At 73.4% G+C, this 57,258-nt stretch carries 51 protein-coding genes and 1 riboswitch (2 of these 52 cut by a window edge); of the genes, 33 read left to right on the top strand and 18 right to left on the bottom strand.

Annotated elements, in window-relative coordinates:
- A protein-coding gene (locus OHA99_RS08835; protein ID WP_153177586.1) for a DNA topoisomerase (ATP-hydrolyzing) subunit A crosses the window boundary here: on the bottom strand, positions 1–609 show its beginning. The gene continues 1,848 nt to the left of window position 1, outside the view; only the first 609 of its 2,457 coding nucleotides appear in the window; its start codon is at positions 607–609; its stop codon lies beyond the left edge, outside the window.
- A 336-nt stretch (positions 610–945) separates the two neighbouring features.
- Between OHA99_RS08835 and OHA99_RS08830 the strand changes: the two genes are divergently transcribed.
- The 4 genes from OHA99_RS08830 to OHA99_RS08815 all read left to right on the top strand — a co-directional run bounded on the left by OHA99_RS08830 (position 946) and on the right by OHA99_RS08815 (position 5,663).
- Positions 946–2,319 (top strand): pitrilysin family protein, encoded by a 1,374-nt coding sequence (locus OHA99_RS08830; RefSeq protein ID WP_153177585.1) that lies wholly within the window; start codon positions 946–948, stop codon positions 2,317–2,319.
- A complete protein-coding gene (locus OHA99_RS08825; protein WP_153177584.1) occupies positions 2,316–3,704 on the top strand; it encodes a pitrilysin family protein in 1,389 nt (462 codons plus the stop codon). The genes OHA99_RS08830 and OHA99_RS08825 overlap by 4 nt, the downstream gene beginning before the upstream one ends.
- A gap of 191 nt (positions 3,705–3,895) precedes the next feature.
- A riboswitch (cyclic di-AMP (ydaO/yuaA leader) is annotated at positions 3,896–4,060 on the top strand.
- Positions 4,061–4,071: 11 nt separating this feature from the next.
- Positions 4,072–4,836: a M23 family metallopeptidase gene (locus OHA99_RS08820; protein ID WP_153177583.1), complete on the top strand. Its 765-nt coding sequence runs from the start codon at positions 4,072–4,074 to the stop codon at positions 4,834–4,836.
- 131 nt (positions 4,837–4,967) lie between these two features.
- On the top strand, positions 4,968–5,663 hold the full coding sequence (locus OHA99_RS08815; protein ID WP_366473348.1) for a GntR family transcriptional regulator: 696 nt from the start codon (positions 4,968–4,970) through the stop codon (positions 5,661–5,663).
- Between the two features lie 177 nt (positions 5,664–5,840).
- Here OHA99_RS08815 and OHA99_RS08810 read toward each other — a convergent pair whose 3' ends face one another.
- Positions 5,841–6,122, bottom strand: coding sequence for an HPr family phosphocarrier protein (locus OHA99_RS08810; protein WP_007445064.1), 282 nt, complete (start codon positions 6,120–6,122; stop codon positions 5,841–5,843).
- A 201-nt stretch (positions 6,123–6,323) separates the two neighbouring features.
- Here OHA99_RS08810 and OHA99_RS08805 point away from each other — a divergent pair, with 201 nt between their 5' ends.
- From OHA99_RS08805 to OHA99_RS08790, 4 genes are all read left to right on the top strand, one after another.
- Positions 6,324–9,170: a bifunctional GNAT family N-acetyltransferase/acetate--CoA ligase family protein gene (locus OHA99_RS08805; RefSeq protein WP_153177581.1), complete on the top strand. Its 2,847-nt coding sequence runs from the start codon at positions 6,324–6,326 to the stop codon at positions 9,168–9,170.
- A 154-nt stretch (positions 9,171–9,324) separates the two neighbouring features.
- Positions 9,325–9,921 (top strand): DUF5998 family protein, encoded by a 597-nt coding sequence (locus OHA99_RS08800; RefSeq protein WP_164382945.1) that lies wholly within the window; start codon positions 9,325–9,327, stop codon positions 9,919–9,921.
- Positions 9,921–11,114, top strand: a complete 1,194-nt coding sequence (locus OHA99_RS08795; RefSeq protein ID WP_153177579.1) for an alkaline phosphatase family protein — start codon at positions 9,921–9,923, stop codon at positions 11,112–11,114. The genes OHA99_RS08800 and OHA99_RS08795 overlap by 1 nt, the downstream gene beginning before the upstream one ends.
- A 42-nt stretch (positions 11,115–11,156) precedes the next feature.
- A complete protein-coding gene (locus tag OHA99_RS08790; RefSeq protein WP_153177578.1) occupies positions 11,157–11,807 on the top strand; it encodes a thymidine kinase in 651 nt (216 codons plus the stop codon).
- 47 nt (positions 11,808–11,854) lie between these two features.
- On the opposite strand, the gene OHA99_RS08785 is transcribed toward OHA99_RS08790, so the two are convergent.
- Positions 11,855–12,730, bottom strand: coding sequence for a PhzF family phenazine biosynthesis protein (locus tag OHA99_RS08785; protein ID WP_153177577.1), 876 nt, complete (start codon positions 12,728–12,730; stop codon positions 11,855–11,857).
- A 60-nt stretch (positions 12,731–12,790) separates the two neighbouring features.
- Positions 12,791–13,594 (bottom strand): VOC family protein, encoded by an 804-nt coding sequence (locus OHA99_RS08780; RefSeq protein ID WP_153177576.1) that lies wholly within the window; start codon positions 13,592–13,594, stop codon positions 12,791–12,793.
- Between the two features lie 251 nt (positions 13,595–13,845).
- Between OHA99_RS08780 and OHA99_RS08775 the strand changes: the two genes are divergently transcribed.
- On the top strand, positions 13,846–14,697 hold the full coding sequence (locus tag OHA99_RS08775; RefSeq protein WP_266570161.1) for a sulfurtransferase: 852 nt from the start codon (positions 13,846–13,848) through the stop codon (positions 14,695–14,697).
- A gap of 87 nt (positions 14,698–14,784) precedes the next feature.
- Here the strand turns inward: OHA99_RS08775 and sepH are convergent, their stop codons facing one another.
- Entirely contained in the window at positions 14,785–15,843 is a 1,059-nt protein-coding gene (sepH, locus tag OHA99_RS08770; protein ID WP_153177574.1) for a septation protein SepH, read from the bottom strand.
- A 472-nt stretch (positions 15,844–16,315) separates the two neighbouring features.
- Between sepH and OHA99_RS08765 the strand changes: the two genes are divergently transcribed.
- Positions 16,316–17,227, top strand: coding sequence for a hypothetical protein (locus OHA99_RS08765; RefSeq protein ID WP_405695123.1), 912 nt, complete (start codon positions 16,316–16,318; stop codon positions 17,225–17,227).
- Here OHA99_RS08765 and OHA99_RS08760 read toward each other — a convergent pair.
- Together OHA99_RS08760 and OHA99_RS08755 are read right to left on the bottom strand one after the other, a co-directional pair.
- On the bottom strand, positions 17,151–18,488 hold the full coding sequence (locus OHA99_RS08760) for a D-arabinono-1,4-lactone oxidase (RefSeq protein ID WP_405695121.1): 1,338 nt from the start codon (positions 18,486–18,488) through the stop codon (positions 17,151–17,153). The two genes, OHA99_RS08765 and OHA99_RS08760, sit on opposite strands and share 77 nt — an antisense overlap.
- Entirely contained in the window at positions 18,430–19,686 is a 1,257-nt protein-coding gene (locus OHA99_RS08755; RefSeq protein WP_153177571.1) for an MFS transporter, read from the bottom strand. Before OHA99_RS08755 ends, OHA99_RS08760 begins: the two co-directional genes overlap by 59 nt.
- Positions 19,687–19,859: 173 nt before the next feature.
- On the opposite strand from OHA99_RS08755, the gene OHA99_RS08750 reads away from it, so the two are divergent.
- Both OHA99_RS08750 and OHA99_RS08745 read left to right on the top strand, forming a co-directional pair.
- Positions 19,860–20,987, top strand: coding sequence for a ferrochelatase (locus OHA99_RS08750; protein WP_153177570.1), 1,128 nt, complete (start codon positions 19,860–19,862; stop codon positions 20,985–20,987).
- 8 nt (positions 20,988–20,995) lie between these two features.
- Positions 20,996–21,814, top strand: coding sequence for an inositol monophosphatase family protein (locus tag OHA99_RS08745; protein WP_153177569.1), 819 nt, complete (start codon positions 20,996–20,998; stop codon positions 21,812–21,814).
- A gap of 307 nt (positions 21,815–22,121) precedes the next feature.
- On the opposite strand, the gene OHA99_RS08740 is transcribed toward OHA99_RS08745, so the two are convergent.
- Entirely contained in the window at positions 22,122–22,295 is a 174-nt protein-coding gene (locus OHA99_RS08740; protein ID WP_007387792.1) for a hypothetical protein, read from the bottom strand.
- Between the two features lie 439 nt (positions 22,296–22,734).
- Here OHA99_RS08740 and OHA99_RS08735 point away from each other — a divergent pair, with 439 nt between their 5' ends.
- The 4 genes from OHA99_RS08735 to OHA99_RS08720 all read left to right on the top strand — a co-directional run bounded on the left by OHA99_RS08735 (position 22,735) and on the right by OHA99_RS08720 (position 26,311).
- A complete protein-coding gene (locus tag OHA99_RS08735; RefSeq protein ID WP_007387794.1) occupies positions 22,735–23,388 on the top strand; it encodes a response regulator transcription factor in 654 nt (217 codons plus the stop codon).
- A 6-nt stretch (positions 23,389–23,394) separates the two neighbouring features.
- A complete protein-coding gene (locus tag OHA99_RS08730; RefSeq protein WP_405695117.1) occupies positions 23,395–24,639 on the top strand; it encodes a sensor histidine kinase in 1,245 nt (414 codons plus the stop codon).
- Between the two features lie 405 nt (positions 24,640–25,044).
- Positions 25,045–25,341 (top strand): DUF4193 domain-containing protein, encoded by a 297-nt coding sequence (locus OHA99_RS08725; protein ID WP_003993510.1) that lies wholly within the window; start codon positions 25,045–25,047, stop codon positions 25,339–25,341.
- Between the two features lie 13 nt (positions 25,342–25,354).
- On the top strand, positions 25,355–26,311 hold the full coding sequence (locus tag OHA99_RS08720; protein WP_405695115.1) for a hypothetical protein: 957 nt from the start codon (positions 25,355–25,357) through the stop codon (positions 26,309–26,311).
- A gap of 189 nt (positions 26,312–26,500) precedes the next feature.
- Here the strand turns inward: OHA99_RS08720 and OHA99_RS08715 are convergent, their stop codons facing one another.
- Complete coding sequence (locus OHA99_RS08715) at positions 26,501–26,965, bottom strand: DUF3093 domain-containing protein (RefSeq protein WP_007387793.1); 465 nt, start codon at positions 26,963–26,965, stop codon at positions 26,501–26,503.
- A 57-nt stretch (positions 26,966–27,022) separates the two neighbouring features.
- Here OHA99_RS08715 and OHA99_RS08710 point away from each other — a divergent pair, with 57 nt between their 5' ends.
- From OHA99_RS08710 to OHA99_RS08675, 8 genes are all read left to right on the top strand, one after another.
- On the top strand, positions 27,023–27,607 hold the full coding sequence (locus tag OHA99_RS08710; protein ID WP_042821824.1) for a PaaI family thioesterase: 585 nt from the start codon (positions 27,023–27,025) through the stop codon (positions 27,605–27,607).
- A complete protein-coding gene (gene dut, locus OHA99_RS08705; protein ID WP_054099850.1) occupies positions 27,604–28,155 on the top strand; it encodes a dUTP diphosphatase in 552 nt (183 codons plus the stop codon). Before OHA99_RS08710 ends, dut begins: the two co-directional genes overlap by 4 nt.
- Before the next feature lies 1 nt (position 28,156).
- On the top strand, positions 28,157–28,909 hold the full coding sequence (locus OHA99_RS08700) for a DUF3710 domain-containing protein (RefSeq protein ID WP_007387799.1): 753 nt from the start codon (positions 28,157–28,159) through the stop codon (positions 28,907–28,909).
- A 195-nt stretch (positions 28,910–29,104) separates the two neighbouring features.
- Positions 29,105–29,797: an ABC transporter ATP-binding protein gene (locus tag OHA99_RS08695; RefSeq protein ID WP_405695112.1), complete on the top strand. Its 693-nt coding sequence runs from the start codon at positions 29,105–29,107 to the stop codon at positions 29,795–29,797.
- A 133-nt stretch (positions 29,798–29,930) separates the two neighbouring features.
- Positions 29,931–32,546, top strand: coding sequence for an ATP-binding protein (locus OHA99_RS08690; protein WP_381503294.1), 2,616 nt, complete (start codon positions 29,931–29,933; stop codon positions 32,544–32,546).
- Positions 32,543–33,226, top strand: a complete 684-nt coding sequence (locus OHA99_RS08685; RefSeq protein ID WP_007387802.1) for a response regulator — start codon at positions 32,543–32,545, stop codon at positions 33,224–33,226. The genes OHA99_RS08690 and OHA99_RS08685 overlap by 4 nt, the downstream gene beginning before the upstream one ends.
- Before the next feature lie 94 nt (positions 33,227–33,320).
- Positions 33,321–33,719 (top strand): OB-fold nucleic acid binding domain-containing protein, encoded by a 399-nt coding sequence (locus OHA99_RS08680; RefSeq protein ID WP_076976707.1) that lies wholly within the window; start codon positions 33,321–33,323, stop codon positions 33,717–33,719.
- Positions 33,720–33,722: 3 nt separating this feature from the next.
- Positions 33,723–34,532, top strand: a complete 810-nt coding sequence (locus tag OHA99_RS08675) for a DUF3159 domain-containing protein (RefSeq protein WP_153177564.1) — start codon at positions 33,723–33,725, stop codon at positions 34,530–34,532.
- Between the two features lie 82 nt (positions 34,533–34,614).
- Here the strand turns inward: OHA99_RS08675 and OHA99_RS08670 are convergent, their stop codons facing one another.
- Together OHA99_RS08670 and OHA99_RS08665 are read right to left on the bottom strand one after the other, a co-directional pair.
- Entirely contained in the window at positions 34,615–35,295 is a 681-nt protein-coding gene (locus tag OHA99_RS08670) for a TrkA family potassium uptake protein (RefSeq protein WP_042821826.1), read from the bottom strand.
- Positions 35,295–35,966, bottom strand: a complete 672-nt coding sequence (locus tag OHA99_RS08665) for a TrkA family potassium uptake protein (protein WP_042821828.1) — start codon at positions 35,964–35,966, stop codon at positions 35,295–35,297. The genes OHA99_RS08670 and OHA99_RS08665 overlap by 1 nt, the downstream gene beginning before the upstream one ends.
- Positions 35,967–36,469: 503 nt before the next feature.
- On the opposite strand from OHA99_RS08665, the gene OHA99_RS08660 reads away from it, so the two are divergent.
- From OHA99_RS08660 to OHA99_RS08645, 4 genes are read left to right on the top strand one after another with little or no spacing between them, the layout of a single operon-like run.
- Positions 36,470–37,291: an AfsR/SARP family transcriptional regulator gene (locus OHA99_RS08660; protein WP_153177563.1), complete on the top strand. Its 822-nt coding sequence runs from the start codon at positions 36,470–36,472 to the stop codon at positions 37,289–37,291.
- Between the two features lie 44 nt (positions 37,292–37,335).
- Positions 37,336–40,584, top strand: coding sequence for a polyketide synthase (locus OHA99_RS08655; protein WP_405695109.1), 3,249 nt, complete (start codon positions 37,336–37,338; stop codon positions 40,582–40,584).
- A complete protein-coding gene (gene redW / locus OHA99_RS08650) occupies positions 40,581–41,756 on the top strand; it encodes an L-prolyl-[peptidyl-carrier protein] dehydrogenase (protein ID WP_007445089.1) in 1,176 nt (391 codons plus the stop codon). Before OHA99_RS08655 ends, redW begins: the two co-directional genes overlap by 4 nt.
- A gap of 25 nt (positions 41,757–41,781) precedes the next feature.
- A complete protein-coding gene (locus OHA99_RS08645) occupies positions 41,782–42,102 on the top strand; it encodes a RedY protein (protein WP_153177562.1) in 321 nt (106 codons plus the stop codon).
- A gap of 75 nt (positions 42,103–42,177) precedes the next feature.
- On the opposite strand, the gene OHA99_RS08640 is transcribed toward OHA99_RS08645, so the two are convergent.
- The 7 genes from OHA99_RS08640 to OHA99_RS08610 form a co-directional block, all read right to left on the bottom strand.
- The gene (locus OHA99_RS08640) at positions 42,178–42,831 is read right to left on the bottom strand and encodes a response regulator transcription factor (protein ID WP_164382917.1); all 654 of its coding nucleotides are present in this window, start codon (positions 42,829–42,831) and stop codon (positions 42,178–42,180) included.
- 253 nt (positions 42,832–43,084) lie between these two features.
- On the bottom strand, positions 43,085–44,254 hold the full coding sequence (locus OHA99_RS08635; protein ID WP_153177561.1) for a RedV protein: 1,170 nt from the start codon (positions 44,252–44,254) through the stop codon (positions 43,085–43,087).
- 25 nt (positions 44,255–44,279) lie between these two features.
- On the bottom strand, positions 44,280–45,077 hold the full coding sequence (locus OHA99_RS08630) for a 4'-phosphopantetheinyl transferase superfamily protein (protein ID WP_153177560.1): 798 nt from the start codon (positions 45,075–45,077) through the stop codon (positions 44,280–44,282).
- On the bottom strand, positions 45,064–45,954 hold the full coding sequence (locus OHA99_RS08625; protein ID WP_153177559.1) for a DUF6206 family protein: 891 nt from the start codon (positions 45,952–45,954) through the stop codon (positions 45,064–45,066). Before OHA99_RS08625 ends, OHA99_RS08630 begins: the two co-directional genes overlap by 14 nt.
- A gap of 7 nt (positions 45,955–45,961) precedes the next feature.
- The gene (locus tag OHA99_RS08620) at positions 45,962–46,402 is read right to left on the bottom strand and encodes a DUF6041 domain-containing protein (protein WP_153177558.1); all 441 of its coding nucleotides are present in this window, start codon (positions 46,400–46,402) and stop codon (positions 45,962–45,964) included.
- A gap of 106 nt (positions 46,403–46,508) precedes the next feature.
- The gene (locus tag OHA99_RS08615; protein ID WP_381501567.1) at positions 46,509–47,732 is read right to left on the bottom strand and encodes a beta-ketoacyl-[acyl-carrier-protein] synthase family protein; all 1,224 of its coding nucleotides are present in this window, start codon (positions 47,730–47,732) and stop codon (positions 46,509–46,511) included.
- Complete coding sequence (locus tag OHA99_RS08610; RefSeq protein ID WP_153177556.1) at positions 47,729–47,974, bottom strand: acyl carrier protein; 246 nt, start codon at positions 47,972–47,974, stop codon at positions 47,729–47,731. The genes OHA99_RS08615 and OHA99_RS08610 overlap by 4 nt, the downstream gene beginning before the upstream one ends.
- 369 nt (positions 47,975–48,343) lie before the next feature.
- On the opposite strand from OHA99_RS08610, the gene OHA99_RS08605 reads away from it, so the two are divergent.
- From OHA99_RS08605 to OHA99_RS08585, 5 genes are all read left to right on the top strand, one after another.
- Positions 48,344–49,351: a beta-ketoacyl-ACP synthase III gene (locus OHA99_RS08605; protein ID WP_164382905.1), complete on the top strand. Its 1,008-nt coding sequence runs from the start codon at positions 48,344–48,346 to the stop codon at positions 49,349–49,351.
- Between the two features lie 71 nt (positions 49,352–49,422).
- Positions 49,423–49,686: an acyl carrier protein gene (locus OHA99_RS08600; RefSeq protein ID WP_007442211.1), complete on the top strand. Its 264-nt coding sequence runs from the start codon at positions 49,423–49,425 to the stop codon at positions 49,684–49,686.
- Entirely contained in the window at positions 49,683–51,593 is a 1,911-nt protein-coding gene (locus OHA99_RS08595) for an aminotransferase class I/II-fold pyridoxal phosphate-dependent enzyme (protein WP_405695102.1), read from the top strand. The genes OHA99_RS08600 and OHA99_RS08595 overlap by 4 nt, the downstream gene beginning before the upstream one ends.
- A gap of 125 nt (positions 51,594–51,718) precedes the next feature.
- Positions 51,719–53,317: an L-proline--[L-prolyl-carrier protein] ligase RedM gene (gene redM / locus OHA99_RS08590; RefSeq protein WP_381501573.1), complete on the top strand. Its 1,599-nt coding sequence runs from the start codon at positions 51,719–51,721 to the stop codon at positions 53,315–53,317.
- Between the two features lie 27 nt (positions 53,318–53,344).
- Positions 53,345–57,258 carry the 5' portion of a type I polyketide synthase gene (locus tag OHA99_RS08585; protein WP_228126091.1) on the top strand. 3,013 nt of this gene lie beyond the right edge of the window, so 3,914 of the gene's 6,927 nt are visible here — the first part of the coding sequence; the start codon lies at positions 53,345–53,347; its stop codon lies off the right edge, out of view.

The raw sequence follows: 57,258 nt of genomic DNA, 5'->3' as shown, positions 1-57,258 counted from the left end.
GATCACCTCGCGCAGATTGTGCGGCGGCATGTTGGTGGCCATGCCGACCGCGATGCCCGAGGCGCCGTTGACCAGCAGGTTCGGGAACGCGGCGGGCAGCGCCACCGGTTCCTGCTCCTGGCCGTCGTAGTTGGGGGCGAAGTCGACGGTGTCCTCGTCGATGGACTCCGTCATCAGGCCGGCGGCCTCGGCCATCCGGCATTCGGTGTACCGCATGGCGGCCGGCGGGTCGTCGTTGCCCAGCGAGCCGAAGTTGCCGTGGCCGTCCACCAGGGGCACGCGCATCGAGAACGGCTGGGCCATGCGCACCAGCGCGTCGTAGATCGACGCGTCGCCGTGCGGGTGCAGCTTGCCCATGACCTCGCCGACGACGCGGGCGCACTTCACGTAACCGCGCTCGGGCCGCAGGCCCATCTCGTTCATCTGGTAGACGATGCGCCGGTGCACCGGCTTGAGGCCGTCGCGGGCGTCCGGCAGCGCACGGGAGTAGATGACCGAGTACGCGTACTCGAGGAAGGAGCCCTGCATCTCGTCGACGACGTCGATGTCGAGGATCTTCTCCTCGTACGCGTCGTCGGGCGGCGGGGTCTTCGTACTACGGCGGGCCATCGCTGCCGGCTCCTTGCTGAAGCGTGAACGGTGATCTGACGCCGTCCATTGTGGACTGCGGCACTGACAGCGACCGACCAGGACCCGTCACGGGCTGCCGGCCCGGCGCTGCCCGCAGGGTACGCCCTCGTCCCGCGGCACCGTCCGCGCAGCCGTCCCCGGCGGCCCGTCAACCGCGTTCTCGCTCTCGGCGTACGAGACCCGGGAACTGAGCCGGTGGCCCGCACGCTTGCATACAGTGGCAGGATCGGCGGAATTCCGCAGTTCCGCCCACTGATTCCACCCGGTGGTTCACCCAGTGATCCCACCAGACATCTCGCGATCGAAGGGACGTACATGCCCATGGGTCACACGGCCACAGCCCAGGCAGACTCCGGCGGCCTGACAGCGACCGAGCACCGCCTGGCCAACGGCCTGCGCGTGGTGCTCTCCGAGGACCACCTGACCCCGGTCGCGGCGGTGTGCCTCTGGTACGACGTCGGCTCGCGCCACGAGGTCAAGGGACGCACCGGCCTGGCTCACCTTTTCGAGCACCTCATGTTCCAGGGCTCCGCCCAGGTCAAGGGCAACGGCCACTTCGAGCTGGTGCAGGGCGCCGGCGGCTCGCTCAACGGCACCACCAGCTTCGAGCGGACCAACTACTTCGAGACCATGCCCGCCCACCAGCTGGAGCTCGCCCTCTGGCTGGAGGCCGACCGCATGGGCTCCCTGCTGGCCGCCCTGGACGAGGAGTCCATGGAGAACCAGCGGGACGTCGTCAAGAACGAACGCCGCCAGCGCTACGACAACGTCCCCTACGGCACGGCCTTCGAGAAGCTGACCGCTCTCGCCTACCCGGAGGGCCACCCCTACCACCACACCCCGATCGGCTCGATGGCCGACCTGGACGCGGCGACCCTGGAGGACGCGCGCGCGTTCTTCCGGACCTACTACGCGCCGAACAACGCGGTGCTGTCGGTCGTCGGAGACATCGACCCCGAGCAGACGCTCGCCTGGGTCGAGAAGTACTTCGGCTCCATCGCCTCGCACGACGGCAAGCAGCCGCCCCGGGACGGCTCGCTGCCCGACGTCATGGGCGGGCAGGTGCGCGAGGTCGTCGAGGAGGAGGTCCCCGCGCGTGCGCTGATGGCGGCGTACCGCCTGCCGGAGGACGGCACGCGCGCGTGCGACGCGGCCGACCTGGCCCTGACCGTGCTCGGCGGCGGCGAGTCGTCCCGCCTCTACAACCGGCTGGTGCGCCGCGACCGTACGGCCGTCGCCGCCGGGTTCGGCCTGCTGCGGCTCGCGGGGGCGCCCTCGCTGGGGTGGCTGGACGTGAAGACGTCCGGTGACGTCGAGGTGCCGGTCATCGAGACCGCCGTCGACGAGGAGCTGGCCCGCTTCGCCGAGGAGGGCCCCACGGCCGAGGAGATGGAGCGCGCCCAGGCCCAGCTGGAGCGCGAGTGGCTGGACCGCCTGGGCACGGTCGCCGGCCGCGCCGACGAACTGTGCCGGTACGCCGTGCTGTTCGGCGACCCGCAGCTCGCCCTCACCGCCGTGCGGCGGGTGCTCGAGGTGACCGCGGAGGAGGTCCAGGAGGTCGCCAAGGCCCGCCTGCGCCCCGACAACCGCGCGGTGCTCGTCTACGAGCCCACCGCACCCGCCGACGAGACCGACGCCGGGACGACCGGCGCCGGCGCCACCGACGAGAACGAGGAGGCGGCCAAGTGACCGAGCTCGCCACCATGGACTTCCACGCGCAGCCGCAGGCCGGCGAGCCCAAGCCCTGGGCGTTCCCCGCCCCCGGGCGCGGCAGCCTCGCCAACGGCCTCACCGTGCTGCGCTGCCACCGCCCCGGCCAGCAGGTCGTCGCCGTCGAGGTGCTCCTCGACGCGCCCCTGGACGCCGAACCGGCCGGTCTCGACGGCGTCGCCACCATCATGGCGCGCGCCTTCTCCGAGGGCACCGACAAGCACTCCGCCGAGGACTTCGCCGCCGAGCTGGAGCGCTGCGGCGCCACCCTGGACGCGCACGCCGACCACCCCGGTGTCCGGCTGAGCCTGGAGGTGCCCGCCTCGCGCCTCGCCAAGGCCCTCGGCCTGCTCGCCGACGCCCTCAGGGCACCCGCCTTCGCCGACGGCGAGGTCGAACGGCTGGTGCGCAACCGGCTCGACGAGATCCCGCACGAGCTGGCCAACCCCGCCCGCCGCGCCGCCAAGGAGCTCTCCAAGGAGCTGTTCCCGGCCGACGCGCGCATGTCCCGCCCGCGCCAGGGCACCGAGGAGACGGTCGCGGCCGTCGACGCGGCGGCCGTACGCGCCTTCTACGAGCGGCACGTACGCCCCGCCACGGCCACCGCCGTGGTCGTCGGCGACCTCACCGGCGTCGACCTCGACGCGCTGCTCGGCGACACCCTCGGCGCGTGGACCGGTTCGACCGCCGAGCCGCGCCCCGTGCCCCCGGTGACCGCCGACGACCGGGGCCGGGTCGTCATCGTCGACCGTCCCGGCGCCGTCCAGACGCAGTTGCTGATCGGCCGCACCGGCGCCGACCGGCACGACCGCGTGTGGCCCGCGCAGGTGCTCGGCACCTACTGCCTCGGCGGCACCCTCACCTCGCGCCTGGACCGCGTCCTGCGCGAGGAGAAGGGCTACACCTACGGCGTCCGGGCGTTCGGCCAGGTCCTGCGCTCCGCGCCGGACGGCACGGGCGCCGCGATGCTCGCCATCAGCGGCTCCGTCGACACGCCCAACACCGGTCCCGCGCTCGACGACCTGTGGACGGTGCTGCGCAAGCTCGCCGCCGAGGGGCTCACCGACGCCGAGCGCGACGTGGCCGTGCAGAACCTGGTGGGCGTGGCACCGTTGAAGTACGAGACGGCGGCGGCCGTGGCGAGCACGCTGGCCGACCAGGTCGAGCAGCACCTGTCCGACGACTTCCAGGCGACGCTCTACCGTCAACTGGCCGCCACGGGCACCGTGGAGGCCACGGCCGCGGTCGTGAACGCCTTCCCGGTGGACCGCCTCGTGACGGTCCTCGTCGGCGACGCGGCGCAGATCAAGGCGCCCGTCGAGGCCCTCGGCATCGGTGAAGTCACCGTGGTGGCCGCCGAGTAGCGGCACGCGCGCGCGGCGGCCCTGGTGACCGGAGCGTCACCAGGGCCGCCGTATGTCCGGATTGGGGCAGTGGTTGCCCGTCTGCCCTGTGGCGTGCGCTACAAAAAGCCTGTTGCGTTTGAGGATTGAACGCAGCCGCGTTTAGCGTCTTCCGGGCTGTTCGTCAGGCAGTGCGCCGCATCCGCGGCACCGGACAGTCATCGCCGAGTCCCCGTACGGCGCGAGCCAGGGGAGCCGGGGACCCATCGCAGTCCCTGGGGTGAATCGGACGCCCGCGCGCACCGCGAGGGGGTCCGTAGGAGACCTTCCACCTCCGAACCCGTCAGCTAACCCGGTAGGCGAGAGGGAAGGAAAGGACAAGCCCTACATGGCGTTCACGCGCGCCACCGGGAAGCACCGCCGTACCGGCCGGGTGCACCGCACCACCGCCCGCGCGGCGGGAGTCGCGGCCCTCGCCACCACCGGCGTCGTCGGCACCCTCGCGGCTCCGGCGCTCGCCGCCGAGGCCGAGGTGGAGCAGAGCGGGATCACCCCGGTCGTCACCATCGGCGACGCCATAGCCGACGAGATCGACGCCCAGGCCGTCGCCCAGCAGCAGGCGGCCGTGGACGCCGCCGCCCGCGAGGCGGCCCGGGAAGCGGCCCGCGAGCGGGCGGCCGAGGCGGCCAAGGAGGCGCGCGAGGCCAAGGAGCGCGCCGCGCGGGAGGCGGAGCGCGAGCGCCTCAACACCTTCGTCGCGCCGATCACCGCCTCCTACGTCTCCACCGCGTACCAGGCCGGCAGCTCCCTGTGGTCCTCCGGCAGCCACACCGGCATCGACTTCCACGCCTCCAGCGGCACGTCCGTGCACTCCGTCGGCGTCGGCACCGTCGTCGAGGCCGGCTGGGGCGGGGCGTACGGCAACCAGGTGGTGATCCGGATGCACGACGGCACGTACACGCAGTACGGGCACCTGTCGTCGATCGGTGTCTCGGTCGGCCAGTCGGTCGAGCCCGGCCAGCAGATCGGCGTCTCGGGTGCCACCGGCAACGTCACCGGACCGCACCTGCACTTCGAGGCCCGTACGAGCCCCGAGTACGGCTCGGACATGGACCCCGTCGCCTACCTCCGCTCCCACGGCGTGAACATCTGACGGCCGCCGCATCCGAAAAGCCCCGACTCCGTGATTCGGGGCTTTTCGCATTCCCCATTCGCTTGATTGGCCTAGAGTCGCTGAAAACGCGTCCATCGTCGACGTTTCAGGGATCAAGGCGGAGGTCGGTCATGTGTATTCCGGCGCATTCTGTGTGTACGGCGATCCGGGACGACATCGTCGCCGGCGTCCACGGTCGCGGGAGCCGGCTCACCGAGGAAATCCTCGCCCGCCGTTACGGCGTCTCGCGCGTCCCCGTCCGCGAGGCCCTGCGCACGCTGGAGGCGGAGGGTTTCGTGGTGACCCGGCGGCACGCGGGCGCGTGCGTCGCGGAACCGACCGAGCGGGAGGCCGCCGACCTGCTGGAGACCCGCACACTCCTGGAACCGCTCGGTGCCTCCCGGGCCGCCCGGCGGCGCACCGAGGCCCACCTCAGGGTGTTGCGCGGCCTGGTCAGGCTGGGGCGGGAGCGGGCCGGACAGGGGGCCGGTGAGGACCTGCGCCCGCTGGGCGGCTGGTTCCACGAGACCCTCGCCCGGGCGGCCGGCAGCCCCTCCCTGGCGGCGCTGCTGACCCAGCTGCGCCACAAGATCGCCTGGATGTACGTCCAGGAGGCCCCGGCCGGGCCGGTGGAGCACTGGGCGGAGCACGGCGCGATCGTCGACGCGGTGGCCCGGGGCGACGGTGACCGCGCGCGGGCGCTCATGACGCTGCACGCCGAACGGTCGGCGTCGGCGTACCGGCTGCGATTCGCCTCCGGCGGCGGGCGGACGGAGCGTGTGAGGAATGCGCAACATTCCGTAAACACGGCGGGGCTGCCGAAGTAACACGCGTGCCGTACAAAAGGACGGGGAATTCCGGACCGCCTTTTCCGCCGCCCGAAAGAGGGTGTCTGGAAGAGAGCGTCTGAAACAGGGTGCCCGGAAGGGAACGCCCGGAAGAGAAAAGGAGAAAGGCCCGCCCGGTGGTGCCGGCGGGCCTTTCGGTGGTGCTGTCCGTCGGGATCAGACGGTCTCGGGAAGCTCCTCGAGCCCCTCGGCGACCAGCTTCGCCAGCCGGTCCAGGGCGGCCTCCGCGCCCTCGGCGTCGGAGGCGAGGACGATCTCCTCGCCGCCCTGGGCGCCGAGGCCGAGGACGGCCAGCATGGAGGCCGCGTTGACGGGGGACCCGTCGGCCTTGGCGATCGTCACCGGGACGCCTGTGGCCGTGGCGGCTCGGACGAAGATGGAGGCGGGGCGGGCGTGGAGACCCTCGGCCCAGCCGACGTTGACGCGGCGCTCAGCCATGTGATGCTGCCCTTCAGGTGTTCAGAGGGGTTGAAGTTGTCTAGACCAGGTTGTCTAGACCAGTTTCCCACATCGTGAAGCGAGCCGGGACGGCCGTGTGCGCCGTCCCGCGTGGCAGTCGGACCGCGGCCTCGGTCCGAGCTCCCGTCCTCCACAGACTGCCCCGCGCCGTTGTCGTACGCGAGCCGTAGTCTGGGGCCCATGCAGACCTCGTCGGACCGGCACGAGTACCCCGCCCACTGGGAAGCCGACGTGGTGCTGCGCGACGGCGGCACCGCGCGCGTCCGCCCCATCACCGTTGATGACGCCGAGCGCCTGGTCAGCTTCTACGAGCAGGTCTCCGACGAGTCGAAGTACTACCGCTTCTTCGCGCCGTACCCTCGCCTGTCCGCCAAGGACGTCCACCGCTTCACGCACCACGACTTTGTGGACCGGGTGGGACTCGCGGCCACCATCGGCGGCGAGTTCATCGCCACCGTACGCTACGACCGGATCGGCGCCGGCGGAGCACCCGCCACCTCCCCGGCCGACGAGGCCGAGGTCGCCTTCCTCGTCCAGGACGCCCACCAGGGGCGCGGCGTCGCCTCCGCGCTCCTCGAGCACATCGCCGCCGTCGCCCGCGAGCGGGGCATCCGCCGCTTCGCCGCCGAGGTGCTGCCCGCCAACACCAAGATGATCAAAGTCTTCAGGGACGCCGGTTACACCCAGAAGCGGAGCTTCGAGGACGGTGTGGTCCGCCTGGAGTTCGGTCTCGAACCCACCGACCGCTCGCTCGCCGTGCAGTACGCGCGCGAGCACCGCGCGGAGGCCCGCTCCGTCCAGCGGCTGCTCCAGCCCGGCTCGGTCGCGGTCGTCGGCACCGGCCGCACACCCGGCGGCGTGGGCCGCAGCATCCTCGGCAACATCCGGGACGCGGGCTACACGGGCCGCCTGTACGCCGTGAACAGCGCCTTCCCCGAGGAGCGCAAGGAGATCGACGGGGTCCCGGCGTGCCGCTCCGTGCGCGACATCGACGGGCCCGTCGACCTGGCCGTCGTCACCGTGCCCGCCGCGCACGTCCCGGACGTCGTCGCCGAGTGCGGCGAGCACGGCGTCCAGGGACTCGTGGTGATCACCGCCGGGTACGCCGACAGCGGCCCCGAGGGACGTGAACGCCAGCGCGCCCTCGTGCGGCAGGCGCGCTCGTACGGCATGCGGATCATCGGGCCCAACGCCTTCGGGATCATCAACACCTCCCCGGAGGTGCGGCTCAACGCCTCCCTCGCCCCCGAGATGCCGCGCCCCGGCCGGATCGGCCTGTTCGCCCAGTCCGGTGCCATCGGCATCGCCCTGCTCTCCCGGCTGCACCGGCGCGGCGGCGGGGTCACCGGCGTCACCGGCGTGTCCACCTTCGTCTCCTCCGGCAACCGCGCCGACGTCTCCGGCAACGACGTCCTCCAGTACTGGTACGACGACCCGGAGACCGACGTCGCGCTGATGTACCTGGAGTCCATCGGCAACCCGCGCAAGTTCACCCGGCTGGCCCGGCGGACCGCGGCCGCCAAGCCCCTGGTCGTGGTGCAGGGCGCCCGGCACGGCGGCGTGGCACCCCAGGGGCACGCCGTACGGGCGACCCGGCTGCCGCACGCGACGGTCTCCGCGCTGCTGCGGCAGGCCGGCGTGATCCGGGTCGACACGATCACCGACCTGGTCGACGCCGGACTGCTGCTCGCCCGCCAGCCGCTGCCCGCCGGACCGAGGGTGGCCATCCTGGGCAACTCGGAGTCCCTGGGGCTGCTCACCTACGACGCGTGCCTGTCCGAGGGGCTGCGCCCGCAGCCCCCGCTGGACCTGACGACGGCCGCCTCGGCCGACGACTTCCACGCGGCCCTGTCCCGCGCCCTGGCCGACGACACGTGCGACGCGGTCGTCGTCACCGCCATTCCGACGGTGGGGGAGGGGGCCGCCGGGGACGCCGCGCTGGCGGAGGCCCTGCGCTCGGCGGCGGCCGCGGTCCCCACCAAGCCGGTCCTCGTGGTCCACGTGGAGCTGGGCGGCCTGGCCCAAGCCCTGTCGGCGGCGGCGAGCACCGCCCCCCAGGCCGGCCCGGGCACCGGCGCCTCCCAGGGGGGCCCGGGTCCCGCCGAGGAGACCGTGCCCGCCGCCCCGGTCGAGCAGCCGCCCGCCGTGCGGGTTCCGGAAGGGGCCCGCCTGATCCCCGCCTACCCCGCCGCCGAGCGTGCCGTCCGCGCCCTCGGCGAGGCCGTCGCCTACGCCCAGTGGCGGCGCGACGCCGCCGACCCCGGCAAGGTGCCCGAGTACGAGGACATCGACGAGAAGGGCGCCGCCGAGCAGATAGCGGGATACCTCGCGCGCGGGCAGGGGCTCACCCTCGGCACCCGGGAGACCTGCGAGCTGCTCGGCAGGTACGGCGTCCGCGTCCACCGCGCCCTGCCCGCCCCCACCCCCGACGACGCCGTGGCCGCCGCACGGGCCCTCGGCTACCCCGTGGCCCTGAAGGCCACCGCGCCCCACCTGCGTCACCGCGCCGACCTGGGTGGTGTCCGGCTCGACCTCGCGGACGAGGAGCAACTGCGGCGGGCCTACGCCGAGTTGACCGAGCTGTTCGGGAAGCCCGCGGAGCTGCGCCCGGTGGTGCAGGGCATGGCCCCGCGCGGTGTCGACACGGTCGTACGCGCGGTCATCGACCCGGCGGCGGGCGCGGTGCTCTCCTTCGGCCTCGCCGGCGCCGCCACGCAGCTGCTCGGCGACATGGCGCACCGGCTGATCCCGGTCACCGACCGGGACGCCACCTCGCTCATCCGTTCGATTCGCACGGCGCCGCTCCTCTTCGGCTGGCGCGGCTCGGCCCCCGTCGACGCCGCCGCCCTGGAGGAGCTGCTGCTGCGGGTCTCGCGGCTGGTCGACGACCATCCGGAGGTCGTCGCGGTCACCCTGGAACCGGTCGTGGTCGCCCCGCACGGCCTGAGCGTCCTCGGTGCCTCCGTCCGCCTCGCACCCCCGCCCGCCCGCGACGACCTGGGCCCGCGGACCCTGCCGGCGTACTGACCCGCCGCGGCCCGCCGACGTTGCGGGCACGGCACGGGCACGCGGCCCGGGCATGCGGCACGGGCACGCCCCGGCGAGGGCCGAGCACGTCCCGTGCACCGTCCCGGGCGGGTACCCGCAGGACCGTCCCTCGCAGTCAGTGGGTCCCCGTAGGATGGACGGCATGGCCAAGACCAGTACGACGACCCAGGGGCTGCGAGCGGCGATCGAGCGCAGCGGCTACTACCCGGCCCTCGTGGCCGAGGCGGTGGAGGCCGCCGTGGGCGGCGAGCCCGTGCGGTCGTACCTGGTCCACCAGGAGACGACGTTCGACCAGAACGAGGTGCGCCGGCACGTGACCGTGCTGGTCCTCACCGGCAACCGCTTCATCGTCAGCCACACCGACGAGCAGGCTGCCGACGACACCTCCCCGACGCCGTACGCCACGACGTCCACGGAGTCCGTCAAGCTCGGCCGGATCTCGTCCATCGTCGTCAGCCGCGTCGTCGCCAACCCCGAGCAGTACAAGCCGGGCACGCTGCCCCGCGAGATCGTGCTGACCATCGGCTGGGGCGCCGTCTCCCGACTCGACCTGGAGCCCGCCGCCTGTGGCGACCCCAACTGCGAGGCGGACCACGGCTACACGGGCAGCTCCACGGCCGACGACCTCAGCCTGCGCGTCAGCGAGGCCGGCGACGGCCCCGAGACGGTGCGCCAGGCGCTCGCCTTCGCCCAGGCTCTGTCCGAGGCGACCGCGGACCCCACGCGCTGATGGCGCAGCACACCGCCTGGGACACCCACCCGGAACCGCTCCCCGTCGACTCCGCGCCCGTACCCCAGTACGGCACGGGCTCGCTCGCCGACCTGCTGCCCACCCTGGCCGCCGGCCTCGGCGTCCCCGGCATGACCGCGGGGATCACCGAACTGACCCCCGCCGACCGCAACTGCGTCTTCCTCATCGACGGCCTCGGCTGGGAGCAGTTGCGAGCCCACCCGGACGACGCGCCCTTCCTCAGCTCGCTGCTGGACAGCTCGCGCGGCGGCACCGGACGCCCGATCACGGCCGGCTATCCGGCGACCACGGCGACCTCCCTGGCCTCCGTCGGCACCGGTCTGCCGCCGGGCGCCCACGGCCTGCCCGGCTACACCGTGCGCAATCCCGACACCGGCGCGCTGATGAACCAGCTGCGCTGGCAGCCGTGGACCGCGCCGGGACCCTGGCAGCCGTATCCCACCGTCTTCGGCCTCGCCGCCGAGGCGGGCGTGCACGCCGCGCAGGTCTCCTCGCCCACCTTCGCCAACACCCCGCTGACCAAGGTCGCGCTCAGCGGCGGCGAGTTCCACGGACGCCTGTCCGGCGAGGACCGGATGGACTGCGCCGCCGAGCAGCTGGCCCGCGCCGACCGCGCCCTCGTGTACACGTACTACGCCGAGGTCGACGGCGCCGGCCACCGCTTCGGCGTCGACTCCGACACCTGGCGCGGCCAGCTCGGCCACGTCGACCGGCTCGTCCAGCGCCTCGCCGAGCAGCTCCCGCCGCGCAGCGCCCTGTACGTCACCGCCGACCACGGCATGGTCGACGTGCCCTTCGACGAGGAGCACCGCATCGACTTCGACGAGGACTGGGAGCTGAAGGCGGGCGTCGCCCTCCTCGGCGGCGAGGGCCGCGCCCGCCACGTCTACGCCGTCCCCGGCGCGCACAACGACGTGCTGTTCTGCTGGCGCGAGGTGCTCGGCGAGCAGTTCTGGGTGGCCTCCCGGGACGAGGCGATCGCGGCGGGCTGGTTCGGCCCCCGCATCGACGACCGGGTGTACGACCGTATCGGCGACGTGGTCGCCGCGGCCCGCGACGACGTCCTGCTCATCGCCTCCGAGCGCGAGCCCAAGGAATCGGCGATGGTCGGCAACCACGGCTCCATGACCCCCGCCGAGCAGCTCGTCCCGCTGCTCGAAGTACGCTCCTGACCGCTCACGTCCCCGTCCCTGCCGAAAGGTGCCCAACCCCTCATGCCCGAGCTGGTGTTCTTCTCCGGAACGATGGACTGCGGGAAGTCGACACTGGCTCTCCAGATCGAGCACAACCGCTCGGCGCGCGGACTGGCCGGCATGATCTTCACCCGTGACGACCGCGCGGGCGAGGGCAAGCTCTCCTCCCGCCTCGGCCTGGTCACCGACGCGGTGGAGGTCGGGGACGGCCAGGACCTCTACGCCCACGTCGTCGACCACCTTTCCCAGGGCGGCCGGGTGGACTACGTCATCGCGGACGAGGCGCAGTTCCTCGCCCCGGACCAGATCGACCAGCTCGCGCGCGTGGTCGACGACCTCGACGTCGACGTGTACGCCTTCGGCATCACCACCGACTTCCGCTCCAAGCTCTTCCCCGGCTCCCAGCGCCTGGTGGAGCTGGCCGACCGGGTCGAGGTGCTCCAGGTCGAGGCCCTGTGCTGGTGCGGCGCCCGCGCCACGCACAACGCCCGCACCGTCGGCGGCGTCATGGTCGTCGAGGGCGCCCAGGTGGTCGTCGGGGACGTCGCCCAGTCCCCGGACGAGATCGGCTACGAGGTGCTGTGCCGACGCCACCACCGACGCCGTACGACCGCCGCGACGGCCCGCGCGGCGGCACTGTCGCCGGACGTGCTGCCCGTCTCCTCGGGCTGACGCGTCTCACCGGGCGCGCTCGGCGGGGAGTGGCAGGGACTGGCCGTTCAGCCGATGCGGGTCCCCGAGCCGCCGACCCGGACGCGGTCGTCGTCCGCGCGCAGCGTGACCGTGAGCTCGCCGGGCCGGCCCAGGTCCTCGCCCTGATGCAGGGTGAGGACGGCGTCCGCGGGGACGAGGCCCAGGTCACGGGCGTACGCACCGAACGCGGCGGCCGCGGCGCCGGTCGCCGGGTCCTCGACGACGCCGCCGACGGGGAACGGGTCACGGACGTGGAAGACGGTGTCCGACTCCCGCCACACCAACTGCACCGTGGTGAGGTCCAGTCGGTGCATCAGGGCCTCGAGGCGGGCGAAGTCGTACGCCAGCTCCGCGAGGCGGGCGCGGGTCGCCGCCGCGAGTACGAGGTGACGTGCGCCGGCGAAGGCGATCCGGGGCGGAAAGGCCGGGTCGAGATCGGCGGCCGGCCAGTCGAGCGCGGCGAGCGCCTCCCCGAGGTCGGCGTCGGTGACCTCCTCGACGTGCGGGGCGACGCTGGTGAGCGTGGCCCTGACCGCCCCGCCCTCCTCGGACACCGTCACCGGCACGGTACCGGCGCGGGTCGCGAACACCAGCTCCCCGGGGCCGATCCGCTCGGCGAGCGCGACGGCCGCCGCGACCGTGGCGTGCCCGCAGAACGGCACCTCGGCCTTGGGGCTGAAGTAGCGGATGCTGTACGCCCGCCCCTCCTCGCCGCCCAGGTCCTCCGGGGGTGCGGTCAGGAACGCGGACTCCGAGTACCCGAGCCCGGCGGCGACGGCCAGCATCTCCGCGTCGTCCATACCGGAGGCGTCCAGCACGACACCGGCGGGGTTTCCGCCGTCGGGGGTGCTGGAGAAGGCGGTGTAGCGCAGTACCTGGGGTCCCGCGGCATTCGTCGTCATGATCGCGGCAACACGGGGTGGGTCAGGCGTATTCCGGTGCCACCGGACGCCCCCACCGGCTCAGCGCGGACGCTGCAACAGCGCGAACCGAGCCCCCTCCGGATCGGCCACCGTCGCCACCCGCCCGTGGGCCGTGTCCCGGGCCGGCGTGAGGACGTGCCCGCCCAGGCCGGTCAGCAGCTCCACGGAGGCGTCCGCGTCGGCCACCTCGAAGTACGTCATCCAGTGCGGGCCCCGGTCGCGCGGCAGGGCGTCGCCGACGCCTTGGAGGGCGGCGACGGGGCGGCCGTCGAGGAGCAGGGTGACGTGGTCGCGTCCGGGGGCGGCGTCCGGGGCCGGTTCGAAGCCGAAGACCGTCTCGTAGAACTTGGCGACGCCCCTCGTCTCGTACGTCAGCAACTCGTTCCACGCCGGGGTGCCGGGGACCCCGGCGACGGCCGTGCCCAGGTGCGCGGCCGCCTGCCAGATGCCGAAGACGGCGCCCGTCGGGTCGGAACCGATGGCCAGGCGGCCCGCCTCGCCCGCGTCCAGGGGACCGACGCCGACCGTGCCGCCGCACAGGCGCACCGTTTCGGCCGTCCGGTTGACGTCGTCGGAGGCGAAGTAGGGCGTCCAGGCGGTGGGCAGTTGCCGGTCCGGGGGCAGCTGTCCGATACCGGCCACCTCCCGCCCGTCGAGCAGGGCCCGCGCGTACGGGCCCAGTTGCTGGGGTCCCGGCCGGAACTCCCAGCCGAACAGGGCTCCGTAGAAGTCGTGGGTGGCGGCCGGTCCGTGCACCATCAGGCTCACCCAGCAGGGCGTGCCGGGCGCGCGCCGGGCGTTCGTCTCGCCGATCCGGCTGTCCGATCCCCGTGCGTCGGTCATCGTCACCCTCTTCTCGGCCCTCCGCGGGCCGTGCGTCCGCTTCCGCTCCGACGGGCTTTCGCGGCCTTCGCGCCGAAGCCGGCACCGGATCCGGTGCGGCGCTTCGGGCCTGCTCGCGCTCTCGGGGCAGCCCGCCCTGCCCGGGCAGTACAGCATGTGCCCGAACCCGTACGCCTCGTGATCGGTACTGTCCGGCGGGCAGAGTAGCCCGACATCGACGCCTCGGCCACTCGGTACGTCAGGATGGGGCCATGAACGCCATCATCACCGCATCCGAACTGGCCGGCGAACTGGCGGGCGCCCACCCGCCCGTCCTCCTCGACGTCCGCTGGCAGCTGAGCACGGCGAAGGCGGCCGGGGCCCCGCCGTTCGACGGCCGGGCCGCGTACGGGGCCGGGCACCTGCCGGGTGCCGTCTACGTCGACCTGGACCGGGAACTCGCCTCCGCGCCCGGCGCGAGCGGCCGTCACCCGCTGCCCGACGTGGCGGAGTTCGGCGCGGCGATGCGCCGGGCGGGCGTGTCGTCGGGGCGGCCGGTCGTCGCCTACGACGGCGGACAGGGGTGGGCGGCGGCCCGTGCCTGGTGGCTGCTGCGGTGGGCGGGTCACCCGAACGTGCGAGTCCTCGACGGCGGGTTGACGGCCTGGGAGGGATCGCTGTCGACGGACGTCCCGACGCCCGCGGAGGGCGACTTCGCGCCGGCGCCGGGCGCGGCGGACCTGCTGGACGCGGACGGAGCCGCCGCTCTGGCCCGGTCCGGGGTGCTGTTCGACGCCCGCGCGGGGGAGCGCTACCGGGGCGAGGTCGAGCCGATCGACCGGGTCGGCGGTCACATCCCCGGCGCCGTGTCCGCGCCCACGACCGCCAACGTGGCCGCCGACGGGCGCTTCCTGCCGGCCGGGGAACTCCGGGCGCGCTTCAAGGGCCTGGGGGCCGCGGAGGACGGCGCGGTCGGCGTGTACTGCGGCTCGGGGGTGTCGGGCGCCCACGAGGTCCTCGCGCTGGCGGTGGCGGGCATTCCGGCGGCGCTGTACGTGGGGTCGTGGTCCGAGTGGTCGTCGGACCCGGACCGGCCGGTCGCGGTGGGGCCGGACCCCCAGTAGGACGCAGGGCTCCCGCAGGAGGGAGCGGGACGGAGGTCGGGGCCGCACCCGCCGGTGCGGCCCCTTCGGTTGCTCGGTCGGAGCCGGCTACTCCTGCTTCTTGCGCCGGGTACCGAACACGATCTCGTCCCAGCTCGGCACCGCCGCACGGCGGCCCGGCCGGACCCCGTCGGCCTCGGCCTGGCGGTCGGTGGAACCGGTGAGGCGGTCGCGGTGGCTGGCCACCGAGCGCGGCATGAGCACGTCCGCGTAGGCGGAACCGGCCGATGCCGCGGGCGCGGGCGGCTCCTCCACCTCGGGCTCCTCGACGGGCTCCTCCACCGGTTCCGGAGCACGCTCGGGCACCACCAGGTCGCCCCGGAAGCTCGGTACGGCCTCCAGCAGGCTGGTGAGCGAGTCGCGTTCGCGTTCGGCCGAGGCGGTGGCCGCGGTGTCGTCGGCCGGCTCGGACGGCGGCGGTGGCAGGCTCGGCCGCTCCCGCTGCTCCCGGTCGAGGGTGCGGTCCAGCGGCCGGTCGCGGGGCAGCCGGGCGATGCGCGGCACGAACGGGAAGCTGGGCTCGGGCGCGGCGAGGTCGTCGGACTCGCCGATCAGCGCGCGCGCCTCCGCGTCGACGGCCTGGACGAGCCGCCGGGGCGGGTCGTACGTCCAGCTCGCCGAGTGCGGTTCGCCCGCGACCAGGTAGACCAGCAGGACCTCCCAGGTGCCGTCGTCCCGACGCCAGGAGTCCCACTGGACGGTGTCCTTGTCCGCGCCGCGCAGCAGCAGTCGCTCCTGGACGGCCTCGCCGAGGGGCGGTCCGGAGTTCTCGCCGGGGCGGCGGACGGGGGTCTTGCGGGCCCGCTCGGCCATGAAGGCACGCTCGGCGAGCACGGGGCCCTCGAAGCGCCGTACGCGGTCGACGGGGATGCCGGCCATCTGGGCGACCTCTTCGGCGGTCGCGCCGGCTCGTATACGTGCCTGGATGTCGCGGGGGCGGAGATGGCTCTCCACCTCGATCTCGATCTGGCCGAGGCGGGGACGGTCGCCGCGCACGGCGGCCCGGAGCCGCTCATCGATCGGAAGCGTGTACTCCGTGCTGTCCGCAGCCTTCAGCACCAGCCGTGTGCCGTCATTCGAGACGGCCACGACACGCAGTTCGGGCATGGGGACCTCCCGGGTGGTGCCTGCCGACGTCACGTGCGTCGCTGCTTCCGCTCTGTCGAGTGTGACCTGCCCGGGTGCAGCCTGCCACAACCTTGCCGAGTTGCCCGGCGTGTCGGGCACGGGCCCTGGATCGCCGTTATGGCACGGTTACTTGTTCGCAACGCTAAGTGACCAACTCGGTCACCCTGTGCAAGTAGCCCCCTCCCGGCGGTCCTTCGAGGTGCCGGACCCCCTGTCGGGAGACCGGCTCCAGGGCTCGCAACAGTACTCCATTCGGACCACGTGCGTGGATTGGCGCGCCGCCCGACTTCTCGCAAGAGGTGGTGCCCGGCCGTCTCCGGTGCGGTTTCCGTGATCTTGGACGTGGCGTACTTCACGCAATCACCAGAAACGGAACTAATGGTTTCGGTCGCACGTCCCTTTCTCGTGCAGTTGATCGCTCCCGTGCCGGAAAGGAAGGCAAGGTCCGAGGATGCGTGAAAGGTCCGATGACGCGGAGGCCGACGTGAGTTCGAAGGGGGAGCCCAGGCGGATCGACCTGAGCGTGCCCCAGGTCGCCGGCAGCGCCCTGGCCGCGGTGGTGGCCGCCAAACTCGCCTCCTCCTTCGGCGTCTACGGCACGATCGCCGGCGCCGGCCTGATCAGTGTCGTCGCCACCTGCGGGGGCTCGGTGCTCCAGCACTTCTTCCGGCGCACCGGGGAGCAGATCCGGGTGAAGCGCACCGTCACCGCCGTGCGGATCGGTGGGCGGACCGTGTCGGTTTCGGCGGCGGTGCCGGATGCGGGGCCGGTTTCCGCCGCGGGACCGGTCTCGGCCCCGGCCCCGGGGGATTTCACCGAGGGGACCGTCTACCGCGCGCGGACCAGGGGCTGGCGGCGCCCGCTGATCGCGGCGGCCCTCGTCTTCGGCGTCACCATGGCCGGGATCACCGCGTACGAGGTCGCCTCCGGCCAGAACCTGAGCGGCGGCCGCAGCACCACCGTGGGCAGCGCCTTCACCGGACACCACGAGTCCGCGCCGGATTCCGGGGAGTCGGACGGCTCCGGCGACTCCGAGGACGCGCAGGACGGCCGGGACCCGGGTGATTCCGGTGTCCCGGGCGACGCGGAGGAATCGGGCGACTCGAAGGGCTCCGGTTCCGGCGGCGACACCCCCGCCGCCACCCCTTCCGGGAGCCCGGAGGGCGGCGGTACGGAGGGCGGCGGTACGGAGGACGGCGGCACGGCGTCCAGCCCGGCGCCCACCCCGGACGCCACCGGCGACGAGGGCACCGGCGGCACCGGTGTCCCCGACCCGGGTGCCTCGGCTACGGCCCCAGAACCCGGCGCAAGTAGTCGTTCAGGAACAGACGTTCCGGGTCGAGACGGTCCCGCAGCGCCGTGAACTCGCCGAAGCGCGGGTACACCCGGGAGAAGTACTCGGCGTCCCGGGTGTGGATCTTGCCCCAGTGCGGCCGCCCCTCGTGCGCCGTGAAGATCCGCTCGGCGGCGGTGAAGTACGCCTGATAGGGCGTGCCCCGGAACATGTGGACGGCGATGTACGCGCTGTCGCGCCCCGAGGCGGTGGACAGCGTGATGTCGTCGGCCGGGGCCGTGCGCACCTCGACCGGGAAGCTGATCCGCAGCCGCGAACGGTCCACCATCGTCCTCAGTTCGCGCAGCACCCCGACGACGGCCTCGCGCGGAACGGCGTACTCCATCTCCACGAACCGCACCCGGCGGGGTGATGTGAAGACCTTGTAGGGAGTGTCCGTGTACGTCCGCGCGGAGAGTGCCCTGCTGGAGATCCGGGCGATCGCCGGGACGGCGGCGGGTGCCGCGCGGCCGACCCAGTTCGCCGCCTGGAAGACGCCGTTGGAGAGGAACTCGTCGTCCAGCCAGCCCTGGAACCGCCCCACCGGCCGCTCCGGACCGGCGCTGCGGTTGTTGCGCTTGGTGTTGGTGCTGCCGGTGTGCGGGAACCAGTAGAACTCGAAGTGCTCGTTCTCCGACCACAGTTCGTCGAAGTCGGACAGGACCCGGTCGAACGGCATCGGTTCCTCGCGGGCCGTGAGCAGGAAGACCGGCTCCACGGCGAAGGTGATCGCGGTGACGACGCCCAGCGCGCCGAGGCCGATCCGCGCCGCGGCGAACACCTCGGGGTTCTCGTCCGCGGAGCAGGTCAGCACCGAGCCGTCCGCCGTGACCAGCTCCAGCGCCCGGATCTGCACGGCGATCGAGGCGGAGTCGCGGCCCGTGCCGTGGGTGCCGGTGCTGGTGGCCCCCGCGACGGTCTGCTCCATGATGTCGCCCATGTTGGTCAGCGACAGGCCCTCACGCGCGAGCGCCATGTTGAGCCTCTTGAGCGGGGTGCCGGCCTCGACCGTGACCGTCATCGCGTTGCGGTCGATGCCGCGGATGCCCGTCAACAGTTGAGGGCGGATCAACATGCCGTCCGTCGCGGCTATCGACGTGAACGAGTGCCCGGTGCCGACCGCCTTGACCCGCAGCCCGTCCTCGGCCGCCCTGCGAACGGCGGCGGCCAGTTCGTCGACGGAGGCGGGAGCGGCCTCCCGCGCGGGGCGCGCCGAGACGTTGCCGCCCCAGTTACGCCATGTGCCGTTCCGGCCGTTCGTCCTGCCGCTCGCCGTGCGTGTGCTGCTCAACGGTCCCTCCCCGACGCGGTGCCGGCCGCTTGAGCCGGCGGTACCCGAGGAAACCGACCGCGACCGCGACGGCCCCGGCCACCGCCGGAACCCCGTACCCGGCACGCGCCCCGGAGGCGTCGATCACCCAGCCGCCCGCGGAGGAGCCGAGCGCGACCCCCACCGCGAGTCCGGTACTCACCCAGGTCATGCCCTCGGTGAGCTGCGTGCGCGGCACGTGCTCTTCGATGAGGGACATGGTCGTGATCATCGTGGGAGCGATGGACAGACCCGCAACGAACAGCGCCGCGGCCAGAAACGGCAAGTTTCCGACCAGTAGGAGGGGGATCATACTCACGGCCATCGCACACACGCCCAGGAGCCAGCGGCGCTCCGGCGGCCCGGCGAAGCGCAGCAGCCCGAAAATCATGGCCGCCGTGCACGATCCCGCCGCGTAGAGGGCGAGGACGAGGCTGGCGGCGGCCTTGTGCCCCTCCTCCTCGGCGAACGCCACGGTGACCACGTCGATGGCCCCGAAGATCGTCCCCGTGGCCGCGAAGGTGCCGACCAGCACCTGGAGGCCCCGGGAGCGCAGTGCGGTGCCGCCGCCCGTGTGCTCGCGCGGGTGCGGTTCCGGCTCGGTGGCGCGCTGCGAGGTCAGCCAGAAGACACCCGTCGCCAGGAAGCAGGCGGCGAGCAGCGGCCCGGCCTCCGGGAACCAGGCCGTGGACAGGCCGATGGAGACGATCGGGCCGAAGATGAAGCAGACCTCGTCCACCACGGACTCGAAGGAGTACGCGGTGTGCAGCTGCGGCGTGCCCCGGTACAGGGCCGCCCAGCGGGCCCGGACCATCGCGCCGAGGCTCGGCACGCAGCCGATGCCCACGCAGGCCACGAACAGCACCCAGTCCGGCCACCCGTAGTGCGCGGCGAGCAGCAGGAGCGCCGCCGCGGCCAGTGACACCAGGGTCGCCGGGCGCAGCACCCGGCGCTGCCCGTACCGGTCCACCAGACGCGAGACCTGCGGGCCGGCCACGGCGGCGGCGAGCGCGATGGTGGCCGACAGGGCGCCGGCCAGTCCGTACCGCCCGGTCAGCTGGGAGATCATCGTCACCACGCCGATGCCCATCATCGACAGCGGCATCCGGCCGAGGAAGCCCGCGGCGGAGAAGCCCTTGGTGCCGGGGAGGGCGAACAGGGCGCGGTAGGGACTGGCCAACGAGGTCTCCGAAGCGGCTCAGTGACGGCAGGGCGACGGCTTCGTAAGGTGCGAACGCAGTCGATACAGCTTACTCGGCGCCGCGCCCGAAGCCACCCCCTCGGACCTGGTGACACGCACGGTCGGTACCCCACCGTTTCCCCGCTGTCAGTGCCGGGTGGCAGGATCGGGGCATGCCAGACGTGCTCGATGCCAGCCCCTACGACGCCCTGCTCCTGCTCTCGTTCGGCGGCCCGGAGGGCCCGGACGACGTGGTCCCGTTCCTGGAGAACGTGACGCGGGGGCGCGGCATCCCCAAGGAACGCCTCAAGGAAGTCGGCCAGCACTACTTCCTCTTCGGCGGGGTCAGCCCCATCAACGACCAGAACCGCGCCCTGCTGGACGTCCTGCGCAAGGACTTCGCCGAGCACGGTCTGGACCTGCCGGTCTACTGGGGCAACCGCAACTGGGCGCCGTACCTGACGGACACCCTGCGCGAGATGGTCCGCGACGGCCGCCGCCGCATCCTGGTGCTCGCCACCAGCGCGTACGCCTCGTACTCGGGCTGCCGCCAGTACCGCGAGAACCTCGCGGACGCGCTGGCGGCCCTGGAGGCCGAGGGCCTGGAGCTGCCGGAGATCGACAAGCTCCGGCACTACTTCAACCACCCCGGCTTCGTCGAGCCCATGGTCGACGGGGTCGTCCGCTCCCTCGCCGAGCTGCCCGAGGAGGTCCGGGAGGGCGCGCAGATCGCGTTCTGCACCCACTCGATCCCGACTTCCGCCGCCGACACCTCCGGACCGGTCGAGGAGCACGGCGACGGCGGGGCGTACGTGCGCCAGCACCTGGACGTGGCGCGGCTGATCGCCGACGCGGTCCGCGAGCGCACCGGCGTCGACCACCCCTGGCAGCTCGTGTACCAGTCGCGCTCGGGTGCGCCGCACATCCCGTGGCTGGAACCCGACATCTGCGACCACCTGGAGGAGCGGCACGCGGCCGGTGTCCCCGCCGTGGTCATGGCGCCCATCGGGTTCGTCTCCGACCACATGGAGGTCCTGTACGACCTCGACACGGAGGCCACCGCCAAGGCCGGTGAGCTGGGGCTGCCGGTGCGCCGCTCGGCCACCGTGGGCGCCGACCCCCGTTTCGCGGCCGCCGTCCGCGACCTCGTCCTGGAGCGGGCGGGCGACGAGCGCGGGCAGGAGGTCACGCCCTGCGCCCTCGGCACGCTCGGGGCGAGCCACAACCTGTGCCCGGTCGGCTGCTGTCCCGCCCGTGCCCCCCGGCCCGCGGCGGCCGGTGCCGACAGTCCCTACGCCTGAGGAGCCCCGTGACCGACGTGACGCCCGACCCGCTCCATGCCGACCTGCTGAAGATCGCCCAGGAGGCGGCCCACCGCGCGGGCGAGCTGCTGCGGGACGGCCGCCCGGCCGACCTCGCGGTCGCCGCCACCAAGTCCAGCCCGATCGACGTCGTGACCGAGATGGACATCGCCGCGGAGAAGCTGATCACCGGGCTGATCGCCGACCGCCGCCCCGACGACGGCTTCCTCGGCGAGGAGGGCTCCGCCACGGAGGGCACCAGCGGTGTCCGCTGGGTCATCGACCCGCTCGACGGCACGGTGAACTACCTCTACGGGCTCCCCACCTGGGCGGTCTCCATCGCCGCCGAGCAGGACGGCGAGCGGGTGGCCGGTGTGGTCGTTGCCCCGATGCGGGGCGAGACGTACCACGCGCTGCTGGGCGGCGGCGCCTGGGCCACGGGTGCCTGGGAGGGCGAACGCAGGCTCGCCTGCCGGTCCGCGGCCCCGCTGGACCAGGCGCTGGTCTCCACCGGTTTCAACTACGTCGCCGACGTCCGCGCGGAGCAGGCCGAGATCGCGCGGCGGCTCATTCCGCTGGTGCGGGACATCCGGCGCGGCGGCTCGGCCGCGATCGACCTGTGCGACGTGGCCGCGGGACGCCTCGACGGCTACTACGAGCGCGGACTGCATCCCTGGGACCTCGCGGCGGGCGACCTGATCGCCCGGGAGGCGGGCGCGGTGACGGGTGGACGCCCCGGTGAGCGTCCCGGCGCCGATCTGACCATCGCCGCCACTCCGGCCGTCTTCGAGCCGCTCCAGAGCCTCCTGACGGACTTCGGCGCGTAGGCCTCCGGCGGCCGGGCGGAAGCCGGGTGCCGGCCGGCGCGGGGGAGTGCCGGGGGCGCGGCCCTCCGGCGCCTCGGGCCCGGCCTCCCCGGCCGTGTGCAGCCTGCCGGGCCGAGTGGTGCGGCGCGAGGTGGGACCCTCGGCGCGGGGGAGTGGCGTTCCGTCGGCGGCGTGGCCGGTGGCGACAACCCCGGCGGGGCCCGGCGACCGCCTCCTGCCCGGCCGCCGGACGGCACCGCGCACGAGCACCGCGCACGACGAGGCCCCGGCGCTGGAACTCGCCGGGGCCTCGTCCTTCGCGGGCCGATCAGGCGTTGGTCGCGCTGACCTCCACACCGTGCTCGGCAGCGAGACGGCGCAGATCGTCGAGCTCGCCCAGCTCCACCTCGACAAGGAACTCGTCGCCCTCGTCGCGGGCCCGGGAGAGGTCGGACTCGGTCGTCTTTATGCGCTGCAGAAGTCCTGCGGTGAAAGCGTCCATGCTGCGCCCCCTCGTCCTGGGTCGTGGGTCGTTGGCACGGGGGTGTGCCGGTCGGAAGGGACGATCACGTCTCCGGTGGAGTGCCCAGCGCAGCCCCACCGGGCGGCGACGGTGCCGGACACCCACGCCCGCTCTGCGGAAGCGGACCGCGGCGTACCGCGCGGTAACGCGGTACAGGCAGAGCGTGATCGCGGGGTGTAAAGCCGTCCTCCCCCGGCTCCCCTTCGCGGAAACCTCAACCGCGCGAGAAAATCTCGCATTCCCGCTTCCGCGGTCTTTCCGCATGCTTCTTCGCCACCGGCTCCGGCACCGGCCCCTCACCCGTCTTACAGCCGACTTATGGCCGAAAAGGGCAGGATGGAGGCAACACACCCACCAGCCCCCTGCCCTCGTGCGTCCGAGAAGCGCTACGCGGGTGGACACAGGAAGGACAAGCGACGTGCGCGTACTCGTCGTCGAGGACGAGCAGCTGCTCGCCGATGCGGTGGCCACCGGACTGCGCCGGGAGGCCATGGCCGTCGACGTCGTGTACGACGGTGCGGCCGCCCTGGAGCGCATCGGCGTCAACGACTACGACGTGGTCGTCCTCGACCGTGACCTCCCCCTCGTGCACGGCGACGACGTGTGCCGCAGGATCGTCGAGCTGGGCATGCCCACGCGCGTGCTCATGCTCACGGCCTCCGGCGACGTCAGCGACCGGGTCGAGGGCCTGGAGATCGGCGCCGACGACTACCTGCCCAAGCCCTTCGCGTTCAGCGAGCTGATCGCCCGCGTGCGCGCCCTGGGCCGGCGCACCAGCGTGCCCCTGCCGCCCGTCCTCGAGCGCGCCGGGATCAAGCTCGACCCGAATCGCCGCGAGGTCTTCCGCGACGGCAAGGAGGTGCAGCTCGCCCCGAAGGAGTTCGCCGTGCTCGAGGTCCTGATGCGCAGCGAGGGCGCCGTGGTCTCCGCCGAGCAGTTGCTCGAGAAGGCCTGGGACGAGAACACCGACCCGTTCACCAACGTCGTGCGCGTGACCGTCATGACCCTGCGCCGCAAGCTGGGCGAGCCGCCCGTCATCGTCACCGTCCCCGGCTCCGGATACCGGATCTGACCGGCCGTGGCGACGACACCCGCGCCCCCCGGGGCGCCCCCCAAGCCCACGTGGGACCCGCGCTCGGCCACACCGCTGCCGTGGCTGCGCCCCACCATCCGGATAAGGCTCACGCTGCTGTACGGCGGCATGTTCCTGATCGCCGGCATCCTGCTGCTGTCGATCATCTACCTGCTCGCCGCCCAGGCGGTGCGCACCGGCAACGAACCGCTGTACAAGATCGTCGACTTCACCGACCTCAAGGTCTCCAGCAGCACCTGCCCGGTCGTCGACAACGGCGGCCTCTCGCTGTCCGACTTCAACGCGGCCATCAGCGACTGCATGGACCACCAGCGCAAGGTCGCCCTGGACAACCTGCTCAGCCGCTCCCTGCTGGCGCTGCTCGGCCTCGCCGTGATCGCCTTCGCCTTCGGCTACGCCATGGCCGGGCGCGTCCTGTCCCCGCTGGGCCGGATCACCCGCACCGCGCGCGCGGTGGCGGGTTCCGACCTCTCCCGCCGGATCGAGCTGGACGGCCCGGACGACGAGCTGAAGGAGCTGGCCGACACCTTCGACGACATGCTGGAGCGGCTCCAGCGGGCCTTCACCGCCCAGCAGCGCTTCGTGGGCAATGCCTCCCACGAGCTGCGCACGCCGCTGGCGATCAACCGCACCCTCCTGGAGGTGCACCTGTCCGACCCGGGCGCACCGGTGGAGCTCCAGCAGCTCGGCAAGACGCTGCTGGCGACCAACGAACGCAGCGAGCAGCTGGTCGAGGGCCTGCTGCTGCTCGCCCGCAGCGACAACCAGATCGTCGAGCGCAAACCGGTGGACCTCGCCGAGGTGGCCGGCCAGGCCATCGACCAGGTGCACGCCGAGGCCGACACCAAGGGCGTGGAGCTGCGCGGCACCCGCGAGGCCGCGGTGGTCCAGGGCAACGGCGTCCTGCTGGAGCGGATCGCCCTGAACCTCGTCCAGAACGCCGTGCGCTACAACGTGGCCCAACAGGGCTGGGTGGAGGTCACCACGGCCGTGGAGGGCGGACAGGCGGTCCTGGTGGTCACCAACACGGGCCCGGTCGTACCGGCGTACGAGGTGGACAACCTCTTCGAGCCGTTCCGGCGGCTGCGCACCGAGCGGACGGGCAGCGACAAGGGCGTCGGGCTCGGGCTGTCCATCGCGCGGTCCGTGGCCCGGGCGCACGGCGGGCACATCTACGCCCAGCCGCGTGAGGGCGGAGGGCTCGTGATGCGCGTGACGCTGCCCGTCTGAGATCATGACCCCGACATCTCACCGAGACCCGAGGATGTTCGCTTTGAGCGGAATTTCCAGGCCACCGGCCCAGGAGTCGCGTGTGTGATCGATCACAACGAAGACTTTCCCGCCGTCTACTCTCCGTGATCATGCACCCTGTCGGAAAGCCGGGAAAATCCCGGTTTTCAGGGGTCCGGATCACGGGAAGTACACGGTGAGACGCCTTTGAAGTGCGGCATTCGGACCGTGTACGGTCCCCATCGCCATCCAAGCCGATCACTCGAGAGAGGGCCGGTTGGGTGTCGATTGAGTAACAGACCTTGATGTGAGGCAAAATCTCCGCCTCGGGTCGGGCACAAGTCCGGCCTCTCACGCGTTACGTGCGCTGAAGACACCGCAGACACCCAGAGGGGGAGAGCGACCATGGCAACCGATTACGACACTCCACGCAAGACCGACGACGACGTCGACTCGGACAGCCTCGAAGAGCTGAAGGCGAGGCGGAACGACAAGTCCGCCTCGGCCGTCGACGTCGACGAGTTCGAGGCCGCGGAAGGCCTCGAACTTCCCGGCGCCGACCTCTCGAACGAGGAACTGGCCGTCCGTGTACTGCCGAAGCAGCAGGACGAGTTCACCTGCATGAGCTGCTTCCTGGTGCACCACCGCAGCCAGCTGGCCCGGGAGAAGAACGGCCAGCCCATCTGCCGCGACTGCGACTGAGGCGGGGTCGGCCGTGACCACCGGCTCGACCCCTCCCTGGAAGCGCCGTTTCTCCCGACGAGGAGCGGACCAAGGGCCGTCCGACGGTCCCTACAGCGCGCGTGACGACGAGCGGGGCCCGACCGATACAGGTAAGGCCCCGCTCGAGCCAGTGGCCGACCGGAGTGACCTCCCGGCGACCACGCAGCCTCCGGCACCCGCTGCCCGGCGCCGGGCAGCGGCGTTCCGGGAGAAGGCCGGACAGGGCGTGCGCAACGGCGGCGCCCGCGCCAGAGCGGCCCTGGGGCACCTCGCCGACCGGATCATCGACCTGGCGCCCCGCGTGCCCGTCCGGGACCTGGCGACGCTGCGCGGGCAGTTCCCCGGCCTCGGCCCCGAAGAGCTCGCCGACCGGCTGGTGGCCGGCGCGGCCAAGGGCACGGCCACCGTGGGAGCGGGCATCGGAGCGGCGGCGATGCTGCCCGTACCGCCCGCGATGCCCACCGAACTCGCCGCCGAGATCACCGGCGTCGCGGCGATCGAGCTCAAGCTGATCGCCGAACTCCACGAGGTCTACGGCGTACGCCCGCCGGGCGGCCTCGCCCAGCGCAGCACCGCGTACCTGAACTCCTGGTCCGACGAACGCGGCGTCGACGTGTCCAAGCCGTCGACCCTCGGCTCGGCGATGAACAGCCACATGAAGCGCCAGCTGCGCCAGCAGATCATGAAGCGGATGGTGCGCGACCTGCCGAACCTGATGCCCTTCATGGTGGGCGCGGCCGTGGGCGCCGTCATGAACCGCCGCGACACCAGAAAGCTGGCCGCGAGAATCCGCACCGACCTGCGCAGGCACCAGGTCGCCTGGAGCGCCCTGGAGGACCTCCCGGCGCTGGAACGGCCGCAGGACGCCCTGGACATGGGCGAGATCGCCAAGGGGATCGGAACCGGCCGGACCGGCCGCGGGGAAAACTTCGGCAAAGACGGGCACTGACCGCTGCCGCCCGCCCGTCCGCCCGGGACGAGCGACGAGACCGGCCGCACGGGATGCCGCGCACCGGGGCCCCGTCGCCCCACCGCCCGCGCCAACACCCTTCGACCGCCCTGCGGGCCGTACGGACCGAACCGCTCCGGCGCCCCCGCGGTGCCGCGCCCGGCCCCGGTCCTGACCGCCGGACAGGCGCTACGCGGCGGCCGCCTTCGCCGCCGTCAGGGCCTCGATCAGCCGCTCCGGCTCGCGCGTCGACAGGTACAGGTACGGAGTCGGGTCCTCCGGGTCCGTGACCAGCACCCGTACCGCCCGCGGGATGTAGGCGCGCAGCAGCAGGAACGCCCGGGCGTCGGCCTTGTACGTGCGCCAGGCGCGGGCCTCCTCCGGATCGAGGATCTCCGCCTCGCCCAGCGCCGAGACCGGCACCCGCGCCTCGCCCGCGATCAGCGAGTCCCCCACGACCCGGATGCGGACCGCGCCGTACGAACTGGCCGCCACCGCCGCCACCGCCGTGCCGCCCGCCAGGCCGCCCAGCATCGGCAGCGTGCCGAAGGGCAGGAGGATCAGCGCGAACGCCAGCCCCACCAGGAAGGAGACCAGCCACCAGGAGCGGGGCGCGGTGAGGCGTTCTTCGTACGGAGCCGTGGAGAGCTGCATGAACCAAGCTTGGCACGGGGTCGGTGTTCGGCCGACGCACGGGTAAGGTCTGCGCCTGTGAGTGGTACTTCCCCAGGTCTTCAGCCCCCCGCCGACGCCGTGAAACCCGTACGGCACCCCGACGCGCCCGCCCCCGGCGAGCTGCTCGGCGCCCACTACGGCCAGTGCTTCGGCTGCGGCGGCGACCAGCCCCACGGACTGCACCTCCAGGCGCGGGCGGGCGAAGGCGTGTCGATCACTGCCGAGTTCGTCGTCCGCCCCGCCCACCAGGGCGCCCCCGGCCTGGCCCACGGCGGTGTGCTGGCCACCGCCCTGGACGAGACGCTGGGCTCGCTGAACTGGCTGCTGCGCACGATCGCGGTGACCGGACGGCTCGAGACCGACTTCCGGCGGCCGGTGCCCGTCGACACGACGCTGTACCTCGAGGCCGAGGTGACCGCGGTGGCCGGCCGCAAGATCTACTCCACCGCCACCGGCCGGATCGGCGGGCCCGACGGCCCGGTGGCCGTCCGCGCCGACGCCCTCTTCATCGAGGTCAAGGTCGAGCACTTCGTCCAGAACGGCCGCGAGGAGGAGATCCGCGCCGCCATGGACGACCCCGACCAGCTCCGCCGCGCCCGCGCCTTCGAGGTGAACCCGTGAGCGGCGCGGGGCTCGAGGTGCTGATCCGCCGCGTCGATCCCGACGTGCCGCTCCCGGAATACGCGCAGCCCGGAGACGCGGGCGCCGACCTGCGCACGACCGCCGACTGCGAGCTGGCGCCCGGCGAACGCGCCGTTCTGCCCACGGGCGTGTCTGTGGCGCTCCCCGAGGGGTACGCGGCCTTCGTGCACCCACGTTCCGGACTGGCCGCCCGCTGCGGTGTCGCCCTCGTGAATGCCCCGGGGACGATTGATGCCGGGTACCGTGGGGAGATCAAGGTGATCGTGGTGAATCTCGACCCGCGCGAAAGCGTGCGGTTCGAGCGCTTCGACCGGATTGCCCAACTGGTCGTCCAGCAGGTCGAGAGGGTCCGCTTCCGTCAGGTCGCGGAGCTTCCCGGCTCGGCGCGGGCCGAGGGGGGCTTCGGATCCACCGGCGGCCACGCCGGATTGGACCCTGCAAGCGGCACAAGCGGTCAGGTCGCCGAAGGCGGCCCGACGGGTGGGAATCGATACGCTTCGGTCGTATCCGACCGGGAAGGACAGTGACGTGTTCGGACGTCGCAAGAAGAACGACGCCGCCGAGGACGCGGCCGGCGAGACCGAGCAGGTCGTCGACAGCGTCGACACCGAGGCGGACGAAGAGCGCGAACGCGTGCGGCTCGAGCCCGAGCCGCGCCCCGACGGGCCCTGGGACAGCACCGAGGTCCGCGACCCGGGCGAGGGCCGGGTCGACCTCGGCGGCCTGTTCATCCCCGGGGTCGACGGCATGGAACTGCGGGTGGAGGTCGCGGGCGACGCGATCGTCGCCGCGACCGTCGTCCTGCGCGACAGCGCCATCCAGCTCCAGGGTTTCGCCGCCCCCAAGCGCGAGGGCATCTGGGGCGAGGTGCGCGAGGAGATCGGCTCCGGCATCACCCAGCAGGGCGGCATCATCGACGAGGTCGAGGGTCCGCTGGGCTGGGAGCTGCGGGCCCAGGTCCCGGTGCAGCTGCCGGACGGCACGGGCGGCTTCCAGGTCGTGCGGTTCGTCGGTGTGGACGGGCCCCGCTGGTTCCTGCGCGGTGTGATCTCGGGCCAGGGCGCGGTGCAGCCGCAGGCCGCCGGTCTGCTGGAGCAGATCTTCCGGGACACGGTCGTCGTCCGCGGTGACGGCCCGATGGCCCCCCGGGACCCCATCGTCCTGAAGCTGCCGAACGACGCGCAGATGGTCCCCGAGGGTGTCCAGCAGGAGGAGGGCTCCCGCTTCGCCGGCGGCATGGGCCAGCTCCAGCGCGGACCGGAGATCACCGAGGTGCGCTAAGCAAAGACTTGGTACGGCTTTCCGCCGTACGCGAGCCACGACGCGGCCGCGCCCTCGAAGGGGCGCGGCCGTCGGCGTCGGGGCGGACGTGTGCTCGTACGGGCCCGGGCGATCCGGTCCCGGCCGTTGAACCCGCCGCCTGCGCCGGTGATACTGGCGCCCGGTTTCACGGCGTACGACGGGGGAGGGCGCGACATGAGCCAGGTGGCCACCGAGACCATGGTGCGCGTCGCGGACGTGCGGAAGTCGTACGGCCGCGACAGCGCCGCCGTGCACGCCCTGCGCGGCGTCTCCTTCGACGTGCCGCGCGGTGAGCTGGTCGCCCTCAAGGGCCGGTCGGGGTCCGGGAAGACCACGCTGCTCAACATCGTCGGCGGCCTCGACACCCCCGACGCCGGGCGGGTCCAGGTCGACGGCCGGGACCTCGCGGAGCTGGACGAGGACGGACTGCTCGCCCTGCGCCGCGACCGGGTCGGCTTCGTCTTCCAGTCCTTCGGCCTCATCCCGATCCTCACCGCCGCCGAGAACGTCGGCGTCCCGATGCGCCTGCGCCGGGCCGCGCCCCGGGAACGCGAGGAGCGCGTCGAGCTGCTGCTCGCCCTCGTCGGCCTCGCCGACCACGCCGCCCAGCGCCCGGGTGAGCTGTCCGGCGGCCAGCAGCAGCGGGTCGCCATCGCCCGCGCCCTCGCCAACAACCCCGCGCTGCTGATCGCCGACGAACCCACCGGCCAGCTGGACGCCGAGACCGGGCACTCGGTGATGGAGCTGCTGCGGGCCGTCGTACGCAGCGAGCGGGTCACCGCCCTGGTCGCCACCCACGACGCCACCCTGCTCGACCTCGCCGACCGGGTGCTGGAGCTGCGGGACGGGGAGAGCGCCGAGGGGTGACACCGCCCGGGGCGGCCGGCCGTCAGGGTTCCGTCAAGGACGACCGGCATCCGCATCCCCGCCCCTTTTGCCGCGATTGCGGGTCGTAGGGTCGACGCTGCGCACTCGGCGCCGACCGGAAGACAATGAGGCCATGGGACGCGGCAAGCTTCGGATCTACCTCGGCGCGGCACCGGGCGTCGGCAAGACGTACGCCATGCTGTCCGAGGCCCACCGGCGCGTGGAACGGGGCACCGACTGCGTGGTGGCCTTCGTCGAGCACCACGGCAGGGCGCGCACCGAGGTGATGCTGCGCGGCCTGGAACAGGTACCGCGCCGGGAGGTCGAGTACCGGGGCGGGGTCTTCACCGAGCTGGACCTGGACGCGGTCCTCGCCCGCGCCCCCCGGGTGGCGCTGGTGGACGAGCTGGCCCACACCAACGTCCCGGGCGTGCGCAACGCCAAGCGCTGGCAGGACGTCGAGGAACTCCTCGCCGCCGGGATCGACGTCGTCTCGACCGTCAACATCCAGCACCTGGAGTCCCTCGGCGACGTCGTGGAGTCGATCACCGGCGTACGGCAGCGGGAGACCGTGCCGGACGAGGTGGTGCGCCGCGCGGACCAGATCGAACTGGTCGACATGTCGCCCCAGGCGCTGCGCCGGCGCATGGCCCACGGCAACATCTACCAGCCGGACAAGGTCGACGCCGCCCTGTCCAACTACTTCCGCCCCGGCAACCTCACCGCCCTGCGCGAGCTGGCGCTGCTGTGGGTGGCGGACCGGGTCGACGAGTACCTCCAGCAGTACCGCAGCGAGCACCGCGTCTCGAAGATCTGGGGCTCGCGCGAACGCATCGTGGTCGGCCTGACCGGCGGCCCCGAGGGCCGCACGCTGATACGCCGGGCCGCGCGCCTGGCCGAGAAGGGCGCCGGCGGCGAGGTGCTGGCCGTGTACATAGCCCGCAGCGACGGGCTGACCTCCGCCTCCCCGAAGGAGCTGGCGGTGCAGCGCACCCTGGTGGAGGACCTCGGCGGCACCTTCCACCACGTGCTCGGCGAGGACATACCGGCCGCCCTGCTCGACTTCGCCCGCGGTGTCAACGCCACCCAGATCATCCTCGGCTCCTCGCGCCGCAAGGCCTGGCAGTACGTCTTCGGACCCGGCGTCGGCGCCACCGTCGCCCGCGAGTCCGGTCCCGACCTGGACGTCCACATCGTCACCCACGAGGAGGTCGCCAAGGGGCGCGGACTGCCGGTGGCCCGGGGTGCGCGGCTCGGCCGGTCCCGTATCGCCTGGGGCTGGTTCGCGGGCCTGGGCGGTCCCGTGCTGCTGACGCTGCTGCTCAGCACCGTCCACCTCGGGCTCGCCAACGACGTCCTGCTCTACCTGGCGCTGACCGTGGCGGCCGCCCTGCTCGGCGGGCTGTATCCGGCGCTGGCCTCGGCCGCGGTCGGGTCACTGCTGCTGAACTGGTTCTTCACGCCGCCCGTCAACCGGATCACCATCGCCGACCCGCGGAACATGCTTGCGCTCGCCATATTCGTGGGCGTCGCGCTCTCCGTGGCCTCGGTCGTCGACCTCGCGGCCCGCCGCACCCACCAGGCCGCCCGGCTGCGCGCCGAGTCGGAGATCCTGTCCTTCCTCGCCGGGGACGTGCTGCGCGGCGAGACCAGCCTGGAGACGCTCCTGGAGCGGGTGCGCGAGACCTTCGGCATGGAGTCGGCCGCCCTCCTGGAACGGGAGGACGACGTGGCGCCCTGGACCTGCGCGGGGCGCGCCGGGTCGGGGCCCCCGGTCGACCGCCCGGAGGACGCGGACGTGGACATGCCCGTCGGCGACCACATGGCCCTCGCGCTGACCGGCCGCGTCCTGCCCGCCGAGGACCGCCGGGTGCTGGCCGCCTTCGCCGTGCAGGCCGCCGTCGTCCTGGACCGGCGCCGCCTGCGCGAGGAGGCCGACCGGGCCCGCGCGCTGGCCGAGGGCAACCGCATCCGCACCGCGCTGCTGGCCGCCGTCAGCCACGACCTGCGCACCCCGCTGGCCGGGATCAAGGCGGCGGTGACCAGCCTCAGGTCCGACGACGTGGCCTGGTCCGAGGAGGACCGGGCGGCGCTCCTCGAGGGCATCGAGGAGGGCGCCGACCGGCTCGACCACCTGGTGGGCAACCTGCTGGACATGTCCCGCCTCCAGACGGGCACCGTCACCCCGCTGATCCGCGAGATCGACGTGGACGAGGTGGCGCCGATGGCGCTCGGCGGGGTCCCCGAGGGCAGCGCGGAGCTGGACATCCCGGAGACGCTGCCCATGGTCGCCGTGGACGCCGGGCTCCTGGAGCGGGCGCTGGCCAACCTGGTGGAGAACGCCGTCAAGTACAGTCCGGACGACCGGAGCGTCCTGGTCGCCGCCAGCGCCCTCGCCGACCGCGTCGAGGTGCGCGTCGTCGACCGGGGGCCGGGAGTGCCGGACGAGGCCAAGGACCGCATCTTCGAGCCCTTCCAGCGCCACGGCGACGCCCCGCGCGGGGCCGGCGTGGGACTCGGCCTGGCCGTGGCCCGGGGCTTCGCCGAGGCGATGGGCGGCACCCTGAACGCGGAGGACACCCCCGGCGGCGGACTCACCATGGTCCTGACCCTGCGCGCGGTGGGAGCCGCCGGCTCCTCCACGACGGCCCCCCGGCCCACGACCGCAGAACGTGCGACCGCGCCGAACACGACCGCGCAAGGCGCGACCGCAGGAAGCGCGACCGCAGAAAGGCAGGCCGCCGGATGACCCGCGTCCTCGTGATCGACGACGAACCCCAGATCGTGCGCGCCCTCGTGATCAACCTCAAGGCGCGCCACTACGAGGTCGACGCCGCCCACGACGGTGCCACCGCCCTCCAGCTCGCCGCCGCCCGCCACCCCGACGTGGTGGTGCTCGACCTGGGCCTGCCCGACATGGACGGCGTCGAGGTGATCAAGGGACTGCGCGGCTGGACCCGGGTGCCGATCCTGGTGCTGTCCGCCCGGCACTCCTCCGACGAGAAGGTCGAGGCGCTGGACGCGGGCGCCGACGACTACGTCACCAAGCCCTTCGGCATGGACGAGCTGCTCGCCCGGCTGCGGGCCGCCGTCCGCCGGGCCGAACCCGTCCCCGGCGGCGAGGACGAGGTCGTCGTGGACACCGCGGAGTTCACCGTCGACCTGGCCGCGAAGAAGGTCCACCGGGGCGGGAAGGACGTACGCCTGACGCCCACCGAGTGGCATCTGCTGGAGGTGCTGGTGCGCAACACCGGGCGCCTGGTGAGCCAGAAGCAGCTGCTCCAGGAGGTGTGGGGGCCCTCCTACGGGACGGAGACGAACTACCTGCGGGTCTACATGGCCCAGCTGCGCCGCAAGCTGGAGGCGGACCCCGCGCACCCGCGGCACTTCATCACCGAGCCGGGCATGGGGTACCGCTTCGAGAAGTGAGGGGGAGTGCACGGGACGTGAGGGCCACGTGAGTCTCGCCATCCCGTCCCCAGAGGGGTGCATGGCTGTCGGCGGGCCCCGGTACGCTTCAGATATGAGTGCTGCTCCGCGTTCCGACAAGCCGGTGGGCCGGTTCCGGCGCATGTTCGACCGGCTCTCCTCGTCGCAGGAGGACCTGGAGTCGGAGGAACTGCGCGAGGACGCCGACACCGCCGGGTGCACGCGCATCGGAGACTGCCAGGACCGACAGGTCGTGTCGGTAACTGGTACCTTGCGCACGGTCACCCTGCGACCGCGTGCGGGCGTCCCGGCCCTGGAGGCCGAGCTGTTCGACGGGTCCGCCGCCCTGGACGTGGTGTGGCTGGGCAGACGCTCCATCGTGGGCATAGAGCCGGGGCGCAAGCTCATCGCATCGGGCCGGATCTCCATGAGCCACGGCCGCCGGGTGCTCTTCAACCCGAAATACGAACTGAGACCCCTCGGACGGGAGTAGCCGGTGACGTCGCTCGACAAGCCGACCGAAGACACGACAGAGGCCGACGACGCCCGGGCGGTGACGGAGGCCGCGCTGTTCGAGGCGTTCGGCGGCGTGCGCGGCATGGTCGAGACGGTGCTGCCGGGCCTGCTCTTCGTCACCATCTTCACGCTCAACAACGACCTGCACATGTCGGCGATCGCGGCCCTGGCCGTGTCCGTGGTGCTGGTCGTGGTCCGGCTGGCGATGAAGGACACCGTCAAGCACGCCTTCAGCGGTGTCTTCGGGGTCGCCTTCGGCGTGGTCTTCGCGATGATGACCGACAACGCCAAGAACTTCTATCTGCCCGGCATGCTCTACACCCTCGGCCTGGCGCTGGCGTACATCGTCACCTCGCTGGCGGGGGTGCCGCTGATCGGCCTGATCCTCGGCCCGGTCTTCAAGGAGAACCTCTCCTGGCGCACCCGCAACCCGGGCCGCAAGAAGGCCTACACCAAGGCCAGCTACGCGTGGGGCCTGATCCTGCTCGCCAAGAGCGCGATCCTCTTCCCGCTGTACTGGTGGGCGGACACCGAGCAGCTCGGCTGGGTCCTGGTCACCCTGAAGATCCCGCCCTTCCTGCTCGCCGTCTGGCTGACCTGGGTCTTCCTGGCCAAGGCGCCGGCCCCCATCGACGTGTTCGCGGAGATGGAGGCGGCGGAGGAGGCCGAGAAGGCGGAGAAGGCCGAGCGGGAACGGCGCGAGCAGCAGGCCGACGCAGCCCTCCCGGGGCCGACCGGGGCAGACGGGGAGCCGGCCGACCCGCGCGGCGGCAGGCACCGCAAGGCCTGACGCGCAGGACGACCCGCTACGGCGGTGGGGCGCCCGGACAACTCCGGGCGCCCCACCGCCGTAGCGCGTGGTACCGCCCCGCTCAGACCGTGCCCTCCGGTCGCCTGCGGGCCGACAGCAGGTCCTCCAGCTGCTCCTCGCGGGCCTGCGCGGCCACGAAGAGCAGTTCGTCGCCCGCCTCCAGGGAGTCCTCCCGGGACGGCGTCAGCACCCGGGTGCCGCGGATGATCGTCACCAGCGAGGTGTCCTCGGGCCACTGGACGTCGCCCACCTGGGTGCCGGCCAGGGCCGACTCCTCCGGCAGCGTCAGCTCGACGAGGTTGGCGTCGCCGTGACTGAAGCGCAGCAGCCGGACCAGGTCGCCGACGCTCACCGCCTCCTCCACCAGGGCCGACATCAGCCGCGGGGTGGAGACGGCGACGTCCACGCCCCAGGACTCGTTGAACAGCCACTCGTTCTTCGGGTTGTTCACCCGGGCGACGACGCGCGGAACGCCGTACTCCGTCTTGGCCAGCAGGGACACGACCAGGTTGACCTTGTCGTCGCCCGTCGCCGCGATGACGACGTTGCAGCGCTGGAGCGCCGCCTCGTCCAGGGACGTGATCTCGCAGGCGTCGGCGAGCAGCCACTCCGCCATCGGAACGCGCTCGACCGAGATGGCGGTCGGCGCCTTGTCGATGAGCAGGACCTCGTGGCCGTTCTCCAGCAGCTCGCCCGCGATCGAACGGCCGACCGCGCCGGCTCCGGCAATGGCGACCCTCATCAGTGACCGCCCTCCTCTTCGGGACCCTTGGCGAACGCCGCCTCGACCTTGTGGACCTCGTCGGTGCGCATCATCACGTGCACGAGGTCGCCCTCCTGAAGGACGGTCTGCGAGGAGGGCAGGATCGCCTCCCCGAGCCGGGTGACGAAAGCCACCCGCACGCCCGTCTCCTCCTGGAGCCGGCTGATCTTGTGACCGACCCAGGCCGAGGAGGTGTGCACCTCGGCCAGCTGGACCCCGCCGGTGGGGTCGCGCCACAGCGGCTCGGCACCCGAGGGCAGCAGCCGGCGCAGCATCTGGTCGGCCGTCCAGCGGACGGTGGCCACGGTGGGGATGCCCAGGCGCTGGTAGACCTCGGCGCGGCGCGGGTCGTAGATGCGGGCGGCGACGTTCTCCACGCCGAACATCTCGCGCGCCACGCGGGCGGCGATGATGTTCGAGTTGTCCCCGCTGGACACGGCGGCGAAGGCACCGGCCTCCTCCACGCCCGCCTCACGCAGGGTGTCCTGGTCGAAGCCGATCCCGGTGACCCGCCGGCCGCCGAACGAGGAACCGAGGCGTCGGAAGGCGGTGGGGTCCCGGTCGATCACGGCGACCGTGTGCCCCTGCTGCTCCAGGGTCTGGGCGAGCGCGGAGCCCACCCGCCCGCAGCCCATGATGACAATGTGCACGGCTCACACCACTCTTCTTCTCAGCCCTCTTACCGGGGTGAACATCCCGTTCATCTTCCTCTTTCGGCTCGACGGGCAAACACCTGCGGCCCCGCTGAGGGCCGCAGGCCACCATCATGCCGGTCCGCCGCCGCCGGACCCCGCCGGGGTGGTTCGTTCGCGTCGTTCAGTTCCGTTGAACCGGAGCGCGGGCGCGCCTCAACACATTGACGGTGGCGCCCCCCTCCACGGGGCGTGTGTTGAGGCCGGAATCCGATCGTTCGGTGGATGACGGGTGGAGGAGGGCTTGCCACGATGGACCCCGGTTCGAAAACTGGCCGCGAGCCAGCCAAAAACCGGGCGGCGGCCCTTCGGGGGCCGGTCAGGACGGCCCGGACCCGGCACCCCGTCCGCTCACGGGAGTGCGGGGAGCACGCGAGACGACCCGGCCCCACCGGGCCGTCCGGCGGCGCGCGGCCGACCCCTCGGACCGAGGACACAGCCTGTACAACTTCGGGGGATGTGTGGAAATCAACATATTGGGTCCCGTATCGATCAACACGCCGCACAGCGGCGGCGGGATACGGGCCGGTAAGGTCCGCACGCTGGTGGCGACGCTCGCCGTCGACGCCGGCCGCGCCGTGTCGCTCGCGGATCTGGTGGATGAACTCTGGGGCACGACCCCGCCCGACAACGTACTCAACGCCCTCCAGGCGCACGCCGCGCGGGCCCGGAAAGTGATCAACGAGCGGGCCTGCCCCGAGCGGGCCGGCGGCTTCCTGCGCTCCGTGCTCGGCGGCTACCTCCTGGAGATCGACCCGCGGTGCGTGGACGGCAACCGTTTCCTGCGGCTCGCCTCCCAGGGCGCGTCCCTGCTCCCCGCCGATCCCGCGCGCGCCGCCGAACTGCTGGAGACCGGTCTGCGGCTGTGGCGCGGCCCCGCCCTGATCGACGCGGGAGAGGGCAGGCGCTGCCGGGGTGCCGCGGCCCTGTTCGAGGAACGCCGGCTCACGGCCCTGGAGGACCTGGTGAGCGCGATGCTCCTGCTCGGCGGAGAGGCCCAGGCGATCGCCATGCTCCAGCAGCTGGTGGCGCAGTACCCGCTGCGCGAGCGGTTCTGCGAGCTGCTGATGGTCGCCCTCTACCGGGTCGGACGCCAGGGCGACGCCCTGGAGTCGTACCACCTGGCCAGGAAACGGCTCGACGAGGAGCTGGGCGTCCAGCCGGGCGCGCTGCTGCGCCGGCGGCACGCCGAGATCCTCGCGCAGGATCCCGTCCTGAAGGTGCCGTCCGCGCTGTGGCGGGAGCCCTACTCCCCGGCGGGCACCAGCCTGCTCACCGCCTGACGGCCCCGGTCGCGGCCGACGCCCTCGTGAACAGGAACGAGACGTTGTCAGACAAGGAAGCACCCAACGAAAGGGACACGGTGCCGGCGACACCGGCGGCACCGGGCCCCGCGGAACCGATCGCCATCGTCGGAATGTCCGCCCTCTACCCCCGGGCCCGCGGCCTCGAGGAGCTGTGGCGGCTGCTGGTCGCCGACGCGCCGCCGTCCAACACCGGCGCGGGACCGGCACCGGCCGGTCTCGGTGACATCGAGGTCGACGTCGCACGGTTCGGCATCCCGCCGGCCCAGGCGGCCTCCATGGCCCGCCTGCAACTGCTCATGGTGGAGGCGGCCCGCCAGTGCCTCGACGACGCCACGGGCCCCGGCGGCCTCCCCGGCCGCACGGACGTCGTCGTCGGCACCTGCCTCGGACTGGACCGGCAGTACGCCAACGCGCTGCGCGTCGACGGCGCCCGCTACGCCCGGAACCTGGCGGAGACCCTCGCCGAAGGCTCCTGGCGGCACACCGGCACCGACCCGCGGGACGCCGAGCGGGAACTCAACGACGTACTGGCGCGCCGGCTCGGTGCCTCACCGCACGACCGGGTGGGGGAGATGGCCAGTACGATCCCGGCGCGCATCGCGTCCGCCTTCAAGCTGCGCGGACGCACCCTCGCCGTCGAGTCGGCGGACGCCACCTCGTACTGGGCCCTCGCGCACGCCGTGGACAGCCTGCGCGCCGGGCTGACCGACGCCGCCCTGGTCGTGGTCGGGCAACGCGACGAGGGCCGCTTCGCGCGGCGGGCGCTCGCGGCGAAGGGGATCGCGGCCGGGCCGGACGAGGCGGGGGACGGCCCCGTACTCGCCGAAGGGCTCGGGGCGCTGCTGCTCAAGCGCCGTTCGACCGCGACGCGGGACGGCGACCGCGTGTACGCGTCGGTACTGGACTGCGCGCTGCGGCACGAGGCGCGGCCGGGCACCTTCCGCTACTCGCTGTCGGCCGGGCACCGCCGGGCGGCCGCCGAGGCCGCGCACCGGACGGCGGGCGTCACGCCGGGATCGGTGGGCCTCGTCGAGTGCGCGGGGCACGGCACCGCCGCCGTGGGGCGCGCCGAACAGGACGCGATCGCCGCGATCCACACCGGCGCGGCGCGCGACTCGGTCGCCCTCGGCAGCGTGCGCGACCGGCTCGGCCACACCTTCGCCAACGCCGGGCTCGCCGGTGTCACGAAGGCGGCCCTGGCCCTGCACCACCGCACCGTCCCCCCGGCACGGGCCGGTACCGGCGCCGGTACCGACACCGGCCCGGCGGACGGCAGCCCGTTCCGCGTGCCGCGCGCGGCGGAGCCGTGGCGGCCGTCCGCGGACGGCACGCCCCGGCGGGCGGCGGTGCTGGGCGCCTCGCTGACCGGAACGGTCTGTCACGTGCTGCTCGAAGAGCACGTACCGGCTGCCACGGCGGCACCGGAGCCGGCCGCCGGCTCGCGGCACGGTGTCCGGGACGGCTCGGCGGCCGGTGTGCGGGACGGCTCGGCGGACGGTGTCCGGGACGGCTGGGCGGACGGTGTCCCGGTCGACCCGCGGGCCGGTGTCCCGGTCGGCTCGGTCGGGGAGAGTCACCCGGCCGAGGGGGCAGCCGTCGCGCGCGGTGGCGCCGATGTGTCCGGTGGCGGTGGCGTCGGTCTGCCCGGAGGTGGCGGCGTTGACCCTTCCGCACCCGGCCGGGCAGCCGTCGCGCGCGGTGGGGCCGACGCGTCCGTAGGCGGTGGCGCGGGTCTGCCCGGTGGCGGTGGCGTCGGTCCGTCCGGGGGCGGCGGCGTCGGCTCCCCCGTACGCGGCCGGGCCGCTTCGTCCGGACGCGGTGACGCCGGTGCGCCGGAGCGCGACGGTGCGGTGTCGTCGGGGCGCGGTGCCGGGGAGCCCGTCGCGATCGTCGGTTTCGGCGGGCGCTTCGCCGACTCGCCCGACGCGGACGGCTTCTGGCGGACCATGCTCTCCGGGCGGGACCGGATCGGGCCGCTGCCGCCCGAGTCGTTCGACCGCGACCTCTACCACGCCCCGGGCGCGCTCGCCCGCGGCCGCAGCTACACCGACCTGGGCGCACCCGTCCCGGTGCCGTCGGCGCCGCCCCCCGGGCTGCGCATCCCGCCGCACCGGTACGCCGCGATGGACGCGGCCCAGCGCCTCGGACTCCACGTGGCGACCGAGATGTTCGCCCGCCACGGGCGCCCGCCGCACACGCTCGGGGGCGTCGGAACCGTCGTCGTCGGCAGCAACCTGGGCCTGTCCAGGGAACGCCGGCTGCACACCGGCCTGTGCCTCGACGACCTGGAGGCGGACGTCCGCTCCCTCGCCGCGCTCGGCGCACTGGGGTCGGACGAGGTCGAGGCGCTGACCAAGCTGGTGCGCGACCGGTTCACGGACCCCGGCCCGGTAGACCTGCCGACCACCTGGGACGGCTGCGTCGCCAGCGGCATCGCGGCCCTGATCGGCAACGAACACCGCCTGGACGCCGTACCGGTGGCCGTGGAGGCCGCCTGCGCCTCCTCGCTGGCGGCGCTCGACGTCGCCGTGGGACGGCTGCGCTCCGGCGCCGCCGACTACGCCGTCGCCGGCGGAGTCGAACTGCCCTGCAACGCACGGGACATGGTGCTGTGCTCCGCACTGGGCCTGCTGTCGCACAGCAGGATCACCCCCTTCGACGCGGCGGCCGACGGCTTCACCCCGGGCGACGGCTGCGCGCTGTTCCTGCTCAAACGCCTGGCGGACGCCCGCCGCGACGGCGACCCGGTGTTCGGTGTGCTCCGCGCGGTCGGCGCCTCCAACGACGCGAAGTCGCTGATCGCCCCGGACGTCGACGGCCAGACGCAGGCCGTGCGGCAGGCCTTCGACCAAGTGGACTTCGGCCCGGACGAGGTGGACTACCTGGAGGCCCACGGCACCGGCACCCGGCTGGGCGACCGGGTGGAGGTCGCCGCCGCCGCACAGGTGTACGGCACCGGCCGGCGCAGGGCGGCGCTGCACATCGGGTCCGCCAAGTCCTTCCTCGGCCACACCTTCGCGGCGGCCGGCGCGGCGGGACTGCTGCGCACCCTCCAGGCGTTGCGACGGGCCACCCTGCCGCCCAGCGTCAACCTGAGCGAACTCAGCCCCGACCTCGCCCTGGACGCCGTACCGGCGCGGGTGGCGACCGAAGCCCTGCCCTGGCCCGCGGGGCACGACCGGCCGCGGCGCGCCGCGGTGAGCGCGTTCGGAACCGGCGGCATCAACTACCACCTGCTCATCGAGGAAGGCATGGACGCAACGCGATGAACTTCGATTTCGAGGCCGGGTTCGACGCCGAGACGGCGGAGATGCGCGACATGGTCGTGCGGTTCGCCCGGCGCGAGCTGGACTCTCCCGGCCGCTTCGCCGACGCCGAGGACTTCCGGCGGCGCTGGCGGCTGGCCGGCAAACAGGGCCTGGTGGGCACCACCGTGCCGGGCGAGTTCGGCGGCAGCGGGCTGGACGCGGTGGCCGCGGCCGCCACCATGGAGGCACTCGGGTACGGCTGCACGGACACCGGCTTCGCCTTCTCGGTCGCCGCCCACCTGTTCGCCGCCGTCATGCCGATCGTCGAGTTCGGCACCGAGGAGCAGCGCGGTGCGTGGCTGCCGGCCCTCAGCTCCGGCGAGCGGATCGCCGCGCACGCCATCACCGAGCCGGAGGCCGGGTCGGACGCGCTGCATCTGCGCACCCGCGCCCGCGCCGTCGACGGCGGCTACGTCCTCAACGGTGCCAAGTGCTTCATCACCAACGCCCCGGTGGCCGACGTGTTCGTGGTGCAGGCCGCCACCGACCCGCGGGGCGGCTTCTTCGGGCTGACCACCTTCCTGGTCGAGGCGTCCACCCCCGGGCTCACGGTCGGACAGCCGTACGACAAGGTGGGGCTGCGCGGTTCCCCGACGGCCGACGTCCACTTCGACGACTGTCCCGTCCCGGCCGGAGCGGTGCTGGGTGCGGAGGGCGCCGGGGCGAGCATCTTCACCGGGTCGATGAAGTGGGAGCGCACCTGTCTCTTCGCGGCCTACCTCGGAGCGATGCGCCGGGTGCTGGAGTCCACGGTGGAACACGCCCGGGACCGGGAGCAGTTCGGCACGCCCATCGGGGAGTTCCAGGCGGTCAGCCACCGCATCGTCGACATGCTGGGCCGCTACGAGGGGGCCAGGCTGCTGCTCTACCGCGCCGCGCGGTCACTGGCCGACGGCACGGCCGACGAGATCGGACCGGCCCTCGCGAAGATCGCGGTCAGCGAGGCGGCCGTGCAACTCGGGCTGGACGCCGTCCAGTTGAGAGGAGCGCTGGGAGTGATGGACGGGGAGGCCGAGTCCCTGCTGCGGGACGCGCTGCCCGCCCGGATCTTCTCCGGCACCAATGAGATCCAGAAGAACAACGTCGCGCGAGCGCTGGGCCTGGGACGCCGGCGTCCCGCGGCACGCCGCTGACCGCACAGCCAGGGAGCTGCGAGACATGGACGTCATCATCCACCGCATTCGTCTGCACGACGGAGTGGACCCGGCCCGCTTCGAGGCCTGGGTCCGGGACGCCGACTACGCGACCTGTCCCCGGTTGCCCAGCGTGCGCGCCTTCGGCGTGCACCGGGTGAGCACGGAACGGGACGCTCCATTCCACTACTTCGAGATCATCTCGGTGAGCGCACTGGACGCATTCTCCCAAGACATGAAATCGGAGGCCTTTCAGGGTTTGGCCGACGCATTCGACACGATGGCCTCGGTGGTCGAGGAGATGAGCGGCGAACGCGTGGAACCCGGCTACCGGGCACTGCCCTGACGCGACCCGTCCGCTAACGCGGCACGGAGTACCGCGGGGCCGTAGGTGACGAAACCGTACGGCCCCGCGGGGCTCTCAGCGGGACGGGGAGCCGTAACCCGGGCAGCTGCCCAGGAGCCCCGACTCATAGGCGATGGCGACGGCCTGTGCGCGGGTCGCCGCACCCAGTTTGCGCAGGACGCGGTGCACGTGGGACCTGACCGTGGTGGCCGAGACGGACAGGGCGCCGGCCATCTCGGTGTTCGTTTTTCCCTGGGTCAATAAGACGAGCACTTCCGTTTCCCGAGGTGTCAGCTCCGGACGAAGATTCTTCGGTGCCTTGCTCCGCCAATAGCGAGTGAGGGCTTCCTGGGCCTCTTCGGGGGCGATAATGGCGTTCACTTCTGTGACGGTTTTGATGACGTGCACCAATTCTTCGACCGAGGTTTCCGCGGACAATACTGCGCGTACTCCCACGCGTAGTGCCTCGAATGCGCGGTGGGTGTTCTCCGGTTTGGTCAGCAGAATGGTCTTGGCGAGTCGGGCGAGTTCCGTGAGCTTGTCGATGTGGTCCACGGTCACCAGGGGCGCGACGGCGATGAGTACGTCGGGCCCGGTCTCCGTGGCGGTGCCGAGCGAGCCGCGCAGGGTGGTCTCGACCTGCACCTTCAGCTGGTGCCGCTCCAGCAATGCGCGCATTCCCTCGCCCAGGATGACGCGGTCGCAGCACACCAGGACACGGGTTGTCATACGTGAGCTTTCGGCCGGGAAGGATGTGAATGGCACGGGCGGCGCGGGTCGGGCCCGGCGTTGCCGGGTCGGTGGCGCACGCCTTTCTTTGGCATTCCCCCGATATGCGTCATGTGGCCAAACGTAGCACGCATGTGCGTACTTGGAGAGTGGCTTGCGATAGCCAGGTGAGAGCCTGGTACGAAGCTGTTTCACCCTGATGAAGATCTTGTCGGGAATGGTGTGAATGCTGCTGGTCCCGTGCCGGTCCCGCTCAGAACGCCACATGTCCCGCGGCGTCGGCGCGCCGGTGGGAGCGCGGCGCGGGAGCGCCGGCCACACCGACCCGGCTCACGAAGAAGGTGCGGCCGGGCAGGGACAGTTCCCGCTCCAGCCGGGCGCGCAGGTCCTCGTGCTGGATGACGATGCTGACGGGGTGGAGGGACAGCCCGTGCCGGGTCGCCCGCCACCAGTAGTCGGCCAGCCGGGCTCCGCCCCGGAGCAGGTCCGCCCGTCCGGGCGTCCGCCCGGCGAAGCCCATGGTCACCACGGCCGGAGTGCGGCGCACGAGGTCGGCGAGCCCGGCGGCCAGCACCCGGTGGTAGCCGACCTTGCCCAGCAGGTTCATGGTGACCGGCGCCAGCGCGCAGCGCATCACGGCCCGGCGCGGCCGGGACATCGGGCCGAAGAGCTGCTCCGGCGTGAACCCGTCCCCCCGCGCGGCCGCGTCCGCGAGGTCCCGGCGCAGGAAGGAGTGGGTCTCCCGCCAGGCGGCGCGATGCCCGAAGTCGCGCCCGGCGTGCCGCGCGACGAACGCCGCGAACGCACGCAGGTCCCGCGGCCCGGTCAGGTGCCGGACGTGGACCGGGCCCGCTCCGTCCTCCGCCGCGTCGGTTTCCGCCAGGTCGCGCAGCAGCCCGGCCGGGACCGGCTGCGGCCGGTAGGGGCCACGGTGGGTGCGGCGGGCGAGCGCGGTCTCGCGGAGGTCGTCCAGCCGTTCCCCGGCCGGCGCCCCGCGACGCAGCGCCACCACGCACAGCGGCGTCCACGCCGACGGCCACTCGGCACCGAACGGGGAGCCGCCGCCCCCGAAGGGCGCGTCGTCCAGGACGCGTACCGCGGTGGTCGTCCAGCCCTGGGCGGCCAGCCCGCGCAGCAGGATGCGCCAGTAGAGGCCGCAGCTCACCTCCATCTCGACGGCGTGCGCGGCCAGAGCCGTCAGCTCCCGGCCGCGGTCCAGGGCCAGGACCAGGTACTCGTCCGCGTCCTCGCCGGTCAGGTCCGCCGCGGCCCGGCGCGCCGCCCCGGTCGTGGCCCGGCCGAGGCCCCACGGCTGGCAGTTGTGCGAGGAGGGACTCAGCGCCGCCGGTTCCGCCGCCGCCTCGAGCGCCTGGGTGAACGTGGACACCGGCGCGGCGGTCCGGTCCGTCCTGCGGGTCGTCATGACGTCTCCTCTTCGAAGGCCGGGGTCATCGCCCCACGAGGGCCAGGTGGTGGCCGTGGACCGCGCCGGCCCACCCCGTCGGCCGCCGCGTCTCGGCGGTGGGGGCGTGGCGCAGCAGCCCGCCCCCCGGCCGCCAGGTGAAGCGGCCGTCCGGCAGCCACCCGGTCAGCGCCACCTCACGGGCGTCGACCCGCAGTCCGAAGCCGTAGTACTTGAGTACGGCCTCCTTGCACGTCCAGCGCAACGCCGCCGGCATGGCCGCCAGCCGCCGGGCGTGCGGCGACGGCGCCAGCGGGTCGCACTCCAGGTCGAGCACCCTGGCCAGGGTCGGCGGCATCGGCCGGTCGTGCTCCAGGTCGACGCCGATCGCATGCGGTCCGCACACGGCGAGCGCGAAGTCCCCCGAGTGCGTCAGGCCCACCTCCACGGGTGCGTCCACCACCGGCCGGCCGGCCTGGATGCCCCCGACCACGGTGCGCACCTCGACGGCGCGGGGTTCCCGGGCCGCGTCCCAGTGCCGTCGGCCGTGGGCGCTGACGGCGTGTTTGAGCGCGAGCCGGCCGGCCAGCCACTCGTGCCGCCGGCGAGGGGCGCGCAGCGAGGCCGCCTGTTCCGTCTCGGCCGGCGTCAGATACCGCTCCCGGAGCGCGGCGAGGGCCTCGGGACCCTGCCCGCGCAGCCAGCCGATGGACACCACGGCGAGGGTGAGCCGCCGTGACGCCGGCGTGAGGTGCGTGACGCGCAGCGGACGGGACACGTCGAGCACCACCTGGCCGGCGAGGCCGTCCGCCTCCGGTACCGCCGCGGTCTCACCGCGCGACATGACGGGGCAGCAGGAAGGGGTACGGGCGGTGCAGAACCTTGTTGTGGACGAAGCGGTCCGCCCTGCGCAGCCGCTGGATGAGTTCCCACATCCGCGCGTCGTCGCGGTAGTAGGCCGCGATCTCCCCGGTGTCCAGCGGCTGTTCCAGGCGGGCGTTGGCCTGCTCGACGAAGCGGGGGACCAGCCGTTCCAGCCGCTCCTTGTGCAGGTTGCCGAGGAAGTCGAGGACCACTCCGCGCGGCGTGTAGAACTTGTCGAAGATCGACTTGGTCATCGCCAGCCGCACCAGGTCCCGCAGCAGCCACGGCAGGGAGGTGAAGAACAGCGGCACGTCGAGGAGTTCACGCTCGCGCTCGTCGCGCATGAGCGGGGTCGTCACGTCGAGGTAGACCAGCTCGCCGTCGACCTCGATCCAGTTGGACGCCTGGCCGTCGAGCCCCAGACGGGGAGTGACGGTCGCCTCGACGCGGTCCAGGAACCGCTCGAAGAACCCCTCGCACCACGCGTCGCCGGAGGTGTGCAGCAGCCGCGAGCACAGCCGCTCCTCGGGCAGCGCCTCCTGGACGCAGTAGGCGACGGCCCTGCCACCCGGCAGCGGCCGGTGCCACATGCGGGTCTCGGCGACCGTGACGCCGCCCTTGTCCAGCCGCGTGATGTAGTCGTCGACCAGCGCCGAGTGCCGGTCCAGCCGCTCCCGGGACGGGAAGACCGGCAGCCGCTTGCACGCGAACCCGCCCGCGTCGGTCTCCAGCCGCAGCACCAGAGTCACCTCCCCGTAGCCGAGAATGGTGAGGTTCCGGTCGTCGGTGGTGCGCAGCGCCCGCGTGACCTCGTCCTCGAGGACGTCCAGCGCGTCGGAGGGAACGGAGAAGGTCATCGCCGGATCACCGGGCTTCCGGGGACGAGCCCGCCGGGGCGGCGGATCCCGCGCCCGGCGACGTGTGGTACCGGTACAGGAGGTAGATCGCGGCGGCGAAGAACGCGGCGTCCATCACCAGGATCTCGGGGACACTGCTCACCAGGATCACCACGAACAGCACCAGCATCAGCAACTGGCCGTAGAGGGCGGCGATCACGAGACCCCGGCGGTTCCACAGCAGGGCGAGGCCGGCCGAGACCATCGCGACGGCGACGAACCACATCACGCCGGTGGGGTACCGGTCCAGCCAGTCGACGGGGCCGGAGATCACGGTTCCGTCGTTGGCTTCCGAGGCGTCGTCGAGGCGCCCTTCCACCGACTCCAGTTGCGGGAAGAACTTGCCTATCCCCGCGAGGATGTAGAGGGCGCCGACGACGCGCTGGAGGATCAGGTTTCTTCCGGTCACGGGACAGCTTCTTCCGGAGGTTGACGAGGGGCGTCCCGAACGGCGGGACACGCGTGAGGGGTTCGGGGTTCGGAGGTTGCGGGTCGGGGGAGTATGGCCCCGGCCGTCACGGGGAGGCGAAGACCAGGACCGCGTTCTGCCCGCCGAAGCCGAAGGAGTTGCTCATCGCCAGCTCCACCTTCTGCTCCCGCGGAGCGCCGGCGACCACGTCCAGCTCGACGGCGGGGTCCTGCCGCCGCAGGTTCGCCGTCGGCGGGACGGTGGACCGTTCGACGCACAGCACGGTCAGCGCCGCCTCGATGGCACCGGCGGCGCCCAGCGTGTGCCCGAGGACACCCTTGGTCGAGGTGACGGTCGCCCCGTCGCCCAGCAGCCGGCCCAGCACGGCGGCCTCCACCGCGTCGTTGAGCGGGGTCGAGGTGCCGTGCGCGTTCACGTGGTCGATGTCGCGGCCGCCGGCGCCCGCCTGCGCGAGGGCCGCCTCCATCGCCCGCAGCGCGCCGGCGCCCTCGGGATCCGGTGCGGTGACGTGATGGGCGTCGGCCGACGCGCCGTGGCCCACGAGCCGGGCGCGGACCGTCGCCCCGCGCGCCTCGGCGTCGGCGGTCCGCTCCAGGACGAGCATGCCGCTGCCCTCGCCGATCACGAAGCCGTCCCGGTCCGCGTCGAAGGGCCGGGACGCCGCGGCCGGTTCGTCGGTCCTGCGGGACAGCGCGCCCATCTGCGCGAAGCCCGTGACCATGAGCGGGCTGACGCCGGCCTCACTGCCGCCGGCCACGACGATGTCGCACGTCCCGTCCTGAAGCAGCCGGGCCGCGGTGCCGAGCGCGGTGCCGCCCGAGGCACAGGCGGTCGCGGTCACCAGGTTGGGGCCGAGGGCCCGCAGGTCCATCGCGAGGTGCCCGGCCGCCATGTTGGGCACCAGCATCGGCACCAGCAGCGCGGAGACCGCCTCGGGACCGCGCTCCAGCAACCGCCGGTGCTGCGTCTCCCACGTCGACACGCCGCCCAGGCCGCAGCCCACGACGACACCCACCCGGGCGCCGTCCCAGGTCCGCGGATCGAGGCCGGCGTCGGCCACGGCCTCCCGGGCGGCCACGATGGCCAGCTGCACGAAGCGGTCGTGGATCAGGACACTGCGCCGGTCCACGTGGCGCGCCGGTACCAGGCCCGGCACCGCGCAGGCGATGTCCACGGGCAGTCCGGCGAGCCGGTCGTCCTTGGCTCCCGCCGACTCCCCGCGCAACACCCCTTCCCAGGTGGCGTCGGTGCCCAGGCCGGCCGCGGTCACCAGACCGAGCCCGGTCACGGCGACGGAGCGGTCGGTCATGACGCCGAGGCCGCCGTCTCGTTGTCGACCAGCGCCACCGCGTGGGCGATGGTGTCGGTCGGGACCGCGGCGTCGTCGCTGATCTTCACACCGAACTCGGACTGGATGACGAGGAGCAGTTCCACGAGGAACAGCGAGTCCATCTCCAGCTCTTCGAAGGTCACGTCCGGACGGATCGCAGCGCGGTCCACCGCGAAACCGTCGACCAGCAGATCAACGAGCCTGTCGTAGGTGGTGCTCATCAGTGTGGTCCGCCTTTCCTGGGTGGATCGGTCGCCGAACGCCGTCCCGGCCCGCCGACGGGGTGGTGCGGGGGCGGGTGCGGCGGCGATGCGACGCTCCGGCAAGTCTGGGGCGGCGCGCTGACGGCCCGCTGACGGCTCGCTGACCCCCGGCGGGCGCCGGCCGGGCGGGAGCCGCGGTCAGCCGGCCGTCAGCGCCCGGTCAGGTGTCCCGGCCAGACTCGGGGCGGCCGGGGTGCCCGAGTAACTCCCCGCACCCGCCGGCCGCTAAACCGTCCATCACGCGAGGAGCACACACGTGGTTTCCCGTCTCCGCCGCCGCACGTCCCGGCAGCCCGCACACCGGAGCCGCTCCGCGGGCGGTGTCCGGTGACCCGGGCGTCCGTGGTGGCCGGCATCGGCTCCTGTCTGCCGTCCCGGTGCGTCACCAACGCCGAGCTGGAACGGACCATGGACACCTCGGACGCCTGGATCCGGGCCCGCACGGGCATCGCGCAGCGCTACGTCGCCGAGGACGGCACCCACACCTCCGACCTGGCGGTGGGCGCCGCCGAGCGGGCGCTGAAGTCCGCGCGCCTGACCCCGGACGAGGTCGACGCGGTCATCGTGGCCACCACCACCCCGGACCGGCCCTGCCCGGCGACCGCGCCGACGGTGGCCGCCCGGCTGGGGGCCGGACCGATCACGGCGTTCGACGTGGCCGCGGTGTGCTCCGGGTTCCTCTACGGGCTCGCCGCGGGGTCCGGTCTGATCGCCTCCGGTGCCGCGGAACGGGTCCTCGTCGTGGGCGCGGAGACGTTCTCCCGCATCCTCAACCCCGAGGACCGGTCCACCTCGGTGATCTTCGGCGACGGCGCGGGCGCCGTCGTGCTGCGCGCCGGCGAGGCGGACGAGACCGGCGCCCTCGGCCCGCTGCGGCTGGGCAGCGACGGCACCGGCGTGGACCTGATCACCGTGCCGGCCGGCGGCCCGCCGCGGCCGGGCGAGGCGGCACCGGCCGACTCCGCCGACCGCTACTTCACCATGGAGGGCAAGCGGGTCTTCTGGCTCGCCGTCCAGCGCATGGGGGAGTGCGCGGCGAGCGTGCTCGACCGGGCCGGCTGGCGGGTGGAGGACGTGGACTGGCTGGTCAGCCACCAGGCCAACCACCGCATCACCGCACGACTGGCCGACGAGATCGGCATCCCCCGGGGGCGCAGCGTCGGGAACATCGCCGAGGTGGGCAACACGGCGGCCGCCTCCATCCCCCTCGCGCTCGACCACGCGCACGCCCGGGGCACCTTCCGGCCCGGCGACCGGGTCCTGCTCACCGCGTTCGGCGGCGGACTCACCTGGGGTGCCGCCGCCCTGACCTGGCCCGCCATCGATCCGGTCTGAGGGCGGCGGGCCGGCCCCGGAGCGGGGTCCGGTCCCAGCGCGTGCAGACGACCGATGAACCAAGGACGACCATGACTCCTCGGAAACTGATCACCGACTACATCGCCGACGCCTGGATGGGCGGCGACGCCGAAGGCCTGGAGCCGGACACCCCCATCGCGGAGCTCAACATCATCGACTCCGCCGCCATCTTCGACCTCGTCCACTACTTGCAGGGCGAGTTCCGCGTCACGGTGCCCCTGCCGGAGGTCACCCCGCAGAACTTCAGGTCCGTCAACGCGATCTGCGCCCTGGTCGACCGGCTCCGGGACAACGCGGGGGGCGGCGCCGCATGACGAACCCCGTGAGCACCCACCCGGACACCGCGCGGGTCCACGACGGCGTCGTGGAGGTCATCGCCGCCCGCACCCTGTACGACGTCGGTCACCTCCGGCCGGAGAGCCACTTCGAGGCCGACCTCGGCATCGACTCCGTCATCATGGAGTCCGTCCTGCTCTCCGTCCGCGAGCACTTCGCCCTGTCCGCCGAGCTGCCCGCCGGCCCGGCCACCATCGGCGAACTCGTCGACGCCGTGCGCGCCGCGCTGGCCGCCGACGCGGAATCCGGCGCACCCGCCCCCGCCGCCACCGACGCCGGGGCCGCCGACCCCGTCACCGAGGCCGTGGTCGCCGCCGCCATGCGGCAGACCCAGTACCAGCGGAACCAACTCGCCCTCGACGCCGACCTGGAGGGCGAGCTGGGCGTCGACTCGGTCGTCCTGACCTCCGTCGTCGCCGAGGCCACCGAGCGGCTCGGCCTCACCGGGCCGGCCCCGGACCTCGCCGGCGCCACGACCCTGCGCGCCCTGGCCGACGCACTGCGCGCCTGCGCCCCGGCCGTCCGGAACACGGCCCAGGGCGCGGAGGCGGCCGGCGGCGCGGGCACGGACACGCCCGAGCCGCGGCGGGCCCCCGGCTCGGCACCCGGAACCGGCCCGGACGACTGGGACCACCGCTCGATGAAGGACTTCACCGAGCAGCGCGACCCCGACCTGTTCGCCAAGACCCGCAGCTTCGCCGGCTACCTGCGCTCCCGCGAGAAGGACCGCCTGTACTGGTACGGCATGCCGCTGCACTCCAAGTGCGGCAACCGCGCCGTCATCTTCGACGAACTGGAGGGCCGCAAGCGCGAGTTCCTCATGTTCGCCTCCAACAACTACCTCGGCCTCGCCAACCACCCCGGCGTGATCGAAGCCGTCGTCGACGCCACCCGCACCTACGGCGCCACCCACACCGGCTCCCGGTTCATCGGCGGCACCAACATGCTGCACAAGGAACTGGAGCGCCGGCTGGCGGCGTTCAAGCAGCGGCCCGCCTGCATCGTCTATCCCGGCGGCTACTCCGCGAACCTCGGCGCCATCTCGGCCCTCGTCAAGAGCTACGACACCCTCGTCGTCGACCGTCTCAACCACATGAGCATCGTCGACGGCGCCCGGCTCTCCGGCGCGGTGCGCAAGATCTACCGGCACAACGACATGGCCGACCTGGAGCGGATCCTCAGCCGCAGCGCCGAGCAGGGCACCGGCGGCAGGCTGATCGTCGCGGACGGCGTCTTCAGCATGCACGGCGACGTGTGCGACCTGCCCGAGATCGTCCGCCTGGCCAAGGAGTACGACGCGCGCGTCATGATCGACGACGCCCACTCCACCGGCGTCCTCGGCGTCCGCGGCTCCGGCACCGCCGAGCACTTCGGCCTCAAGGGCGAGGTCGACCTGGAACTGGGCACCATGAGCAAGACCCTGGCCGGCATGGGCGGGTTCGTCGTCGGCGAGGAGGAGGTCGTCGAGTACCTGCGCTACTACTCCAACTCCTACGTCTTCGCCGCGAACATCCCCGCCGGGGTCGCCGCCGGGCTGATCGCCGCCATCGACGTCATCGAGGCCGAGCCGGAACGCCTCAAGCGGCTGTGGACCAACATCGGCACGCTGCGCGGCCGGCTGCTGGAGGCCGGGTTCGACCTGGAGCACTCCGAGAGCGCGATCCTGCCCATCGTCATCGGCGACGAACGCCGCGCGATGGAGATGGGCCGGGCGGTGCGCGCCCGCGGCCTGTTCTGCCAGACCGTGGTCTACCCCGGCGTGCCCCTCGGCGACGCCCGGCTGCGGGTCAGCGTCACCTGCGAACACACCCCGCAGGACCTGGACCTGGCCGCCGAGATCTTCGTCGACGCCGCCCGCGAGACCGGGGTGCTGCCCACCCCGTAGCGGCCGTCTCCGTCCGCCCCGTCCGCCGGCCCCCGTCCGCCCGGCCCCGCCCGGCAGGCCCCCTCCCTGCCGGGCGGGCCGGGCCCCGAGCCACCCACGCACGTCAAGGAGAAGGGCCCCACGCCATGAGCGCCACCACTCCCTCCGTGATACGCCTGCCCCAGGACGCGTCCACGCAGCACGCGGCCCGGCCCGCCTTCGTCGGCTCCGACCCCCTGACGTACGGCGAGTTCACCGCCCGGGTCGAGGCCGTGGCCGCCCACCTGCTCAGCCTCGGGGCGCGCGTCGGCGACCGGATCGCCGTCTGGATGGACAAGCAGCCGCGCTACGCCGAGGCGATCGTCGCCGCCCTGGAGGCCGGATGCGCCTACGTCCCCCTGGACGGCGGCCAGCCGGTGAGCAGGGTGCGGACCATCCTGGCGGACGCCGAACCCGTCGTCCTGTTCACCGACGCGCACCACGCCGCCCTGCTAGGGGACGACGACCTGCCGGCCTCCGTCACCACGGTCGTGGCCGTCGGCGACCGGCTGCCCGACACCGTGGGCGGCACCCCGGTCGCCCCCTGGGAGAGCTGGGAGAAGGGCCGCGCGGGCGGTGTCACCCTGCTGCCCTCCCTCACCCCCGGCGACCTCGCCGCCCTCCTCTACACCTCCGGGTCCACCGGCACGCCCAAGGGCGTGCAGATCTCGCACGGCTCACTGGCCAACTTCGTGGCGTGGGCCCGCGACGAACTGGACGTCGGCCCCGACGACGTGTTCGCGGGCCACGCCTCCTTCAACTTCGACCTCAGCACCTTCGACCTGTTCACCGCGCTGTCCTGCGGCGCCGCGCTGTGGATCGTCCCCGACGCGGCGACCAAGGACGTGACCGCCCTGGCCGAGGGCATCCGCCGGCACCGGGTCACCGTCTGGTACTCCGTCCCGTCGGTCCTGCACCTGCTGACCGCCTCCGCCGCTCTCACCCCCGAGCACGCCGCGAGCCTGCGGTACGTCCTCTTCGCCGGCGAGGTCTACCCCGTCCCGCACCTGCGCGCGCTGAGCGAACTGCTCCCCGCCGGCACCCCCCTGTACAACCTCTACGGCCCCACCGAGACCAACGTCTGCACCTACCACCGGGTCCGCCCCGAGGACCTGCACCGGGCCACCCCGGTGCCGATCGGCCTGCCGATCCCCGGCGCCGGCACCACGGTCGTCGACGACGCCGGACGCACTGTCCGCGAGCCCGGCGCCCTCGGCGAACTCCACGTGTCCGGCGTGTGCGTGACTCCCGGCTACTGGCGGCGCGCCGAGGACCCCGTCTCCACCGCCCACTGCCGGGGCGTGCACCCCACCGGCGACCTGGTCAGCTACGAGGAGGACGGCCGGCTCGTCTACCGCGGGCGCAAGGACCGCATGGTGAAGCTCTCCGGCTACCGGATCGAGCTGGGCGAGATCGAGGCAGCGGCGCTGCGCCACCCCGGCATCGCCGACGCCGCCGTCCTGGTCGACGGCTCCGGCCCCCGGGCCCGGCTGCGGCTCTACTACACCCTGCGCGAGGGCGCCGACCGGATCGGCCTGGTGCAGCTCAAGCAGCACTGCGCCCGGCACCTGCCGACCTACATGGTCCCGCACGCCGCCGTCCACCTGGACCGGATGCCCCGCAACCCCAACGGCAAGACCGACTACCGCCGACTCGGCGTCGACGCGGCCCCCCGCGCCGCGGCGCCGCTCGGAACGGCCCGCTGAGTGGCCCGGCGATCCATGGAGAAGAACGTGAGTCACGGGCCGGCGGAGCAGATACGCGCGCACTGGCAGGGACCCGAACCGGAGACCGTCACCGCCCTGCTGCGGCACCGGGCGGAGCACACCCCGGACGCCCTCGCCCACCGCTTCCTCACCGACGGCGACGGCACCTCCGTCGCCTGGACCTACCGCGAACTCGACCTGCACGCCCGCGAGGTGGCCGCACACCTGCGGCGCGCCGGGGTGGGGGAGGGCCCGGTGCTGCTGCTGCACCCGCCGGGCCTCGACTACCTCGCCGCGTTCTTCGGCTGCCTGTACGCCGGCGCGGTGGCCGTCCCCGCCTACCCGCCGGACAACGCCCGGTTCGGGCAGACGGCGCCCCGCCTCGCCGCCATCGCCCGCGACTCCGGCGCGACCCACGCCCTCACCACCGGCACGGTCCGCGAGGCGGTCGCCGCCCGCGGCACCGGACACGTCGGCACCGAACTCGACGGCGTGCGCTGGCTGGTGACCGAGGACCTGTACACCGGCGACTCCACCGCCCCCTGGCAGGATCCCGGCCGCACGGCGGACTCCCTGGCCTTCCTCCAGTACACCTCCGGTTCCACCGCCGCGCCCAAGGGCGTGATGGTCGAGCACGGCAACCTGGTGCGCAACCTGCGCTCCATCCACCTCAGGCTCGGCCACGACGCCGGCTCCGGCATGGTGTCCTGGCTGCCGCCGTACCACGACATGGGCCTCATCGGCGGCATCCTCACCCCGGTGTACGGCGGATTCCCCGCGCACCTCATGGCCCCGGCGACCTTCGTGCGGCGCCCGCTGCTGTGGCTGGAGACCCTCTCCCGCACCGGCGCCTCCACCAGCGTCGCGCCGAACTTCGGCTTCGAGCAGTGCCTGCGCCGGATCACCCCCGAACAGCGGGCCGGCCTGGACCTCGGCCGCTGGCGCCTCGCCCTGAACGGCGCCGAGCCGATCCGCCCCGACACCCTCGACCGGTTCGCCGAGTACTTCGCGCCGGCCGGCTTCGACCGCACCGCGCTGCTGCCCTGCTACGGCCTCGCCGAGGCGACCCTCATGGTCACCGGCGTCGAACCGGCCGAGGCGCCGGTGGTGGAGTCCTTCGACGCGGCGGCCCTGGAGGCGGGCACCGCGCGCCGGTCGGAACCGGGCGGCGCACGCACCACCCGCGTCGTCGGCTGCGGAGCCCCCGTCGCCGACGTCGAGGTCGCACTGGTCGACGCCGCCACCGGCCACCGGGTCCCCGACGGCACCGTCGCCGAGATCCGGGTGGCCGGACCGAACGTCGCCCGCGGCTACTGGAAGCGCCCCGAGGCCGGCGCGGACGTCTTCGGCACCCGCCTCGAGGACGGACCCGACACCGCGTGGCTGCGCACCGGGGACCTCGGGTTCCGCCACGACGGCCAGCTCTTCGTCATCGGCAGGACCAAGGACGTGATCATCGTCCAGGGCCGCAACATCCACCCGCAGGACGTGGAGCAGACCGCCGAACGCGTCGGCGCGGGCCTGCGTGCCGGGCACGGGGCCGCGTTCGGCATTCCCACCGCGGACGGCGAACAGCTGGCGCTCGCCTACGAGATCGGCGGGCCGGGCGCCGGGGACCCGTACGCCCTGCTGGCCCGCCTGCGCACCGCGATCGCCGACGAGCACCAGGTGACGCCGCACACCGTCGTGCTGCTCAGGCGCTCCTCGGTGCCGCGCACCACCAGCGGCAAGATCCAGCGCAGCGCCTGCCGGCAGCAACTGCTCGACCTCGAACTGCCCGTGGTGGCCGCGAGCGTCGTCCAGGACGGCACGCCACCGGACGGCACCCGGCCGCACGACCCGGGCCCCGGCACCCGGGACCGTACGGCCGCCCTCGTCGCCGACGCCCTCGCCGCCTCCGACGCCGCCGAGGGAACCCCGCGCTACCCGCGGCTGCTGACCGTCGTGGAACGGCTGGCGGACGGGCTCGGCGTCCCCCTCGACGTCGGCGCACTCCTGTCCGGCCCCGAGCCGGACGGCGCCGACGCCCTGACCGCACTGTGCCGGACGGCCCTCGCCGACACCGCGCCCGCACCCGCCCCCGCGCCGGGGCGGACCCGGACCGAGGCCGCGACCTGGCTGCGGCGTGCCGTCGCCGCCCGGCTGGGCCTGCGCCCCTCGGTGATCGACCCGACGGTGCCCTTCACCTCACTGGGCCTGGACTCCAAGCAGGCCGTGGCCCTCGCCGCCCGGTTCGGCGACTGGCTCGGCACGCCCGTCACCCCGGCCACCGTCTACGACCACCCGACCGTCGAGTCCCTGGCGGCGCACGTCACCGCCGACGCGACGACCGGCGGCAGGACCCACCTCCCGCACCCCGGCACCGACGGCACCCCGCTCCCGCACCCACTCCCGCACGGCCCCGCCCGCCGGACCCCCGCCGACGAGCCCGTCGCCGTGGTCGGCATCGGCTGCCGCTTCCCCGGCGCCCCCGACGCCGACAGCTACTGGCGGCTGCTGCGCGACGGCCGGGACGCCGTCGGCGAGGCCCCCGCCGACCGGGCGGCCGACGTCGCGGGGCCCGACGGGCGTCCGGGCGGGTTCCTGGACCACGTCTACGACTTCGACGCCCGCTTCTTCGGCATCTCCGCCCGCGAGGCCGTACGCATGGACCCCCAGCAGCGGCTGCTCCTGGAGGTCGCCTGGCAGGCCCTGGAGGACGCCGGCATCGCACCCTCCTCCCTGGCGGGCTCCGACACCGGCGTCTTCGTCGGGGTCAGCGGACACGACTACGCCGACCTCCAGATGCCCCACCCCGCCGTCGTCGACATGCACTCGGCCACCGGCAACGCCCAGTCCGTCGCGGCGGGCCGGCTCTCCTATTTCTTCGACCTGCACGGGCCGAGCCTCGCCCTCGACACCGCCTGCTCCTCCTCGCTCGCCGCCGTCCACACCGCCCTGCGCAGCCTGCGGGACGGCGAGTGCGGCCTCGCCCTCGCGGGCGGCGTCAACCTGATGCTGACGCCGGGGCTCTCGGCGGCGCTCGCCCGCGGCGGAATGCTCGGCCCCGGCGGACGCTGCCGCACCTTCGACGACGGCGCCGACGGCTACGTGCGCGGCGAGGGCGCGGGCCTGGTGTGCCTCAAGCCGCTGTCCGCCGCGCTGGCCGACGGCGACCGCGTGCACGCCGTGCTCACCGGCTCCGCGCTCGGCCACGGCGGCCGCGCCAACGGCCTGACCGCGCCCCGCACCACCGCCCAGCGTGCCGTGATGGCCGGGGCGCTGGAGCGGGCCGGTGTCGAGCCCGGACAGATCGACTTCGTCGAGGCGCACGGCACCGGCACCGCCCTCGGCGACCCCGTCGAATGGGAGGCGCTGGCCGGCGTCTACGGCCGGGGCCGCCCCGCCGACGCGCCCTGCCCGGTCGGCTCCGTCAAGACCGGCATCGGCCACCTGGAGGCGGCCGCCGGCATCGCCGGACTGATCAAGGCGGTGCTCGTGGTGCGGCAGCGGGAGGTACCGCCGCTGCTGCACCTGACCACGCCCAACCGGCACCTTGACTGGACGGGTTCGGGCCTGGCCGTGCCCACCGCCCGGCACGCGCTGACCGCCGACGGCACGGTCCGCGCCGGCGTCAGCTCCTTCGGCTTCGGCGGCACCAACGCCCACGTGATCGTCGAGTCCGCGCCCGAACCCCCGGCGCCCGCCGACCAGTCCGGCGCCCCCGACGGCGCGGTGCACGCCCTGTCCCTGTCCGCGCACACCGAGACCGCCCTGACCACCCTGGCCGGCCGGTACCGCACCCACCTCGCGGCCCACCCCGGCGCGTCGCTCGCCGCACTGTGCCGCTCCGCCAACACGGGCCGCTCCCACCTGCCCCACCGTGCCGTCCTCACCGCCGGAACCCCGGCCGAACTGGACGCCGCCCTCGGCGCGCTGACCCGGAACGAGCCCGCCCCCGA

This window comes from Streptomyces coelicoflavus (assembly GCF_045041415.1).
In the GTDB taxonomy this organism is placed as follows: Bacteria; Actinomycetota; Actinomycetes; order Streptomycetales; family Streptomycetaceae; genus Streptomyces; species Streptomyces coelicoflavus.
This window is presented reverse-complemented; position numbering and strand designations above follow the sequence as displayed.

Excerpts from the sequence above, each read along its gene's own strand:
- OHA99_RS08765 (WP_405695123.1), top strand. The coding sequence starts at position 16,316 with ATGCGTGAAAGGTCCGATGACGCGGAGGCCGACGTGAGTTCGAAGGGG.
- OHA99_RS08740 (WP_007387792.1), bottom strand. The coding sequence starts at position 22,295 with ATGGACGCTTTCACCGCAGGACTTCTGCAGCGCATAAAGACGACCGAG.
- redM (WP_381501573.1), top strand. The coding sequence starts at position 51,719 with ATGAGCGCCACCACTCCCTCCGTGATACGCCTGCCCCAGGACGCGTCC.
- redW (WP_007445089.1), top strand. The coding sequence starts at position 40,581 with ATGAACTTCGATTTCGAGGCCGGGTTCGACGCCGAGACGGCGGAGATG.
- OHA99_RS08810 (WP_007445064.1), bottom strand. The coding sequence starts at position 6,122 with ATGGCTGAGCGCCGCGTCAACGTCGGCTGGGCCGAGGGTCTCCACGCC.
- OHA99_RS08680 (WP_076976707.1), top strand. The coding sequence starts at position 33,321 with ATGAGTGCTGCTCCGCGTTCCGACAAGCCGGTGGGCCGGTTCCGGCGC.
- OHA99_RS08795 (WP_153177579.1), top strand. The coding sequence starts at position 9,921 with ATGGCGCAGCACACCGCCTGGGACACCCACCCGGAACCGCTCCCCGTC.
- OHA99_RS08645 (WP_153177562.1), top strand. The coding sequence starts at position 41,782 with ATGGACGTCATCATCCACCGCATTCGTCTGCACGACGGAGTGGACCCG.
- OHA99_RS08600 (WP_007442211.1), top strand. The coding sequence starts at position 49,423 with ATGACTCCTCGGAAACTGATCACCGACTACATCGCCGACGCCTGGATG.
- OHA99_RS08625 (WP_153177559.1), bottom strand. The coding sequence starts at position 45,954 with ATGACCTTCTCCGTTCCCTCCGACGCGCTGGACGTCCTCGAGGACGAG.
- OHA99_RS08670 (WP_042821826.1), bottom strand. The coding sequence starts at position 35,295 with ATGAGGGTCGCCATTGCCGGAGCCGGCGCGGTCGGCCGTTCGATCGCG.
- OHA99_RS08750 (WP_153177570.1), top strand. The coding sequence starts at position 19,860 with ATGCCAGACGTGCTCGATGCCAGCCCCTACGACGCCCTGCTCCTGCTC.
- OHA99_RS08725 (WP_003993510.1), top strand. The coding sequence starts at position 25,045 with ATGGCAACCGATTACGACACTCCACGCAAGACCGACGACGACGTCGAC.
- OHA99_RS08610 (WP_153177556.1), bottom strand. The coding sequence starts at position 47,974 with ATGAGCACCACCTACGACAGGCTCGTTGATCTGCTGGTCGACGGTTTC.
- OHA99_RS08640 (WP_164382917.1), bottom strand. The coding sequence starts at position 42,831 with ATGACAACCCGTGTCCTGGTGTGCTGCGACCGCGTCATCCTGGGCGAG.
- OHA99_RS08790 (WP_153177578.1), top strand. The coding sequence starts at position 11,157 with ATGCCCGAGCTGGTGTTCTTCTCCGGAACGATGGACTGCGGGAAGTCG.
- OHA99_RS08830 (WP_153177585.1), top strand. The coding sequence starts at position 946 with ATGCCCATGGGTCACACGGCCACAGCCCAGGCAGACTCCGGCGGCCTG.
- OHA99_RS08815 (WP_366473348.1), top strand. The coding sequence starts at position 4,968 with ATGTGTATTCCGGCGCATTCTGTGTGTACGGCGATCCGGGACGACATC.
- OHA99_RS08775 (WP_266570161.1), top strand. The coding sequence starts at position 13,846 with ATGAACGCCATCATCACCGCATCCGAACTGGCCGGCGAACTGGCGGGC.
- OHA99_RS08780 (WP_153177576.1), bottom strand. The coding sequence starts at position 13,594 with ATGACCGACGCACGGGGATCGGACAGCCGGATCGGCGAGACGAACGCC.
- OHA99_RS08715 (WP_007387793.1), bottom strand. The coding sequence starts at position 26,965 with ATGCAGCTCTCCACGGCTCCGTACGAAGAACGCCTCACCGCGCCCCGC.
- OHA99_RS08805 (WP_153177581.1), top strand. The coding sequence starts at position 6,324 with ATGCAGACCTCGTCGGACCGGCACGAGTACCCCGCCCACTGGGAAGCC.
- OHA99_RS08820 (WP_153177583.1), top strand. The coding sequence starts at position 4,072 with ATGGCGTTCACGCGCGCCACCGGGAAGCACCGCCGTACCGGCCGGGTG.
- OHA99_RS08630 (WP_153177560.1), bottom strand. The coding sequence starts at position 45,077 with ATGTCGCGCGGTGAGACCGCGGCGGTACCGGAGGCGGACGGCCTCGCC.
- OHA99_RS08690 (WP_381503294.1), top strand. The coding sequence starts at position 29,931 with ATGGGACGCGGCAAGCTTCGGATCTACCTCGGCGCGGCACCGGGCGTC.
- OHA99_RS08695 (WP_405695112.1), top strand. The coding sequence starts at position 29,105 with ATGAGCCAGGTGGCCACCGAGACCATGGTGCGCGTCGCGGACGTGCGG.
- OHA99_RS08635 (WP_153177561.1), bottom strand. The coding sequence starts at position 44,254 with ATGACGACCCGCAGGACGGACCGGACCGCCGCGCCGGTGTCCACGTTC.
- OHA99_RS08685 (WP_007387802.1), top strand. The coding sequence starts at position 32,543 with ATGACCCGCGTCCTCGTGATCGACGACGAACCCCAGATCGTGCGCGCC.
- OHA99_RS08800 (WP_164382945.1), top strand. The coding sequence starts at position 9,325 with ATGGACGGCATGGCCAAGACCAGTACGACGACCCAGGGGCTGCGAGCG.
- OHA99_RS08595 (WP_405695102.1), top strand. The coding sequence starts at position 49,683 with ATGACGAACCCCGTGAGCACCCACCCGGACACCGCGCGGGTCCACGAC.
- OHA99_RS08615 (WP_381501567.1), bottom strand. The coding sequence starts at position 47,732 with ATGACCGACCGCTCCGTCGCCGTGACCGGGCTCGGTCTGGTGACCGCG.
- OHA99_RS08785 (WP_153177577.1), bottom strand. The coding sequence starts at position 12,730 with ATGACGACGAATGCCGCGGGACCCCAGGTACTGCGCTACACCGCCTTC.
- sepH (WP_153177574.1), bottom strand. The coding sequence starts at position 15,843 with ATGCCCGAACTGCGTGTCGTGGCCGTCTCGAATGACGGCACACGGCTG.